This window comes from Nocardioides caldifontis, assembly GCF_008087345.1.
Taxonomy (GTDB): Bacteria; Actinomycetota; Actinomycetes; order Propionibacteriales; family Nocardioidaceae; genus Marmoricola_A; species Marmoricola_A caldifontis.
The window spans coordinates 1-54,429 of record NZ_VHIB01000016.1 but is presented as its reverse complement, the minus strand read 5'-3'; the positions used below and the strand labels follow the sequence as shown (position 1 = coordinate 54,429).

59 protein-coding genes and 1 pseudogene (1 of these 60 only partly in view) are annotated in these 54,429 nt (G+C 73.2%); 31 read left to right on the top strand and 29 right to left on the bottom strand.

The genetic code is table 11. The features are described 5' to 3' along the window. A protein-coding gene (locus FIP57_RS21235; protein ID WP_162529911.1) for a cupin domain-containing protein crosses the window boundary here: on the bottom strand, window positions 1–354 show its 5' portion. The gene continues 129 nt to the left of window position 1, outside the view; only the first 354 of its 483 coding nucleotides appear in the window; the start codon lies at window positions 352–354; its stop codon lies off the left edge, out of view. Window positions 355–454: 100 nt separating this feature from the next. Between FIP57_RS21235 and FIP57_RS21230 the strand changes: the two genes are divergently transcribed. Beyond that, window positions 455–2,308 (top strand): helix-turn-helix domain-containing protein, encoded by a 1,854-nt coding sequence (locus tag FIP57_RS21230; RefSeq protein ID WP_238993655.1) that lies wholly within the window; start codon window positions 455–457, stop codon window positions 2,306–2,308. Here the strand turns inward: FIP57_RS21230 and FIP57_RS21225 are convergent. From FIP57_RS21225 to FIP57_RS21215, 3 genes are all read right to left on the bottom strand, one after another. Beyond that, window positions 2,284–3,504, bottom strand: a complete 1,221-nt coding sequence (locus tag FIP57_RS21225; protein WP_148575562.1) for an MFS transporter — start codon at window positions 3,502–3,504, stop codon at window positions 2,284–2,286. The two genes, FIP57_RS21230 and FIP57_RS21225, sit on opposite strands and share 25 nt — an antisense overlap. Next, entirely contained in the window at window positions 3,501–4,784 is a 1,284-nt protein-coding gene (locus FIP57_RS21220; protein WP_148575561.1) for a PucR family transcriptional regulator, read from the bottom strand. Before FIP57_RS21220 ends, FIP57_RS21225 begins: the two co-directional genes overlap by 4 nt. A 172-nt stretch (window positions 4,785–4,956) precedes the next feature. After that, a complete protein-coding gene (locus FIP57_RS21215) occupies window positions 4,957–6,036 on the bottom strand; it encodes a LacI family DNA-binding transcriptional regulator (protein ID WP_162529910.1) in 1,080 nt (359 codons plus the stop codon). Window positions 6,037–6,391: 355 nt separating this feature from the next. Here FIP57_RS21215 and FIP57_RS21210 point away from each other — a divergent pair, with 355 nt between their 5' ends. From FIP57_RS21210 to FIP57_RS21185, 6 genes are read left to right on the top strand one after another with little or no spacing between them, the layout of a single operon-like run. Beyond that, window positions 6,392–7,462 (top strand): ABC transporter substrate-binding protein, encoded by a 1,071-nt coding sequence (locus tag FIP57_RS21210; RefSeq protein WP_148575559.1) that lies wholly within the window; start codon window positions 6,392–6,394, stop codon window positions 7,460–7,462. A 27-nt stretch (window positions 7,463–7,489) separates the two neighbouring features. Continuing rightward, entirely contained in the window at window positions 7,490–8,350 is an 861-nt protein-coding gene (locus tag FIP57_RS21205; RefSeq protein WP_148575558.1) for an ABC transporter permease, read from the top strand. Between the two features lie 5 nt (window positions 8,351–8,355). Next, window positions 8,356–9,174: an ABC transporter permease gene (locus FIP57_RS21200; RefSeq protein ID WP_238993654.1), complete on the top strand. Its 819-nt coding sequence runs from the start codon at window positions 8,356–8,358 to the stop codon at window positions 9,172–9,174. Window positions 9,175–9,223: 49 nt separating this feature from the next. Next, the gene (locus FIP57_RS21195; protein ID WP_148575556.1) at window positions 9,224–9,985 is read left to right on the top strand and encodes an ABC transporter ATP-binding protein; all 762 of its coding nucleotides are present in this window, start codon (window positions 9,224–9,226) and stop codon (window positions 9,983–9,985) included. A 30-nt stretch (window positions 9,986–10,015) separates the two neighbouring features. Beyond that, a complete protein-coding gene (hisD, locus tag FIP57_RS21190; protein WP_148575555.1) occupies window positions 10,016–11,323 on the top strand; it encodes a histidinol dehydrogenase in 1,308 nt (435 codons plus the stop codon). A gap of 34 nt (window positions 11,324–11,357) precedes the next feature. After that, window positions 11,358–12,365 carry an amidohydrolase family protein gene (locus tag FIP57_RS21185; protein ID WP_148575554.1) on the top strand — a complete coding sequence of 336 codons (1,008 nt, stop codon included), beginning with the start codon at window positions 11,358–11,360 and terminating at the stop codon, window positions 12,363–12,365. A 149-nt stretch (window positions 12,366–12,514) separates the two neighbouring features. Here the strand turns inward: FIP57_RS21185 and FIP57_RS21180 are convergent, their stop codons facing one another. The 4 genes from FIP57_RS21180 to FIP57_RS21165 form a co-directional block, all read right to left on the bottom strand. Continuing rightward, entirely contained in the window at window positions 12,515–13,591 is a 1,077-nt protein-coding gene (locus FIP57_RS21180) for a saccharopine dehydrogenase (protein WP_148575553.1), read from the bottom strand. A 43-nt stretch (window positions 13,592–13,634) separates the two neighbouring features. After that, window positions 13,635–14,054 carry a GlcG/HbpS family heme-binding protein gene (locus tag FIP57_RS21175; RefSeq protein WP_148575552.1) on the bottom strand — a complete coding sequence of 140 codons (420 nt, stop codon included), beginning with the start codon at window positions 14,052–14,054 and terminating at the stop codon, window positions 13,635–13,637. Beyond that, window positions 14,051–14,971, bottom strand: coding sequence for an NAD(P)-dependent oxidoreductase (locus FIP57_RS21170; RefSeq protein WP_148575551.1), 921 nt, complete (start codon window positions 14,969–14,971; stop codon window positions 14,051–14,053). The genes FIP57_RS21175 and FIP57_RS21170 overlap by 4 nt, the downstream gene beginning before the upstream one ends. An 84-nt stretch (window positions 14,972–15,055) precedes the next feature. Beyond that, window positions 15,056–16,246, bottom strand: coding sequence for a helix-turn-helix domain-containing protein (locus FIP57_RS21165; protein WP_148575550.1), 1,191 nt, complete (start codon window positions 16,244–16,246; stop codon window positions 15,056–15,058). Between the two features lie 53 nt (window positions 16,247–16,299). On the opposite strand from FIP57_RS21165, the gene FIP57_RS21160 reads away from it, so the two are divergent. After that, a complete protein-coding gene (locus FIP57_RS21160) occupies window positions 16,300–17,049 on the top strand; it encodes a cyclase family protein (RefSeq protein ID WP_148575549.1) in 750 nt (249 codons plus the stop codon). After that, window positions 17,046–17,843, top strand: coding sequence for an SDR family NAD(P)-dependent oxidoreductase (locus FIP57_RS21155; RefSeq protein ID WP_148575548.1), 798 nt, complete (start codon window positions 17,046–17,048; stop codon window positions 17,841–17,843). The genes FIP57_RS21160 and FIP57_RS21155 overlap by 4 nt, the downstream gene beginning before the upstream one ends. Window positions 17,844–17,883: 40 nt before the next feature. Here FIP57_RS21155 and FIP57_RS21150 read toward each other — a convergent pair whose 3' ends face one another. Genes FIP57_RS21150 through FIP57_RS21140 form a run of 3 tightly spaced genes read right to left on the bottom strand, consistent with a single transcriptional unit; the run spans window position 17,884 to window position 20,823 of the window. Continuing rightward, the gene (locus FIP57_RS21150; protein WP_148575547.1) at window positions 17,884–18,537 is read right to left on the bottom strand and encodes a GntR family transcriptional regulator; all 654 of its coding nucleotides are present in this window, start codon (window positions 18,535–18,537) and stop codon (window positions 17,884–17,886) included. Window positions 18,538–18,572: 35 nt separating this feature from the next. Continuing rightward, entirely contained in the window at window positions 18,573–19,286 is a 714-nt protein-coding gene (locus tag FIP57_RS21145; RefSeq protein WP_203231389.1) for an enoyl-CoA hydratase/isomerase family protein, read from the bottom strand. A 1-nt stretch (window position 19,287) separates the two neighbouring features. After that, complete coding sequence (locus FIP57_RS21140) at window positions 19,288–20,823, bottom strand: aldehyde dehydrogenase (protein ID WP_148575546.1); 1,536 nt, start codon at window positions 20,821–20,823, stop codon at window positions 19,288–19,290. Window positions 20,824–20,852: 29 nt separating this feature from the next. On the opposite strand from FIP57_RS21140, the gene FIP57_RS21135 reads away from it, so the two are divergent. From FIP57_RS21135 to FIP57_RS21120, 4 genes are all read left to right on the top strand, one after another. After that, on the top strand, window positions 20,853–21,734 hold the full coding sequence (locus tag FIP57_RS21135) for an NAD(P)-dependent oxidoreductase (protein ID WP_148575545.1): 882 nt from the start codon (window positions 20,853–20,855) through the stop codon (window positions 21,732–21,734). A gap of 159 nt (window positions 21,735–21,893) precedes the next feature. After that, a complete protein-coding gene (locus FIP57_RS21130) occupies window positions 21,894–22,997 on the top strand; it encodes an LLM class flavin-dependent oxidoreductase (RefSeq protein ID WP_148575544.1) in 1,104 nt (367 codons plus the stop codon). Next, window positions 22,994–23,557 carry a carboxymuconolactone decarboxylase family protein gene (locus FIP57_RS21125; protein ID WP_148575543.1) on the top strand — a complete coding sequence of 188 codons (564 nt, stop codon included), beginning with the start codon at window positions 22,994–22,996 and terminating at the stop codon, window positions 23,555–23,557. Before FIP57_RS21130 ends, FIP57_RS21125 begins: the two co-directional genes overlap by 4 nt. After that, on the top strand, window positions 23,554–24,279 hold the full coding sequence (locus FIP57_RS21120) for an alpha/beta fold hydrolase (protein ID WP_148575542.1): 726 nt from the start codon (window positions 23,554–23,556) through the stop codon (window positions 24,277–24,279). Before FIP57_RS21125 ends, FIP57_RS21120 begins: the two co-directional genes overlap by 4 nt. A gap of 13 nt (window positions 24,280–24,292) precedes the next feature. Here the strand turns inward: FIP57_RS21120 and FIP57_RS21115 are convergent, their stop codons facing one another. Next, window positions 24,293–25,555 (bottom strand): PucR family transcriptional regulator, encoded by a 1,263-nt coding sequence (locus FIP57_RS21115; RefSeq protein WP_148575541.1) that lies wholly within the window; start codon window positions 25,553–25,555, stop codon window positions 24,293–24,295. Beyond that, window positions 25,552–26,553, bottom strand: coding sequence for a Gfo/Idh/MocA family protein (locus tag FIP57_RS21110; RefSeq protein ID WP_148575540.1), 1,002 nt, complete (start codon window positions 26,551–26,553; stop codon window positions 25,552–25,554). Before FIP57_RS21110 ends, FIP57_RS21115 begins: the two co-directional genes overlap by 4 nt. 273 nt (window positions 26,554–26,826) lie before the next feature. Between FIP57_RS21110 and FIP57_RS21105 the strand changes: the two genes are divergently transcribed. Next, window positions 26,827–27,972, top strand: a complete 1,146-nt coding sequence (locus FIP57_RS21105; protein WP_148575539.1) for a flavin reductase — start codon at window positions 26,827–26,829, stop codon at window positions 27,970–27,972. Between the two features lie 7 nt (window positions 27,973–27,979). Here the strand turns inward: FIP57_RS21105 and FIP57_RS21100 are convergent, their stop codons facing one another. Further along, window positions 27,980–28,801 carry an IclR family transcriptional regulator domain-containing protein gene (locus FIP57_RS21100; protein ID WP_148575538.1) on the bottom strand — a complete coding sequence of 274 codons (822 nt, stop codon included), beginning with the start codon at window positions 28,799–28,801 and terminating at the stop codon, window positions 27,980–27,982. A gap of 53 nt (window positions 28,802–28,854) precedes the next feature. Beyond that, window positions 28,855–30,345, bottom strand: a complete 1,491-nt coding sequence (locus tag FIP57_RS21095; RefSeq protein ID WP_148575537.1) for an amidohydrolase family protein — start codon at window positions 30,343–30,345, stop codon at window positions 28,855–28,857. Window positions 30,346–30,534: 189 nt separating this feature from the next. Here FIP57_RS21095 and FIP57_RS21090 point away from each other — a divergent pair, with 189 nt between their 5' ends. From FIP57_RS21090 to FIP57_RS21070, 5 genes are read left to right on the top strand one after another with little or no spacing between them, the layout of a single operon-like run. Then, the gene (locus FIP57_RS21090; RefSeq protein WP_148575536.1) at window positions 30,535–31,725 is read left to right on the top strand and encodes a CaiB/BaiF CoA transferase family protein; all 1,191 of its coding nucleotides are present in this window, start codon (window positions 30,535–30,537) and stop codon (window positions 31,723–31,725) included. Further along, window positions 31,722–32,519, top strand: a complete 798-nt coding sequence (locus tag FIP57_RS21085) for a citryl-CoA lyase (protein WP_148575535.1) — start codon at window positions 31,722–31,724, stop codon at window positions 32,517–32,519. The genes FIP57_RS21090 and FIP57_RS21085 overlap by 4 nt, the downstream gene beginning before the upstream one ends. A gap of 4 nt (window positions 32,520–32,523) precedes the next feature. Further along, a complete protein-coding gene (locus FIP57_RS21080; RefSeq protein ID WP_148575534.1) occupies window positions 32,524–33,387 on the top strand; it encodes a DODA-type extradiol aromatic ring-opening family dioxygenase in 864 nt (287 codons plus the stop codon). Next, entirely contained in the window at window positions 33,384–33,743 is a 360-nt protein-coding gene (locus FIP57_RS21075; RefSeq protein WP_148575533.1) for a hypothetical protein, read from the top strand. The genes FIP57_RS21080 and FIP57_RS21075 overlap by 4 nt, the downstream gene beginning before the upstream one ends. Window positions 33,744–33,753: 10 nt before the next feature. Next, a complete protein-coding gene (locus tag FIP57_RS21070; RefSeq protein ID WP_148575532.1) occupies window positions 33,754–34,725 on the top strand; it encodes a quinone oxidoreductase family protein in 972 nt (323 codons plus the stop codon). Between the two features lie 67 nt (window positions 34,726–34,792). Here the strand turns inward: FIP57_RS21070 and FIP57_RS21065 are convergent, their stop codons facing one another. From FIP57_RS21065 to FIP57_RS21055, 3 genes are read right to left on the bottom strand one after another with little or no spacing between them, the layout of a single operon-like run. Continuing rightward, window positions 34,793–35,317, bottom strand: a complete 525-nt coding sequence (locus FIP57_RS21065) for a DinB family protein (protein WP_148575531.1) — start codon at window positions 35,315–35,317, stop codon at window positions 34,793–34,795. Window positions 35,318–35,335: 18 nt separating this feature from the next. After that, on the bottom strand, window positions 35,336–35,719 hold the full coding sequence (locus FIP57_RS21060) for an ArsR/SmtB family transcription factor (protein WP_238993651.1): 384 nt from the start codon (window positions 35,717–35,719) through the stop codon (window positions 35,336–35,338). Then, complete coding sequence (locus tag FIP57_RS21055; RefSeq protein ID WP_148575529.1) at window positions 35,719–36,378, bottom strand: SRPBCC family protein; 660 nt, start codon at window positions 36,376–36,378, stop codon at window positions 35,719–35,721. The genes FIP57_RS21060 and FIP57_RS21055 overlap by 1 nt, the downstream gene beginning before the upstream one ends. A 73-nt stretch (window positions 36,379–36,451) precedes the next feature. On the opposite strand from FIP57_RS21055, the gene FIP57_RS21050 reads away from it, so the two are divergent. Further along, window positions 36,452–37,030 carry a GNAT family N-acetyltransferase gene (locus FIP57_RS21050; RefSeq protein WP_203231387.1) on the top strand — a complete coding sequence of 193 codons (579 nt, stop codon included), beginning with the start codon at window positions 36,452–36,454 and terminating at the stop codon, window positions 37,028–37,030. 9 nt (window positions 37,031–37,039) lie between these two features. Here the strand turns inward: FIP57_RS21050 and FIP57_RS21045 are convergent, their stop codons facing one another. The 5 genes from FIP57_RS21045 to FIP57_RS21025 form a co-directional block, all read right to left on the bottom strand. Then, window positions 37,040–38,032, bottom strand: a complete 993-nt coding sequence (locus FIP57_RS21045) for an NAD(P)-dependent alcohol dehydrogenase (protein ID WP_148575528.1) — start codon at window positions 38,030–38,032, stop codon at window positions 37,040–37,042. A gap of 19 nt (window positions 38,033–38,051) precedes the next feature. Then, entirely contained in the window at window positions 38,052–38,276 is a 225-nt protein-coding gene (locus FIP57_RS21040) for a helix-turn-helix transcriptional regulator (RefSeq protein ID WP_203231386.1), read from the bottom strand. A 1-nt stretch (window position 38,277) separates the two neighbouring features. After that, window positions 38,278–38,697, bottom strand: coding sequence for a hypothetical protein (locus FIP57_RS21035; RefSeq protein WP_148575527.1), 420 nt, complete (start codon window positions 38,695–38,697; stop codon window positions 38,278–38,280). A 72-nt stretch (window positions 38,698–38,769) separates the two neighbouring features. Further along, entirely contained in the window at window positions 38,770–39,072 is a 303-nt protein-coding gene (locus FIP57_RS21030; RefSeq protein WP_148575526.1) for a 4a-hydroxytetrahydrobiopterin dehydratase, read from the bottom strand. A 9-nt stretch (window positions 39,073–39,081) separates the two neighbouring features. After that, on the bottom strand, window positions 39,082–41,469 hold the full coding sequence (locus tag FIP57_RS21025; RefSeq protein WP_148575525.1) for a helicase C-terminal domain-containing protein: 2,388 nt from the start codon (window positions 41,467–41,469) through the stop codon (window positions 39,082–39,084). 57 nt (window positions 41,470–41,526) lie between these two features. Between FIP57_RS21025 and larE the strand changes: the two genes are divergently transcribed. Next, window positions 41,527–42,981: an ATP-dependent sacrificial sulfur transferase LarE gene (gene larE / locus FIP57_RS21020; RefSeq protein WP_238993650.1), complete on the top strand. Its 1,455-nt coding sequence runs from the start codon at window positions 41,527–41,529 to the stop codon at window positions 42,979–42,981. A gap of 107 nt (window positions 42,982–43,088) precedes the next feature. Continuing rightward, on the top strand, window positions 43,089–43,472 hold the full coding sequence (locus FIP57_RS21015) for a cold-shock protein (RefSeq protein WP_148575524.1): 384 nt from the start codon (window positions 43,089–43,091) through the stop codon (window positions 43,470–43,472). On the opposite strand, the gene FIP57_RS21010 is transcribed toward FIP57_RS21015, so the two are convergent. Beyond that, on the bottom strand, window positions 43,469–44,902 hold the full coding sequence (locus FIP57_RS21010) for an MFS transporter (RefSeq protein WP_148575523.1): 1,434 nt from the start codon (window positions 44,900–44,902) through the stop codon (window positions 43,469–43,471). The two genes, FIP57_RS21015 and FIP57_RS21010, sit on opposite strands and share 4 nt — an antisense overlap. A gap of 93 nt (window positions 44,903–44,995) precedes the next feature. Between FIP57_RS21010 and FIP57_RS21005 the strand changes: the two genes are divergently transcribed. Further along, entirely contained in the window at window positions 44,996–45,763 is a 768-nt protein-coding gene (locus FIP57_RS21005; protein WP_420846720.1) for a DUF3027 domain-containing protein, read from the top strand. A gap of 16 nt (window positions 45,764–45,779) precedes the next feature. Here FIP57_RS21005 and FIP57_RS21000 read toward each other — a convergent pair whose 3' ends face one another. Further along, window positions 45,780–46,157 carry a VOC family protein gene (locus FIP57_RS21000; protein ID WP_148575522.1) on the bottom strand — a complete coding sequence of 126 codons (378 nt, stop codon included), beginning with the start codon at window positions 46,155–46,157 and terminating at the stop codon, window positions 45,780–45,782. 102 nt (window positions 46,158–46,259) lie between these two features. Between FIP57_RS21000 and npdG the strand changes: the two genes are divergently transcribed. Further along, a complete protein-coding gene (gene npdG / locus FIP57_RS20995) occupies window positions 46,260–46,940 on the top strand; it encodes an NADPH-dependent F420 reductase (RefSeq protein ID WP_148575521.1) in 681 nt (226 codons plus the stop codon). A gap of 7 nt (window positions 46,941–46,947) precedes the next feature. Here the strand turns inward: npdG and FIP57_RS20990 are convergent, their stop codons facing one another. Continuing rightward, the gene (locus tag FIP57_RS20990; RefSeq protein ID WP_148575520.1) at window positions 46,948–47,370 is read right to left on the bottom strand and encodes a hypothetical protein; all 423 of its coding nucleotides are present in this window, start codon (window positions 47,368–47,370) and stop codon (window positions 46,948–46,950) included. Between the two features lie 160 nt (window positions 47,371–47,530). After that, the gene (bfr, locus tag FIP57_RS20985) at window positions 47,531–48,010 is read right to left on the bottom strand and encodes a bacterioferritin (RefSeq protein ID WP_148575519.1); all 480 of its coding nucleotides are present in this window, start codon (window positions 48,008–48,010) and stop codon (window positions 47,531–47,533) included. Between the two features lie 120 nt (window positions 48,011–48,130). On the opposite strand from bfr, the gene FIP57_RS20980 reads away from it, so the two are divergent. Genes FIP57_RS20980 through FIP57_RS20960 form a run of 5 tightly spaced genes read left to right on the top strand, consistent with a single transcriptional unit; the run spans window position 48,131 to window position 51,947 of the window. Further along, window positions 48,131–48,910 carry an enoyl-CoA hydratase/isomerase family protein gene (locus FIP57_RS20980; RefSeq protein ID WP_148575518.1) on the top strand — a complete coding sequence of 260 codons (780 nt, stop codon included), beginning with the start codon at window positions 48,131–48,133 and terminating at the stop codon, window positions 48,908–48,910. Further along, a complete protein-coding gene (locus tag FIP57_RS20975) occupies window positions 48,903–49,856 on the top strand; it encodes a glucosyl-3-phosphoglycerate synthase (protein ID WP_148575517.1) in 954 nt (317 codons plus the stop codon). Before FIP57_RS20980 ends, FIP57_RS20975 begins: the two co-directional genes overlap by 8 nt. After that, window positions 49,853–50,716, top strand: a complete 864-nt coding sequence (folP, locus tag FIP57_RS20970; RefSeq protein ID WP_238993648.1) for a dihydropteroate synthase — start codon at window positions 49,853–49,855, stop codon at window positions 50,714–50,716. Before FIP57_RS20975 ends, folP begins: the two co-directional genes overlap by 4 nt. Beyond that, window positions 50,713–51,264: a class III extradiol ring-cleavage dioxygenase family protein gene (locus FIP57_RS20965; RefSeq protein WP_148575516.1), complete on the top strand. Its 552-nt coding sequence runs from the start codon at window positions 50,713–50,715 to the stop codon at window positions 51,262–51,264. The genes folP and FIP57_RS20965 overlap by 4 nt, the downstream gene beginning before the upstream one ends. Then, on the top strand, window positions 51,258–51,947 hold the full coding sequence (locus tag FIP57_RS20960; RefSeq protein WP_238993647.1) for a dihydrofolate reductase family protein: 690 nt from the start codon (window positions 51,258–51,260) through the stop codon (window positions 51,945–51,947). The genes FIP57_RS20965 and FIP57_RS20960 overlap by 7 nt, the downstream gene beginning before the upstream one ends. Here FIP57_RS20960 and FIP57_RS20955 read toward each other — a convergent pair. Further along, on the bottom strand, window positions 51,944–52,747 hold the full coding sequence (locus FIP57_RS20955; protein ID WP_148575514.1) for a PIG-L deacetylase family protein: 804 nt from the start codon (window positions 52,745–52,747) through the stop codon (window positions 51,944–51,946). The genes FIP57_RS20960 and FIP57_RS20955 overlap by 4 nt on opposite strands. Before the next feature lie 80 nt (window positions 52,748–52,827). Between FIP57_RS20955 and FIP57_RS20950 the strand changes: the two genes are divergently transcribed. Both FIP57_RS20950 and FIP57_RS20945 read left to right on the top strand, forming a co-directional pair. After that, on the top strand, window positions 52,828–53,373 hold the full coding sequence (locus tag FIP57_RS20950; RefSeq protein WP_162529909.1) for a GNAT family N-acetyltransferase: 546 nt from the start codon (window positions 52,828–52,830) through the stop codon (window positions 53,371–53,373). A gap of 54 nt (window positions 53,374–53,427) precedes the next feature. Further along, window positions 53,428–53,892 (top strand): CYTH domain-containing protein, encoded by a 465-nt coding sequence (locus tag FIP57_RS20945; protein ID WP_148575512.1) that lies wholly within the window; start codon window positions 53,428–53,430, stop codon window positions 53,890–53,892. 76 nt (window positions 53,893–53,968) lie between these two features. Here the strand turns inward: FIP57_RS20945 and FIP57_RS23425 are convergent. Next, window positions 53,969–54,429: pseudogene (locus FIP57_RS23425) on the bottom strand (hypothetical protein); the annotation flags it as partial.

The following is a 54,429-nucleotide window of genomic DNA, read 5'->3' as shown; positions in this document are numbered from 1 at the left end:
CTCCCAGTGCACGACGTGCGGCTTGATGAAGACGAAGTCGCCGGGGTGGGCCTCGCGCACCTCGTCGAGGTCGTCGCCCACCCACCAGCGGCCGACGCCACTCAGCAAGTAGAGCCCGGTCTCGGAGTGGCCGTGGTGGTGCACGCCGGTCTTGCTTCCGGGCGGGAGCACGGAGAGCCCCATCCAGAGGTCCTGGGAGCCGAGCCGCCGGGCGGAGATCGCCTCGAACCGCTTCAGCCCTGCGGTCTGCGGGGTGTCGTCGGAGAGGTCGCCGGCCCGGACGACGTGCACGTCCGGCTCCTGCGCGCCGGGTGCGGGTGCGTCGGGTGCAGATGGCTCAGGTGCGTCGGTCATGGCGCCAACTGTGGCCGCAGCCCCGCCGGTCGGCCCATGTGTCGCCGCACAGGAGTAGCGCGGACTCAAGTGCCGTGGCACAGTGCTGCCCGTGGGGGTCATGGACACCGTGGGGAGCGTGGACACCGTGGACACCATGGACGGCATGGACGCCGTGGACGCCGTGGGCACCGGGGACGACGCCACCGGCACACCCGACTCCTCGGGGGCCGACCGGCTGAGGCCGTGGCTGGAGGCGATCGCGGACATCGCCACCGCCCTCAACGGGCCGGCGTCGCTGCCGGAGGTGCTCGACCTCGTCGCCGAGACCGCGGCGAACCTGCTCGGCTACGACTTCTGCGCGGTCCTGCTCCCGGCTGAGGACGGCGAGTCGCTGCTGATCACCGGGTCCCACGGGTTGTCCCCGGACTACGTGCGCCAGGTCAACGCCGACCGTCCGGTGGTGCTCACGGTCGAGGAGGGGGTGCAGGCCCCGTCCAGCAAGGCCTTCCTGACCGGCGAGTCGGTGCAGGTGCCTGACACCATCGCCGACGCCGAGTTCCTGCCCTGGGGCGGCGTTGCGCGCGAGCAGGGGTACCGCTCGATGATCTCGGTGCCGGTCGAGGCTTCCGGGGTCCGGGTCGGGACGCTCAACTGCTACACCCGAGTCCCGCACCTCTTCGGCGAGGAGGAGCAGGAGCTGCTCGCCTTGCTCGCCGACCAGGCCGGCGTGGCGATCCAGACAGCGAGGCTGCGGGACCGCGAGGCCAGCACGATCGAGGACCTGCTCACCGCGAACACCACCCTCGCCGAGCAGCACGAGCTCCTCCGCCGCGGTGAGGCGGTCCACGAGCAGCTGACCCAGGTGGCGCTCCGCGGCGGCGGTGTCACCGGCGTCGCCGCCTCGCTCGCCGACCTCCTCGGCACCACCGTGGTGGTGACCGAGGAGCCGTCCGGTGTGGAGCTCGCCCGTGCGGAGCGCAGCGACGTCCGGTTCGTGCCACAGGACGCCGACGCGCACTCGACCCCGGTGCTGCTCGGCCAGGACACCGTGGCGAGGATCTGGGTCTCGCGCAGCGTGCTGCCGTTGTCGGCGCTCGACGTGCGCGCACTGGAGCATGCCGCCACCGTCTCGGCGCTCGAGGTGCTGCGCGCCAGGACCGCGCTCGAGGTCGAGTGGCGGCTCTCCGGGGAGATCGTCACCGACCTCCTCGCCGGCAACCCGATGGGGCTGGTGACGGCGGGGGAGCGGGCGGCGCGGCTCGGCATCGACCTCGGCTCGGCGCACGCGGTGCTGGTCGTGCAGGGCGGCGGCCGCCGCTCGGCCGCCGCCCGCGTCCTGTCGGTGGCCCGGTCGCACGCCACCCGTGCGCAGCCGCCGGCGCTGGTGGGGACGGTCGCCGAGGACGTTGTGCTGCTCTGGCCAGGCACCGAGGTCGACGAGGTGGTGCGCAGCGCGGGCGAGCTCCAGCGCCAGCTCGTGCGGCTCGACCTGGGGACGGAGCTGGCGTTCGCCGTGTCGCCGCTCTGCACCTCGCTCGGCGACTACCCGGCGGCCTACCGCCGGGCTCGCGGAGCCGCCACGGTCGCGCGGTTGCGCGGCCAGGCGGCCACGGTCGCCAGCTTCGGGTCGCTCGGGCTCTACGGGCTCCTCCTCCAGCTCGAGGACGTCGCCGAGCTGCGCCGCTTCGCCGACGAGGTGCTGGCGCCGGTCCGCAACCACGACGCTGCGCGCGGGACCGCGCTCGAGGAGACGCTGAGGGCCTACCTGGCGCACGACCTCAACACCGCGGCCACGGCGGCCTCGCTCTTCGTGCACCCCAACACGGTGGGGCTGCGGATCCGCAAGGTCGAGCAGCTCCTCGGCATCTCGACGACGCACGTGCGGTCGCTCGCCGAGCTGACCGTCGCGCTCGGCGCCGACGAGGTCGCCGACGCCCTCGCCGGACCTCAGGCGGGAACCGGGGCCGGCTGACCGGGCCGGCGGGGCAGGGACAGCAGCGGCAGCAGCCAGACGGCGCCGACGACGACGAGCGTCGTCGAGGCGTGCCCGTGGTCGACCGCCCACCCCACGGCCGGCGTCGCTGCCACCACGAGCCCGAAGGCCAGCGTGTTCATCGCGCCGACAGCGGCGGCCGGCCGGTGCGGCTGACGGGCCTGACCCGCCTGCACGACGCTGGCGAAGGGGAGCCCGCTGCACATCCCGAGCACGGCGACCGCGAGGACCGCGACGACCGGCGTGGAGCGCCACGCCAGCGCGAGGGTGGCGGCCGCGCAGGCGACGAGCGCGAACACCCACAGGGTGCGGCTCCGGTCCGGGCGTACGGCGGCGAGCTGACCGCCCAGGGGCCGGCTGAGCACGGACAGCCCCAGCACGCAGGAGCCGACCACGGCGGCCGCCGCCGGGCCGAAGGACCAGATGTCCTCGAGCAACGTCGTCGCCCACGAGGAGAGGATCAGCCCGAGCCCGAGCGTCACGCCGTGGACGGCGGCGAGCCGGAAGAGCTGCCCGTCGCGGAGGATCGCCGGAGGAGGGGACCCCCCGGTGTGCACGGGTGCCGCCCGGGTGCTCTGGCCCAGCTCGTCGGGGAGCCGCAGCGCGAGGGCGAGGGCCAGCGCGGTGACGACGAGGGTGGTCGCCCACGGCGACCGCCACCCGACGAGGTGCTCCGCGAACGGGACGGTCAGCACCGCGAACCCCGACGCGGCGATGGCCACGCCGCCGAACACACCCATGCCGCGCGCCCCGCGCCCGCTGCTCCGGGCCAGCTCCGCCCCGGAGACGAAGCACACCGCGTAGCCCGCCCCGGACAGGGTCCGGGCGGCCAGGGCGAGCCACGGGACGGGCGCGACCAGCGCGGCCACGTGCGCGAGCACGACGAGGGACAGCCCCGCGGAGGTGGCGGTCCGGACGCCGAGCCGGTCGACGAGCACCCCGGCGGGCAGCTGGAGCGCGGCGTACGGCGCGGCGAGGACGGAGGTCAGGAGCCCCACCCACAGCAGGTCGGCGCCGTACGCCTCCGCCGTCGGGGCGGCGGCCGCGCCGGGGGCGGTGAGCGCCCACCCGGCCGAGCCACCGAGCAGGCACGCCACGAGCAGCCGTTGCGCCGGTCCGGCCGTCCCACGACCGGCGGCCGGCCCCGGGCGTTCGGGTGCCTCCTGGCCCGTCACCCCTCGACCTGGGCGAGGAGGCGCGAGAGTCGGAGCGCCACCTGGAGCTCGGTGCGGCGCTCGGTCAGCGGTCGACCGAGCAGCTCGGCCGCCTTCTGCAGCCGGTTCCGCACGGTGTGCTCGTGGAGGTGGAGGTGCTCCGCGGTGACGATGTGGGAGCCGTAGCGGTGCGAGGCCTCGACCGTCTCGCGCAGCCGCGCGGCGAGCGGGTCGTCGGCACCGAGCGGCCCCAGCTCGGCGCGCACGAAGGCGCGGGCCCGGTCGAGGTCGGCCATCAGCAGGATCTCGAGGCTCACCTCGCCGTGGCCGAGCTGACGTGGCGCCTCCGAGACGCCCCAGGCGGAGCGCACGCGCTCGACCTCCTGGACCTGCTGCCAGCCGCGGCGGAGCCCGGTCACCCCGACGAGGGGTTGGCTGACCGAGGCGAGCACGTCGTGGCGGCGCAGCCACTCCACGAGACGTGTGGTGGCGGCGGGGCGCCAGCCCGGGGTGCGCGGCTGCGCGAGCCAGACGACGGTGCTCGTCAGGTCGAGCGGGTGCACGAGGGAGTCGCGCGTGTGGGTGACGTCCCGCAGGGAGGAGAGCAGCTGGCGGGCCGCGCTCTCGGACAGGTCGGGGAGGAGCACCGCGACGTGCTCGGCGTCGAGCGGGTAGTCGAGCAGCACCAGGTCGGAGGCGGGCAAGGGCGGGGCGTCCTCCCGCAGCAGGTGGCGGACGAGCCCGTTGCGCACGTGCTCGCGCGAGCGGCTCATCGCGTCGTCGGTGCGCGCGAACGTGTCCGCGACCTGGCTGGCGACGTGGTCCTGGTAGCGCAGGAGCAGGGACGTCATGCCCCGCAACGCCTCGAGCGCCTCGACACGGGAGACGCCGAGCAGCTCCGCCTCCTCGACCAGGTGCGCGCTCCAGGCCTCCCACATGGTCATGAAGCCCACGCGGTAGCTGCGCTGCATCGCTGTCTGGGGGAGCCGCAGCCGCGCCTGGAGCCCCGCGAGCGCGAACGGCTCGTGGAGCGTGACCTCCTCGAGCCGGGCGGTGCCGGCGAGCACCTGCTGGAGGTTGACGAGGTTCTCCTGCACGCTCGCGCGCAGCCGCTGCACGAACTCGGTGTTGCCGCGCAGCTCGTCGAACGCCGCGGACAGGTCGGCCTCCAGCACCTGCTCGCAGAGCTCCGACAGGTCCAGACCACCGCAGGCGGCTGCGGCCCAGCGGGGGAGCCGCGCCGGCTCGTCGAAGCGGAACGGGGCAGCGCCGTACGGGCGGTCGAGCGAGGCCGAGGTCATGGGGACAACGTTCGCCCCCGGACGACGCGAGCACCGATGTGTGGCGCACCACGTCGGCGCACCAGAAATGGGTGGTCACACATAGTGGGTGCCGGGGCGCGGCGTGAGGCTGTGACGCACAGCACTGGTCGCGCCCGGCGGCCGGTCCGAGGTCGGGAGGCCGCCCGTGGATTCAGCTCCTCGGCGGCTGTGTCGTCGAGCGCCTGACGAGGCTGGTGGCGAACAGCCGCTCGCGTCCCTCGCCCAGGTCGCCGTCGTACTCGAGCCGCTCGACGAGGAGCCGCGCCGCGGCGCGCGCCATCTCGTCGAGGGGCTGGCGCACGGTGGTCAGCTGGAAGACCTCCCACGATGCCATCGGGACGTCGTCGAAGCCGACGACCGAGACGTCGCGCGGCACCTCGAGCCCCAGCGACTTCGCCGCGTCGATCGCCCCGAAGGCGATGACGTCGTTCCCGCACACCAGCGCGGTGGGCGGCTCCGGCAGCCGCAGCATCTGCAGGGCGTGCTGGTAGCCCGACTGGTGGGAGAACGGCCCCTCGTGGACGAGGCGGTCGTCGAGCGTCAGCCGCGCCTGGTCGACCGCCGCGAGCAGGCCGGCGTGCCGGTCCCGGCTCGTGGAGGTGTTCGCCGGCCCGCGGATGACGCCGATGCGCTCGTGGCCGAGGTCGATCACGTGACGAGCCGCGGCGCCACCGCCCTTGTGGTTGTCGGCCACGACGCGGTCGACGTCGAGCCCGTCGACGTACCGGTTGAGCAGCACCAGGGGCCGGTCCCGCTCGCCGAGGGCCTCGGTGAGCCGCGAGTCGAGCGTCGCCGTCGTGGCGAGCACTCCGTCGATCGAGTGGTCGAGGAGGTTGTGCAAGGCCTGCTGCCCGGTCGGGATGTCGGTGCGCTCCGCGAACAGTGCCACCCGGTAGCCCAGGATGCGCAGCTCGTCGTGCACGGGCGTGAGCAGGCTCGGGAAGAACGGGTTCGTCAGGTCGGAGACGACCACGCCGATCGTGCGCGTGGGCGACGGCTCTGTCGACGTGGCCCAGGTAGGGCGGTACCCCAGCCGTTCGGCGGCCTCGGCGATGAGCCGGCGGGTCTCCTCGCGGACCCGGGGATCGCCTCGCAGTGCCCGCGAGACCGTCGACTGGGAGACCCCGACGGCCTCCGCCACCGTGGTGCTGGTGGCCGCGCGCCGCGCACGGCGAGCCCGCGTGGTGACGACGCCGTCGGCGCCCGCCGGAGCATGGCCCGGGTTGACCATGAGTCCCCCTCGCTCCAAGACAGAGGGCCGAACCGCAGACCCTGGATGCATAAGTTATGCACAGGGACGCTAGGCGGTGGGCTCTCGCGTGTCAACGAGATCCTGCACCTCGATAGGGTGCAAACCCCAGTTCTTGAGCCCGTTCTGGAGCTCGCGCGACCGCGCTCGACGACCCCGAGGATCTCGGGGGAGAGCCCGGTGGGCCGCGTTCTGATGCAAGAAATGCTCAGAATGCTTGACTCTGCACAACGCCAACCGGCAGTGTCACGGGTCACAGCCACCCACAGTCTCGGACCTGTCGCATCCGCCCCGCACAGCGGGACCCCCGTCAGCAACAACTCCTGAGAGGCGTGCCATGACCGCACATCGATTCAACACCCGCTCGAGCCGCCGCCTGGTGGCGGCCGCCGGCGTCCTCGCCCTGCTGGCGTCGGGCTGCGGCAACCGGCCCGGCGCCGCTTCCGAGGGCGGCGGTGAGGCCAAGGACGCCAACGGCGTCGTCAACATGGTGATGGCACCGGACCCCGTCTGGAAGTGGCTCGAGGCCCAGGGCATCAAGCAGGAGATGGAGGAGGAGGCCGGGATCCAGATCCTCACCTCGTCGTCCTGGGACGAGTTCGGTGTGTACGCCGGCGGCCACGCCGACGTCGTCTCCGCCTCGTCGTACGAGGTGCCGGACCTCGAGGAGCAGACCGGCGACGAAGCAACGATCTTCGGCAAGTTCAACTCCGACCGCAGCATCCTCGCGGTGGGCAAGGACAGCGACGCCAAGGACATCTGCGACCTCAAGGGCAAGAAGATCGTGACGCACAGCGCCGTCTCGATCACGATCATGTGGGGCGTCTACGCCCGCGAGTTCTGCGACCTGGACCTGCGCGCCGGTGGTGGTGACTACGAGCTCGTCGTCACCGACCCGCAGAACGCGGCGTCGCTCATCGAGCGCGGCGACGCCGACGCCGGGCTGCTGCTCCCCGACTTCTCGATCAAGCAGCTCTCGAGCGGCGCGGTGAAGCCGCTGTACGACGCCAAGTCGGTCTCCCAGATCTACGCCGAGAACTTCTCCAGCGACCCGGAGAACGTCACCCACCCGCAGAACAACGTCTTCGTGGCCCGCAAGGCCTGGGTGGAGAAGAACCCGGAGGAGGCGCAGTTCCTCATCGACGTCTGGGACCGCGGCGTCCAGGAGTGGGCGGAGCACCGCGACGAGATCATCGAGGCCTACCCCGAGGACTTCGCCGCGGAGACCCCCGAGGAGAAGACCTTCATCAAGAACTGGCTGAACGACAACTACGACTGGTTCGTCGACACGACCTACATGGACCAGGCCTGGGTGGACAGCGAGACCGAGCTGTTCGACCTGATGAAGGAGACCGGCTACATCGACGAGGACATCGACGCTCCGCACTTCACGATCTTCGAGAAGTGACCCGTCGCGCCCGATCGAGGAGAGACGATGACTGATCAGATGGTGGTGGGCGCGGCACCGGCCGCGCCCACCGGCCCGGCAGACGACCGTGAAGCGGACGCGCGCCGGACAGCGAGGTTCCGGCGGTGGCGCCGCAACGCGCTGCTCGCGCTCGGCTGGGTGGCGATCTACCTGGTGTGGGAGTTCGGGTCGTGGTGGTTCGGCTCCCGGCTCCTGCCCCGCCCGCACGAGGTGTTCGCGTCCGCGGTCGAGATCGTGGAGAGCGGCAACTTCGTCACCGACTTCAGCGCGAGCGTCCTGAAGACGTTCGCCGGCTTCGGTGTCGCCGCCGCCGTCGGCGCGCCGATCGGCTACCTCATGGGCCGCTACAACTACTGGCGGGCCTTCTTCCACGACGGGGTGACCATCGCCGGCACGATCCCCGCGATCGTCTACGCGGTGATGTCGCTGATCGTGTTCGGGCTCTCCAACTTCGGCCCGATCCTCGCGGTCGCCCTGGTGTCGGCGCCGTACGTCGCGCTCAACGTCGCCGAGGGGATCCGCGGCGTCGACAGGCAGCTCATCACGATGAGCGAGGCCTTCGGGCGCACGCCGGCCCAGATCCGGCGCCAGGTCCTGATCCCGACGATCGTGCCGTTCGTCTTCGCCGCGATCCGGATGTGCTTCGCGGTCGCCTGGAAGGTCGAGGCGCTCACCGAGGTCTTCGGCGGCCGCAACGGTGTCGGGTTCCAGATCCGCACCGAGTACCAGCTCTACGACATCAGCGCCGTCCTGGCGTGGACCGTCCTGTTCATCGCATTCATGCTCGTCATCGAGCGGCTGGTCCTGGCCAAGGCCGAGGCCCGGCTCCTCTCGTGGCGTCCGGAGGAAAGGGGGGCCGCGCTGTGACCACCATGCAGCGAAGCGCCGTCACGAAGCGGCGCTCCACCACCGAGATCGAGCAGAGCACGCCGGAGTGGCAGAAGCGCCTCACCTCCGAGACCGCAGCTCGCGTGACCGCCCTGCTGGCGTTCGTCGTCATCTGGGTCGTCATGTCGTGGCTGTTCAGCCGGGTGCCCGGTCCGGTCGAGGTGGGCGAGCGGCTCGTCGACGAGTTCTCCCGCGGTGAGGTGTTCGGGAACTTCGGCATGACGCTGTACCGCTTCTTCATCGGCGTCGGCCTCGCGACCGTCGTGGGGATCGCCGTCGGCGTCGTGATGGGGCTCTCGCAGCTCTCCCGCGCCTTCCTCGAGAGCCCGGTGCTCGTCGGCCTCTCGATCCCCGCGATCATCTGGTCGTTCCTCACCGTCATGTGGTTCGGCTTCGGTGACATGAGCCCGATCATCACGACGTTCCTGACCGCGGTGCCGTTCGTCGTCATCAACGTGGCGCAGGGCGTGCGAGGCGTCTCCCGCGACCTGCGGGACATGTCCGAGACCTACAACGTCCCCTTCGGGCGCCGGGTCCGGCACCTCGTGCTCCCGGCGGTCACCGGCTACGTCGCTGCCGGCGTCCGGTTCGCCATCATCATGGGTTGGAACGGTGTGCTGCTCGCCGAGTGGTTCGGCGGCGGCGGTGGTGTCGGCTACCGGGCCCGATTCTGGTACGACGCCAACCGGTACGGCGGTTTCGCCGCCTGGGTCGTGCTGTTCGTCGGGTTCATCGTGATCCTCGACCGGTTCGTCCTCGACCGCGCGATCCAGCGCTCCTTCCGCTGGCGGGACAGCCGATGAGCGCCCGCCCCCACTCCACCTCGTCCGCTCGCATCGCTAGGGAGCTCCCATGGCTGTCCTGACCGTCCAGAACCTCTCCAAGACCTTCAACCTCGGCACGGCCCGCGAGAGCCGGGTCCTCGACGACATCTCGTTCGAGGTCAAGGGCCAGACCTTCGTCTCGATCGTCGGCCCGTCCGGCTGCGGCAAGAGCACGCTGCTCAACATCATCTCGGGCGTCGAGGAGCACACCTCCGGCGACATCAGCCTGACCAGCGACGCCGGAGGCCCGGCGCGGATGGGCTACGTCTTCCAGGACCCGCGGCTCCTCCCGTGGCGCAGCGTCATGCAGAACATGATGTACGTCCAGGACGACCAGTCGCCGGCGACGGTGTCGCGGGCCAAGGAGTACCTCGACATGGTGGGGCTGGCGAAGAACGCCGACTTCTTCCCCGGACAGCTCTCCGGCGGCATGCAGCAGCGGGTCGGCATCGCCCGCGCGTTCGCGGTCGAGCCCGACCTCCTGCTGATGGACGAGCCGTTCAGCCACCTCGACGCGATCACCGCCCGGGGGCTGCGCGAGCAGCTCCAGGACATCTGGGCGCAGTCGAAGAAGACCGTCGTGTTCGTGACCCACGACGTCGTCGAGGCCGTCGAGCTGTCCGACCGGATCATCGTGCTCCAGCCCGGTGGTCTGATCTACGAGGACATCACGATCGACCTTCCCCGACCGCGTCGTCAGACCGACAAGAACGTGGCCACCCTCCAGGCCGAGGTGCTCGCGCGCCTCGAGAAGCTCAAGGCGATGAGCGTCGCCGAGCCCGTCGCCTGACCCGTCCCTTCCAGCACCAGGAGCACCCACGTGAGCACCCAGCTCAAGAGCCCGACCGGCGCTGCGCCCGCAGCGCACGGGAACGACGCGGTCTCGGCGGTCGTCCGTGACGTCATCGAGGACATCCGCACCAACGGTGACGACGCCGTCCGCCGCTACTCCGAGAAGTTCGACAACTGGTCGCCCGAGTCCTTCCAGCTCGACCGGTCGCAGATCGAGGGGCTGGTGGCGTCGCTCCCCACGACCGTCGTCGACGACATCCGCACCGTGCAGGCCAACGTGCGGGAGTTCGCGCAGCGGCAGCGGGAGTCGATGCTCGACGTCGAGGTGGAGACCGAGCCCGGGGTGTTCCTCGGGCACAAGCACCTCCCGATCGTGGCGTCCGGCGCCTACGTGCCGGGCGGCCGCTACCCGCTCACCGCGTCCGCGCACATGACCGTGGTGACCGCCAAGGTCGCGGGCGTGGAGCGGGTGACGGCGTGCACGCCGCCGCTGCGGGGCGAGATCCCGCCCGCGACGATCGCGGCGATGCACCTCGCCGGCGCGGACGAGATCTTCGTGCTCGGCGGCGTCCAGGCCGTCGCGGCGATGGCGGTCGGCACCGAGTCGGTCGGCCGGGTCGACCTGATCGCCGGACCGGGCAACGCGTACGTCGCCGAGGCCAAGCGGCAGCTCTTCGGCGAGGTCGGCATCGACCTGTTCGCCGGCCCGACGGAGATCCTCGTCGTGGCCGACGACAGCGCCGACCCGTTCGTCGTCGCGGTCGACCTGCTGAGCCAGGCCGAGCACGGCCCGGACTCGCCGGCGGTGCTGATCACCACCTCGGAGCGGGTGGCCCGCGAGGCCATCGCCCACGTGGAGGCGGTCCTCCCCGACATGCCGACCAACGACATGGCAGGTCCGGCGTGGCGCGACCACGGCGAGGTGCACGTGGTCGAGGACCTCGACGCGGCGTACGCCCTGGCGGACACCTTCGCCAGCGAGCACGTCCAGATCCTCACCCGCGAGCCCCGCGAGGCACTCGACAAGATGCACCACTACGGCGCGCTCTTCCTCGGCGAGGGCACCTGCGTGTCGTACGGCGACAAGGTGATCGGCACGAACCACGTGCTGCCGACCCGTGGCGCCGCCCGCTACACCGGCGGCCTCTGGGTCGGGAAGTACCTCCGCACGGTGACCTACCAGGAGGTCACCGACCAGGCCGCCAGCGCGAGGCTGGGGGAGCTGTGCGGGCGGACGGCCCGGGTGGAGCTCTTCGAGGGCCACGCCCGCTCCGGCGACGTACGGGCGGCGAAGTACGGCGGCGCCGAGCTGCCGTGGGCGCCTGCCACCCGCTGAACCCCATCTCATCGAACTGACAAGAAAGGCACCCATGGCCACGGGAACGCCCCGCACCATCGACATCCACGCCCACGTCATCCTCCCCGACTGCATGCCCAAGGTCGAGGGACTGATGGCGCCGGAGATGGAGCCGTTCAGCTACTTCGGCGGCGACGAGACGAACGCCTACCAGGTCGAGCACGTCAAGGCGATCATGCCGCAGGCCACCGACCCGGCGACCCGCATCGCCGACATGGACAGGATGGGCATCGACGTCCAGGCGATCTCGGTCGCGCCGGCGGGCTACTTCTACTGGGCCGACCCCGGGCTGGGTCGTGAGCTCGCCCAGATGCAGAACGAGAACCTCGCCAAGATCGTCGCCGACCACCCCGACCGGTTCGTCGGCCTCGCCACGGTGCCGATGCAGGACGTGCGTGCAGCGGTCGAGGAGCTCGAGCGCTGCGTGAAGGACTACGACTTCCGCGGCGTCGAGATCAACACCAACGTGATGGGGATGGACCTCGACGACCGTCGTTTCCGTCCGTTCTTCGCGAAGGCGGAGGAGCTCGACGTCCCCGTCCTCCTGCACCCCAACGGGTTCACCGGCGGTGAGCGGTTCCGCAAGTACTACCTGACCAACGTGATCGGCAACCCGCTCGACACCACGGTCGCGCTGACCCGCATCATCCACGGCGGTGTCCTGGAGGAGCACCCGAACCTCAAGCTGGTCGCGGTGCACGGCGGCGGTTACCTGCCGTTCTACTCCTCGCGCATGGACCACGCCTACGAGGAGCGGCCGGAGGGGCGCCACCACATCACCCGCCCGCCGAGCACCTACCTGAAGCAGATCTACTTCGACTGCCTGGTCTTCGACGCCCCGCACCTGGAGTTCCTGGTGCAGCAGATGGGCGCCGACCACGTGGTGATCGGCACCGACTACCCGTTCGACATGGGCCACTACGACCCGCTGGGCCAGATCGAGTCGACCTCGCTGAGCGAGGACGTGCGCGACAACATCCGCAGCCGGACGGCCGCGAAGCTGCTCAAGCTCGACGCCTGAGCGTCGCACCCCCGAGCCTCCCGGCACCGACCCGCGGTCGGTGCCGGGAGGAGCGGCGGACGCCGGAACGGGGAGACCTTGGTGCACCCAGCGCGTCACGGGCTCCCCGACGACCGCCGGATCGATCGCTGGAGATCAGGGAGCGGCTGCTACGCCCCGGCGTCGAGCCCCGCGAGCGCCTCGTCGAAGGCACGGGCGGCCGCGCGCCAGGGGCCGGAGGGGCCACCCTCCTCGGCGAGCCCGATCAGGTGCGGGGTCAGGTCGGCGCTGAACCCCTCGCTCGCCTCGCGCGGCAGCAGCGACGGGAGGTTGTCGATCGCGATCACCTCGAGCGGCGCGCTGCCGTTGCCGACGTCGCCGCCGTGCAGCCGCCGCACCGGCTCCTCCCAAGTGGTGATCTCGGTGTTCACCGGGAGCATGTTCGTTGGTCCGGTCACGTCGCAGGTCACGTCCGCCAGCACCCGCAGCCGGCGCTCGTGGTCGAGGTCCGCCTGCTCGACGAACGGCTTCGTCGGAGTGTGGGTGACCACGCAGTTGACGAGGATGTCGTGGCCGAGCAGCGCCTGCTTGTGCAGGTCCCGCGTCTCCTGGCGGTCCCACCGCGTGATCGGCAGGCCGGCGGTCATCAGCGCCCGCTGCGCACCGCGTCCCGAGCGCCCGCGGGCCCCGGTGACGAGGGCGAGCAGCTCGTCGGCGCCGTCCTTGCCGGCCCGCTCGAGCTCCGCGTCGAGCTCGTGCTTGGCCATCGGGGACAGCGGCGCGGTCAGCCGCCCGGCGAGGTGCAGCACCCCGAGCGCCGCACCCACGTAACCGGCCCAGTAGCCGAAGGCGACGACCCGCTTGCCGTCCTCGCCGGTGAGGTACTCGATGTCGAACAGCCGGCCGCCGCCGCGGCGGAACCGCTCCAGCGTGCGGCGGGCGTCCTCCTGCCCCTTGAAGGCGTGTGCGAAGTAGATGTGCTGGTGGCGCAGCGAGGCCGGGTCGTCGGGGAGCTCCTTGATGCCGAGGACATAGGCGTCGTGCGGTGCGTCGGGCCAGGTGCCCTCGCCCACGACGGACGCCCCGGCGGCGGCGTACTCGTCGATGGCGAAGATCCGCTGCGGCGACTCCTCGACCGTCACCTCGAACCCGGCGTCCAGCAGCAGCGGGACGTCGGCGGGCACGACGGGCGCACGCCGCTCGGTGCCGCGGGACTCGGAGCGGATCCATACGTGGACGGGCTGCATGCGGCCCAGGATGTCACCCCGGTGCGCGGACGACGGGAGGGCGTCAGCGCAGGCCGGCGGCCTCGATGCCGGCGAGCACGCAGCCCTCGTCGACGTCGGAGGTGTCGCCGCTGACGCCGACGGCGCCGAGCAGCGTCCCGTCGGCGCCGTGCACCAGGACCCCGCCGGCCGCGGGTGCCAGCCGCCCGTCGGAGACCGAGGCGAGGGTGCCGAAGAAGGTCGGCTGCTTCTCGGCGCGCTCGCCGATCGCCCGTGAGGACATGCCCATGCCGAGCGCCCCGTACGCCTTGGCCGTCGCGATCTCGATGCGCAGGATGCCGGCGCCGTCCTCCCGCTTCGCGACCACCACGTGGCCGCCGGGATCGAGCACCACCACGGCCAGGGGAGCGGCGCCGGAGGAGCGCCCCTGGGCCAGCACCGCGTCCGCCAGCTCGTCGGCCTTGACCAGCGTCAGCGCGGTCACGCGCGTCCCCCTTCCTCGAGGACCTCGAGGAGGGCAGCCGCGTCCGCGTCGGCCCACCCGGTCTCGGCGGCGCGGTCGTAGAGCGGGACGGTGGCGTCGAGCACCGGCGTCGGTACGCCGACCGCGGCGGCGAGCTCCCGGACCAGCGAGACGTCCTTCTGGAACATCGACACCTTCGCGGTCGCGGGACGGTAGCTGCGGCTCGCCATCAGCGGTCCACGCTTGTCGAAGATCACCGACCCGCCGGCGCCCTCGCGGATCGTGTCGTAGAGCACGTCGGGGTCGAGCCCTGCCGCCACGCCGAGGGCGAACGCCTCCGCGGTCGAGGCGTTGTGGATCGACACCAGCAGGTTGGCGACCAGCTTCATCGTCATGCCGTTGCCGAAGGCGCCGACGTGGCGCACCGACCTGGCGAAGGCCTGCATCACCGGGCGGGCGCGCTCGAAGGCCGCCTCGTCGCCGCTGCCGAGCACGACGAGGTCGCGCTCCTTGGCCTGCGCGCCGGTGCCGCTGAGCGGACAGTCGAGGAGCGTGCCGCCGGAGGCCGCGAGCAGGTCGCGGCACTCCTGCTTCACCTCGACCGAGAGCGTCGAGGTCTCCACGACCACGAGCCCGTCGTGCCCGGCGGAGGCGAGCTCCCGGCAGACCTCCAGCGCGGCAGTCGGCGAGGGGAGCGAGGTGACGACCACGTCGGCCTCGCGCGCGACCGAGGGGACGTCGGGGGCGGCGCGTCCGCCCTGGCGCACCAGCTCCTCGACGGCCGCCGGGGCGACATCGCGTCCGACGACGTCGAACCCGGCGGCCACCAGGTGCGCCGACATCGCCGAGCCCATGATGCCGAGCCCGACCACGCCGACGGTGGTGGTGGCTGCGGAGGTCGGGCGGGGGGTCGCGGCCTCTGTCTGTGCAGTCTCCATCGGGTCACAGTAGGTCCGGACCCCGGTCCGTTCCGCTGTCGTCCGGCGTCACTCCGGCGGCGTCGTACTGCTGGCGGACGGGAATCAGGGGGAGGGTCGGCGCAGCACCAGGTCGCAGGCGATGCGCACCTCGGGCCGGTCGAGCCGCAGCCCCGAGACGGCGGCGATCCGGTCGAGCCGGTGCCGCACGGTCGTGACGTGCACCCCGAGCTCCTGGGCGGTCGCGGAGGCGCTGCCGCACGTGGCCAGGAAGGCGCGCAGCGTGCGCTCGAGCTCTCCGTTCCCGCGGTCGGCCTCGCGCAGCCGGTCGAGGCCGCTCAGCCGGAGGTCGGGCGGGAGCGCGGCGACGACGTCGGCGACCAGCGCCTCGGCCTCCACGTCGCGGTAGCTCACGAAGCAGCCGTCACCCGGCGCCACCACGGCCGCCGCGCCGGCCTCGTCGCGGAGCCGGGGCAGCGCCGCCAGGCCGGTGCCGACCGAGCTCGCCGCCACGCGCATGGTGCGCAACGGTCCGGCGCCGGCGAGCCGGAGCACCTCCTGCCCGAGCCGGGCCGCGGTCTCCTCGACCTCGTCCGGGCCGAGGGCGAGCACCGCCAGCGCGCCGTCCCCGCGTGGCGTCGCCGCACCCCGGCGGCGGAAGGACTCCAGGCACCGCCGCAGGTGCTCGACGACCCGCTCCGCCGGTGCCGGCGCGTCGCCTGTGGCGCCACCGGGGACGGCGACCGCGAGGACCACGAACCGCCCGTCGCGCTCGAGGCCGAGCCGGTCGGCGGCCGCAGGCGCGCCGGGCAGCCCGTCGAGGAGTGCCGCAGCCAGCCGGGACCGGTGCTCCTCCTCGGCGTCGAGCCGCTCGAGGTGGCGCAGCATCACCGGCGTCGTCTCGTCGACCGCCCGCCGGAGCGCGGCGGCAGCCCCGTCGCCGAGCGGCTCGTCGCCCTCGGCGACCCAGGCGAACCCGAGGAGCCGGTCGTCGGCGCGGAACGCCGTGATCAGCCGTCGGTGCGCCTCCCACGGACCGTCCTGGAGGTCCACGACGTCGCGGCTCCGGCGCAGCCGCTCCACGCTGCCGGTGCTGGTCAGGTGCTCGAACCACGCCTCCGGGATCCGTCGCCCCAGGATCGCCTCGACCCGCCCGCGGTCCATCGGTCCGACGAACGCGGAGTAGCCGAGGACCCGGAACGACGCGTCCTCGACGATCACCGGCCCGCCCACCGCGGCGGCGATCCGGTCCGCGACGTCGAACGGCGGAGCGGTCTCTCCGATCGAAGCGGTCATACGGCGGAAGATACTCCGAACCGAGCGCGCTCCGCGGCGTCCCACCGACCACGATGAGCGGAACCACCGACCACGGGCGGGCCGACGTCCGCCGTACCGAAGGGAGCGACGCCGTGCAGCTCGTCGACCTGTCGCAGGACATCTACCAGGGGATGCAGGTCTACCCCGGCCACCTCAAGACGGTGGTCTTCGACCACGCCTCCCACGAGGAGACCGCGCTCCGGTTCGAGGGCGGGTTCTCCTTCCAGACCAAGGGGTTCATGATCAACGACAACGGGCCCACCCACGTGGACTCGTTCTCCCACCTCGACCCCGACCCGTCGGCCGAGACGATCGACCAGATGTCGCTCGACCTCTTCTACGGTCCCGCCACCTGCCTCGACGTCTCGCACGTCGGCGCCCACCAGGACATCACCGCCGAGCACCTCGACGCCGCGGAGGAGGCGGCCGGCGTGAAGGTCGAGCGCGGCGACATCCTGCTGCTGCACACCGGCACCCACGGTCGGTACGCCGGCAAGCCGGAGTACCTCTCCGAGTTCCCGGGGCTCGGGGAGACCGGTAGCGAGTGGATCGTGGAGCACGGCGTGAAGACGTTCGGGGTCGACAGCCCGACTCCGGACAACCCGACCAGCAAGTTCTACCCGTGCCACATGATGTGCCGCCGCCACCACATCACCCACTACGAGAACCTCACCAACCTCGACAAGCTGATCGGCAAGCGGTTCACCTTCGTCGGCTTCCCGCTCAAGGTGATCGGCGCCCACGGCGGCCCGACCCGCGCCGTCGCGCTGCTCGACGCGTGAGCGCCGCGTCCGCTCCGTTCCCCGGTGACCGCGTCGCAGGGCGCACCGCCGTGGTGACCGGGGCCGGCAACGGCCTCGGTCGGGCGATCACGCTCGGGCTCGTCGCCCGAGGCGCCCGGGTGGTCGCCGTCGGCCGCACCGAGGAGCGGCTCCGCGAGGTCGCCGCCGAGGCCGGGGGGCTGGCCGGGAGCGTCCGGGTCGAGACCGTCGACGTCGCCGACCCGGTGAGCGTGACCGCGCTCGCGGAGGCGCTGAGCGACGAGACCGTCGAGATCCTGGTCAACAACGCCGGCGTCCCCGGCCCGGTCGCCCCGCTCGTCGACATCGAGCCGGACGAGTGGGACGAGGTCTTCGCGATCAACGTCCGCGGCACCTACCTGATGTGCCGGGCGTTCCTCCCGCAGATGGTCGAGCGCGGGGCCGGAGACGTCATCAACCTCGCGTCGGTGAGCGGGAAGCGCCCGCTGACGCGGCGGACGCCGTACACCGCCTCGAAGCTGGCCGTGATCGGGCTGACCACGACGCTGGCCTACGAGGTCGGTCCGGCGGGGGTGTCGGTGAACACCCTGTCCCCGGGTCCGGTCGACGGCCCGCGGATGCAGCGCAACTTCCGGCTCGAGGCCGAGCGGACCGGCACGACCTACGAGGAGGCCGAGGAGGCCTACGTCTCGCGGGCCGCGTTGCACCGGATGCTGACCGAGGACGAGGTCGCCGCGGCCGTCGTGGCGATGCTGCACATGCCGGGGCTGTGCGCGGCCGACATCGACCTGTCCGCCGGGATGGTCGCGCGCTAGGAGGCGCGCCGGCAGCAGCGGGAGGAGGAGGGCGACCGGCTCAGCCGGTGCCCTCCTCCTCGTGCGCGAGCAGGTAGTCGAGCACGACCGCGTGCGACGACGCGAGGTGGTGGCGGGTCAGCTCGGCGGCCGCGGTCGCGTCCTGCGCCCTGACCGCGTCGAGGATCTGCCGGTGCTCGTCCTGGAGGTGCCCGGCCTTCCCGACGACGTCGAGGTGGAAGTAGACGTAGCGGTCGGTGAGCCGGCGCAGCTGCTCGACCATCGCGATCATCCGCGGCCGTCCCGCCAGCGTGTAGACCTCGGCGTGGAAAGCGGCGTTCGCCTCCACCCAGGTCCCCGGCGGGATCGTCGGGTCGTCCATCGTCGCCAGGAGCCGCGTCATGCGCGCGACCCCGGCACGGCCGACCCGGGGGACGGCAAGCCGGGTGGCCACCGGCTCCACCGCCTCCCGCAGCTCGTAGAGCTCCTGCAGGTCGTCGACGGTCAACGGAGTGACCACCGCCGTCGAGCCACGGAGCTCGACCAGCCCCTCGGAGGCGAGCTGCTGCAGGGCGTCGCGGACCGGGATCCGGCTCACGCCGTACTCCTCGGCCACGCCGGCCTGCGACAGCGCGGTGCCCGGGGCCACGAGACCGCTCGAGATGCGGTCCCGCAGCTCCCGGGCGACGCGTGCGGCGGCGGACTCCTGGGACACGCGAGCAGTCTCGCCCACCAGCACCGTGGTGCTCCTCAGCCCTCGCCGCGACGCAGCGAGCCGACCACGAGCTTGTCGAGGCTGACCTCGAGGGCGCGCTCGTCGCCGAGGTCACCGAAGACGCGGAGCATGTCCTTGATGTCGGCGTGCACGCGCGGGCTGCGGCTGCGGAGGGCGTCGACCATGTCGTCGACGCGCTTGACCAGGTCGTCGCGGGTGTCGACGACCTCGTTGAGGAGGCCGAGCTCGGCGGCGCGCTCCGCGGCGAGCGGGGACGCTGTCGCGGTGAGCCAGAACGCCTCGCGCCGGCCGACGACGCGGGGCAGCCAGGCGAGGACGAGCGCCGGGGCGAGCCCGATGCCGACCTCCGGGAACCGGAAGGACGCGTCACGCACGGCCACCGACACGTCGAACGCGGCGATGAGCCCGACCCCGAAGCCGGCCGCGTCGCCCTGCACCTCGGCGACCGTCACCATCGAGGAGCGCTGCACGGCGGTGGTGAGCCGGACCAGCGCCTCCGCCTCCGCACGCACCTCGCCGGGCGACAGGGCGGTGCTGCCCCGGTCGCGGCCGAGGCAGAAGGCGTCGCCGTCCGCGCGGAGCCGCAGCACGTGCGCGCCCTCCGGCGGGGCCTCGAGGAGGGCCGAGAGCCGGTCGCACATCTCGATGCTGAAGAGGTTCTCCGGCGGTCGGGACAGCTCCGCCAGGATCACGCCGTCCTCGACGGGGTGCAGGGTCAGGTCGCTCAATTCAGTTCAGCCTTCCGGTTGCCTTGCCGCCGTACCAGTCGACGTCGTCCGACGCCGTCCGGACGGTCACCGCACGGACGTGGGTGAAGTCGTGGAACGACTCCCAGCCGCCCTCGCGGCCGATGCCGCTCTCCTTGAGCCCGCCCCACGGGGAGGACGGGTCGAGGCGGTGGTGGTCGTTGACCCAGACCATCCCGGCCTCGAGCCGGGAGGCCACGCGGTGGGCGCGGGCGACGTCGCGGGTCCAGATCGCCGAGCCCAGGGCGTACGGCGAGTCGTTGGCGATGGAGACCGCCTCGTCCTCGGTGTCGAAGGGGATCACGACGACGACCGGGCCGAAGATCTCCTCGCGGGCCACCGACATGTCGTTGGTGACGTCGGCGAGCACGGTCGGCTGCACGAAGAAGCCGTCCTCGAGGCCGGGCACCGTCGCGGGCCCGCCGCCGGTGACGACGCGGGCACCCGCGTCGACGCCCTCCTGGATGCGGCCGAGGATCCGGTCGCGGGCCCGCGCCGAGATCACCGGGCCCAGCTGGGTCGCCGGGTCGTTCGGGTCGCCGATCCGGATGCCCTCGGCGACCCCCTTGAGCGCGTCGAGGAACTCGTCGTGCATAGAGCGTTGCACCAGCAGCCGGCTGCCGGCGATGCAGGTCTGGCCGGCGCCGATGAAGCCGCCGAACGCCGCACCACGCGCGGCGACGTCGACGGGGGTGTCGTCGAAGAAGAGCACCGGGGACTTGCCGCCGAGCTCCAGGGTGGTCTTGGCGAACCGGCGTGCGGCCGCGACGGCGATCGAGCGGCCGGGCTCGGTGCCGCCGGTGAAGACGACCTTCTTGACCAGCGGGTGCTCGGTGAGCGCCGCGCCCACCACGGGGCCGAGCCCGTTGACGACGTTGAGCACGCCGGCGGGGATCCCGGCCTCCCGCGCGATGTCGGCGAGCAGGAAGGCGGTCAGCGGGGTCTGCTCCGACGGCTTGAGGACCACGGAGTTGCCGGTCGCGAGCGCGGGGGCCAGCGACTTGGACGCGATCATCATCGGGTGGTTGAACGACGCCAGGATCGTGACCACGCCGAGCGGCAGCCGCGTCGTGTACGAGTGGTAGGGCCCCGGCATCGGCGCGACCGCGTCGCGGTCGGCGAGCAGCAGGGAGGCGTTGTAGCGGTACCACTCCGGGAGCCGGGTGATCTGCGCCTTGGTCTCGGTCAGCGGCCGGCCGTTGTTGGCGGTCTCGAGCCGGTAGAGGTCGTCCATCCGGGCGGCGATGCCGTCGGCGAACCGGTGCAGCACCTGGGCCCGCTCGTGGATCGGCATCCGGCTCCACACGCCGGAGTCGAAGGTCTCCTGTGCGATCCGCACCGTTTCCTCGACGTCGGCTGCGCTGGCGGTGTCGGCGACGGCCAGGACGGCGCCGGTCGCCGGGTTGACCACGTCGAGGGCCGGGCCTCGGCCGGCCACGACGCGGCCGCCGACGCGGAGCCCGGTGGGCAGCGGGCCGGTGGAGAGCTGGACCGTCGGACGGTCGTCGGTCATGGTCATGGGGCTCGCTCCTTGGTATACAGAGTGCTATGACGGTATACACAACGGCCGAGGGCGTCAACGCACCGCGCGTCGCCCTGCTCGGCACCGGGACCATGGGCGCCGGCATGGCGCGGAACATCGCGACGGCCGGGCTGCCCCTCGCGGTGTGGAACCGCTCGCCCGAGCGCGCCGCCCCGCTCGCCGAGGCCGGGGCCCGGGTCGCCAGCGACGTCGCCGACGCGGTGCGCGACGCCGACGTGGTCGTCACGATGCTCTGGGACGCCGACGTCGTGGCGGAGGTCCTGCAGGAGGCCCGGGGGCGGTTCGCCGAGGGCGCCGTCCTGCTGCAGACCAGCACCGTCGGCATCGAGGGGCACGCGGCGCTGCGCGACGTCGCGGGTGACCTCGGCCTCCGGTACGTCGACGCGCCGGTGCTCGGCACCAAGCACCCCGCCGAGCAGGGGACCCTCGTCGTGCTCGCCTCCGGGCCCGACGACACCCGTCCGGTCGTGGCGCCCGTCCTCGACGCGATCGGCTCCCGCACGGTGTGGCTCGGCGACCGCGGCGACGCCGCCTCCCGCCTGAAGCTGGCCGCCAACGCGTTCGTGCTCAACGTGACCGCGGCGATCGCGGAGTCGAGGGCGATCACCGGGGCGCTCGGGCTGGACCCGGACCTCTTCCTCGAGGCGATCCGGGGTGGCCCGCTCGAGTCGCCGTTCGTGACCGCCAAGGGGAGGCTGATGACGGCCGGCGACTACCCGGCGGCGTTCGCCGTGGACGGCGGGCTCAAGGACGCGCGGTTCATCGTGGGGTCGGCCGGAGCGACCGCTCCGCTCACGGCCGTGACCGTCGAACGGCTGGCCGCGCTCTCCGCAGCCGGCCACGGTGACGAGGACATCGCCGCCCTCGCCCGCCCGGTGGGCCCGTGATCGACCTCCACGAGCGACGCTCGCGTTGACGGCGGACGTCATCGCGGACGGGGAGATTCACCCTCGGCGCCACTGTCCCGCCGGCGGCTGCGTACGAGACTCCCGGGTACGCCGGGCGAACCGTCCCGGGGGAACCGGACAGGAAAGCGAGAGCACGCCGTGAGACTGGGCTACTTCTCCATGCCTCTGCACCCGCTCGGCCGGACCTGGGCCGAGACGCTCGACGAGGACCGCAAGGCCGTCATCCTGGCGGACGAGCTGGGGTTCCACGACGCGTTCATCGGCGAGCACCTCACCGACCAGCACGAGAACATCACCAACAGCCTGCTGTTCCTCGCGACGCTGATCCACGAGACCCGGCAGATCCGGCTCGCCACCGGCACCACGAACCTCTCGCAGCAGCACCCGGTTCTGGTCGCGGCGAACTCCGCGATGTTCGACCACCTCAGCGGTGGCCGGTTCATCCTCGGCATCAGCCCGGGGGCGCTCACCTCCGACGCGGAGGCGCTCGGCATCCTCAAGGAGGACCGCAACAAGATCTTCGCCGAGGCGATCGACGTGATCCTGAAGATCTGGGAGCTCGACCCGCCGTACGCCATCGACCTGCCGGACAACCGGTTCAAGGTCACCACCGAGTCCACCATCGACCTCGACTTCGGGGTGGGCATCCTGCCCAAGCCGCTGCAGCAGCCGCGGCCCGAGGTCGTGGGCACCGTCGTCGCGCCGTTCTCCAAGGGCGTCATCGCGATGGGCCAGCGCGACTTCCACCCGCTGTCGGCGAACTTCCTGCTCCCGCAGTGGGTCGCCACCCACTGGCCGAACTACGCCCAGGGCAAGGAGGCCGCCGGTGCGGTCGCCGACCCGGCCGACTGGCGTGTCGCCCGCACGGTGTTCGTCGCGGACGACCCCGGCGTGGCGGAGGCCTACGGGCGTGACGACGAGAACAGCCCCTACCGCTTCTACTACTCGCAGATGCTGAAGAAGATGCGGAAGCTCGGCCGCCTCGAGCTCTTCAAGACCCACCGCGACCAGCCTGACGACGAGATCACCCTCGACCACGTCCTGGACAAGCTCGTGATCACCGGCACGCCGGCCTCGGTCACCGAGCAGCTCCTCGCGTTCCGCGAGGAGGTCGGGGAGTTCGGCGAGCTCGTGTACGCCGGCCTCGACTGGGTCGACCCGACGCTCGCGCGCCGCTCGATGGAGCTGATGGCGCAGAAGGTCATGCCCGACGTCAACGCCGCGTTGGGGGAGCAGGCGTGACGGACCGGTTGCCGCTGCCCGCACCCGACGAGCTGACCGAGGAGCAGCGCGCCGCCGCGGAGCGGATCGCCTCCGGGCCGCGGGGCGCGATCTTCGGGCCGTTCGTGCCGCTGCTGCGCAGCCCGGAGCTCATGACGCGGCTCCAGCTGGTCGGCGAGTTCCTCCGCTGGGACAGCGCGCTCGACGACGACCTCGTCGAGCTCGTCATCCTGCACGTCGCCCGCTGCTGGGACCAGGACTTCGAGTACGGCTTCCACCACCCGCTGGCGCTGAAGGCAGGGCTGCCCGAGGAGGTCGTCGACGCGGTCGCCCGCGGCGTCCGTCCGGTCGGCGGCCGGCCCGAGGTGGCGTTGGTGGTCGAGCTGCTCGACGAGCTGGAGGAGACGCGCCAGGTCAGCGACGCGACGTACGCCGCCGCGGTCGCCGCGCTGGGCGAGACGAAGGTGGTGGAGGTGGTCGGGACGGCCGGCTACTACACCACGCTCGCCATGACGATGAACCTCGCGAGGACGCCACCGCCGGAGGGTGCGCCCCGCCTGCCCGTCCGGGAGCCGGTGTGACCGCCCGGCCGCTGCTCCTCCTGCACCCGTTGGGGGTGGACCACCGGTTCTGGGACCCGGTGAGAGCGTGCCTCCCCGACGCCATGGGTGACGTCGTCGTGCCCGACCTGCTGGGGCACGGCGGCGCCGCCCTCCCTCCGGAGGAGCCTTCGGTCGAGGCGTTCGCGGACGCCGTCGAGAAGGAGCTCGACGGCGCCGGACAGGTCGACGTCGTCGGCGTCTCCCTGGGCGGCCTGGTGGGCCAGGTGCTCGCGGCCCGCCGCCCCGACCTGGTGCGCCGGCTGGTCGTCGCCGACGCCGTCGCGGTGTACCCCGCGCCCATGCAGCAGATGTGGCGCGAGCGTGCCGCGACCGTACGCCGTGAGGGGCTGGCCGCGGTCGCCGAGCCCATGGAGCAGCTGTGGTTCACCGAGCCGTTCCGGCGCGACGCAGCGGACCAGGTGGCGGCGGTCCGCGAGGTGCTGCTCGCCGGTGACCCCGAGGGGTACGCCCGGACCTGCGAGGCGCTCGCGACGGCAGACACCTCCGAGGCAGCGCGGTCGATCGCGGCCCCGGTCCTGGTGCTCTGCGGCGAGCAGGACGCACCGCCGTTCCAGCAGGCGGTGGAGTGGTTCACCGCCGCCCTGCAGGACGTCCGGGCCGAGTGGCTGCCCGGCGGCCACGCCGCGGCGTACGAGAACCCACAGCCCTTCGCCGACGCGCTGGCGCGCTTCCTCGCCTGAGGCCGGTGCGCGCTCAGCCGTCGCCGAGGAGCCGGACGAGCCGGATCGCGACCTGGAGCTCGGTCCGGCGCTCCTGCAGCGGGTGGCCGAGCAGCTCCTCGGCCTTGTGCAGCCGGTTGCGGACCGTGTGCTCGTGGAGCTGCAGGTGTTCCGCGGCCGCGACGTGGCTGCCGAAGCGGAAGGACGCCTCGAGGGTGTCGCGGAGCCGGGTCGCCTCGTTCGTCGACCGGCCGAGCGGTCCCAGCTCCGTCTCGACGAACGCCCGCGCGAGCGCCTCGTCGCGGAGCAGGAGGATCTCGAGGTTCGCGTCGGAGTAGCGCACCACCGCGGGCGACTCCTCCGGCGGCCAGGCCTCGCGCACCCGCTCGGCGTCACGGGCCTGGCGCAGCGCCGTGACGAAGCCGTCGGCCCCGCGCGCCGGGTTGCTCACCGTCGCCACCGCCCCGACCCGCTCGAGCGCCTCGACGACCGCCGTCAGCGCGGCTTGCGGCCACGGGTCGAGCCGCCCGAGCCAGACCACGGTGCTGCCGAGCGTGAGCGCGTAGGTCAGGGAGTGCGGGCAGCGACCGGCGGAGCGCAGCCCGTCGGCGAGCTGGGAGGCGGCGCCCTCGGGCATCTCCGGCAGCAGCACCGCCACGTGGTGGGCGTCGAGGGGGTAGGCGAGCAGCGCCAGGTCGCTCGCCGAGAGGGAGCCGGCCTCGCCGCGGAGCACGTCGCGGACGAGGTTCTTGCGCACGTGGGCGCGCGACCTGTTCAGCGCGTCCTGGTCACGGGTGTAGGTGTCCGCCACCCGGGAGGCGACGTGGTCCTGGTAGGTGAGGATCGCGCGGGTGAGCCGGGAGAGCAGGTCGAGCGCCTCCTCGGTGGACACCTCGGTGCCGACCAGCGCGTCGCGCAGGTGGTGCGCCCAGATCTCCCACTGCGACAGGAAGCTGACCCGGTAGGAGCGCTGCATCGCCTTCTGCGGGATCCGCAGCCGGGCCTGGGTGGAGGCGAACTCCAGCACCTTGTCGAGCTCGACCTCGTCGAGCGAGGCCCTGCCGACGAGCACGTCGCGGAGCGCGTAGGCGTTCTGGGAGATGCTCGCCCGGAGCCGCTCGACGAACTCGGCGTCGTGAGCGTGCTCGGAGAACGCGGCGGCGGTGCACCGCTGGAGCACCTCGTCGACCAGCCCCTCGATCGAGAGGCTCTCGAGGTGACCGCGGAACCGCTCGGGCATGGCCCCGCAGGCGTCCGTCACCTGAGGGGAGAGCTCGACGGCTCCGTCGACGGTCATGTCGCGGCGGGCACCTGCTCCACACGGCCGGTCCGTGCCGACCGGGTGATCGCCTCGAACGCGTCCACGTTCGCCAGCATCTCGTCGTAGGTCACGGGGTAGGGCGTCCCGCCGGCGGCGGCACGGGCGAACGCCTCGAGGTTGTCGCGCACCGTCGGGTGCGGCGGCGCGAACGTCGTCTCGGGCTCGCTGCCGCGGAGCACCGTGGTGACGTCCCACCCCCGCGGTGCCTCCGGGTGGTTGCGGTCGCGGATCTCCATCCAGCCCTCGGAGCCCAGCACGGTCACCCGACCGGCGAACGGCGTGGTCAGGATCGCGGTGATCATGGCGGTGCGGCCCTTCTCGAACCCCATGGTGATCGTCAGGGTATCGCCGTTCTCGAAGGTCGTCGCGTGCGTGCCGAGCCGCGCCCAGACCTCGGTGGGGCGGCCGAAGACCGCGATGGCGAGGTCGACCAGGTGGATCCCGGTGGCCGACAGCGGGCCGACCGGAGCGTGCTCGTCGGAGAGCCGCCAGTTGTCCGGCGGGAGGTCGAGGAACTTGTCCTGGCTGAAGTTGCCCTCGAGCACCAGGGGCGTGCCGAGCTCGCCGCTGCCGCACATCTCGCGGAGCCGGAGCATCGAGGGCTCGAAGCGTCGCTCGTGGCCGATGCCCAGCTGGACGCCGGTCGCGCGCACGGCCGCGATCGCGCGCCGGGCCTCCTCACCGGTGGTCGTGAGCGGCTTCTCGCAGAACACGTGCTTGCCGGCGGCCGCGGCGGCCACGATCTGCTCGGCGTGGAACCGGTGCGGCGAGCAGAGGACCACGGCGTCGACGGCGTCGTCCGCGAGCGCGTCCTCGATCGCCGACGCGGTGCGCACCCCCCTGTCGCCCACGCGCCGGCGCGCGCCCTCGTCGACGTCCACGCCGACGGCCACGCGCATGTGGTCGCTGTCCTCGAGGTCCGACACGATCTTCTGGCCCCACCATCCGAGGCCCACGACTGCTGCGTTGATCACCCCCGCAGTCAAGCCACCGGACCCGGGAGCGGGGAGTGGCCGCTGGCGTCAATCTGCGGTCCCTGATTCACGGTTCACGTGAGTGGGCACCTGTGCTGCGGTGCAGGTGTCCTGCCGGGCACGGACCCGTTACAGGCACCGGCACCAGGGCGGAAGCATTTTGACGGGGGACGTCAGTGCGTCGGCGCGACCGGGTTTGTTCAATGAGGCACGCCCACGAACCGGACAGGCCCCTTGCCTGCACGCCAGGGACCCCAACCACGGAGGTAGGACATGGAGCCGACCACGACCGCGTCCCCCTCCGTCGATCCCGGGCACTTCCGCCACGTCGTCAGCCACCTGGCCAGCGGCGTCACGGTCGTCACGACCGAGGTCGACGGCAAGCGCCACGGGATGACGGCGAGCTCGGTCACGTCGCTGTCCCTCGAGCCGCCGATGATGCTGGCGTGCATCAACCGATCGGTGCCGACGGCGGCCGCGGTCGAGGCGGCGGGGTGCTACGTCGTCAACGTGCTGGGGGAGTCGCAGGGCGACCTGGCCAACCAGTTCGCGGCACCGAGCGCCGACAAGTTCCGCGGCGTGGACGTGCGCACCGGGAGGACGGGGCTGCCGCTCCTCGGTGACGCGCTCGCGCACATCGAGTGCGAGGTCGTGGAGACCGTCGTCGGAGGCACCCACTCGATCTTCGTCGGTCGGGTGGTCTCGGCGACCGCCGCGGACGGCCAGCCGCTGACCTACTTCCGCGGCGGGTTCGGCCGCTTCGAGTTCGCCCGCGACGACGAGATCTACGGTCGGGCCCGCGACCTGGTGCTCAGCCGGGTGTTCCCCGCCGACCACGCGCTCGCGCTGGAGGACCTGGCACGGCAGCTGGAGGTCGACCCCACCGCGGCGTTCTACGCGCTCACCCGGCTCTCCTCCGACGGGCTGGTCCGCCGCGACCCCGAGCGTGGCTACGTGATCGCGCCGTTCGACGTGCGCACCTCCGACGAGACCTTCGACGCGCGGCTCGCGATAGAGCTCGGCGTCATCCGGATCGCCATGCCGCGGGTCACCGAGGAGGAGGTGCGCGAGCTGCGCCGCCGCTTCGACGAGATGGCCCGGCTGCTGGTGGGCAACCGGTTCGTGGACTTCCACGGCTACCTCGACGCCAACTACTCCTTCCACGAGCACCTCGTGTCGCTGGCCCACAACCCGCTGCTCACCTCGACCTTCGGGCGGCTCAGCATCAAGAGCGTGATGACGCGGTCGTTCGGCTCGACGCCGGTGACGTCGCAGAAGTTCGTCGAGGTGCAGGGGCGGCTGGTGGAGGCGTTCGAGCGGCGCGACCAGGAGGCGGCGGAGCGGGCCGCGTCCGACTACTGCGCGGCGGCGAAGGAGCGGGTGCGCGAGATCCTCGCGCTCACCGGCGGCAGGCTGTAGCTCGCCGTCAGCCGGCGGACGGGTGCTCCGTGGCGACCTCGACGTGCGGCCGTGACTGCCACAGCGCCCACTCGGCGCTGACCTCGCCGGCGGTGCGGAGCAGCCTCGGCAGGTGGTCGCCCAGCAGCGTCTCGGTGGAGGTCTCGGCCGCGTGCACGGTCACGTTCATCGCCGCGCGTACCGCACCCGTGCCGTCGCGGACCGGCACGGCGACCGACCGGACGCCGGGCGCGAGCTCTTCGTCGGCCAGCGCCCAGCCGCGGGCCCGGACCTGGGTGAGCTCCTCGGCCAGCTGCTCCGCCGAGCGCCCGATGTACGCCGGCAGCCCCGACCGGCTCGGCTGCGCCAGCGTCTCCTCCAGGGCCGCGGGGGAGAGCGCGGCGAGCAGCACCTTGCCCTGCGAGGTCTGCGCGGCCGGGAACCGGGTGCCGATCTCCACGCGCAGCGCGATGATCTTCGGCACCGACACCCGCGCGACGTAGACGATGTCGGAGCCGTCGAGCTGCGCCATCGACGACGACTCGCCGGTCTGTGCGACGAGCCGCTCGAGGTGCGGCCGCGCGATGTCCCACAGCCCCAGCGAGGAGACGTACGCCGTCCCGAGCGAGAGCACCCGCGGGGTGAGCTCGAAGAGCCCGTCGACCGAGCGGACGTGGCCGAGCTCCTCCAGCGTGAGCAGGAGCCGGCGTGCCGTGGGTCGCGCCAGCCCGGCGACCGACGCGACCTCCGACAGCGACATCCGCCGGTGCTCGGCGTCGAACGCGGTGAGGACGTCGAGCCCGCGGGCCAGCGCCTCGACGAAGTCCGGACCGCTGCCTCGTCCCGCCATGCGTGCCTCCCGAGGTCGAGCCGAGCCGTTCCGGAGAGCAGACTAGGCGGCGCTCACCGCGCGCCCGTCGGCTCCCCGAACACCGTGCCACGTGAACGACGCGTGGACTCGGACTTGTAGTCGGTGTACTGGTACGGGTTGTCCAGCACCTCCTTGTCGTCCGCGGGCAGGTCGGGGTTCATCCCCTTGAGCCAGACCTCCTCGCCCATCGTGGCGCGGAGGTGCTCGACGGTCGCCTCCACCTCCCGGCGTACGGCGGACAGGTCTGCGCCGACGAGCCGGTGCTCGTGCTTGACGACGCGGCCGTCGACGAGCACCGTGTGCACGTCGCCGCGCTGTGCCTGGAACGCCACGTGGCCGTAGGGGTTGAGCACCGGGAACATCACCGGCGAGGCGTCGTTCTTGATCAGCACCACGTCGGCCTTCTTGCCGGGCTCGAGCGAGCCGAGGTCGTCGCGGCCGAGGGCCCGGGCGCCGCCGCGGGTCGCCCAGTCGACGACCTGCTCGGCGCGCAGGTGCACGTGGGTGACGGTGTCGCCCTTCGCGTGCGCCTCGAGGTGTTCGCGCGACCGGTCGGCGCCGAGCGTGGTCCGCATCGCGCAGAAGAGGTCGCTGCTCCACCAGACGCTGGTGTCGTGGGAGAGCGAGACCGGGATGTCGTGGCGCCGGACCTGCCAGGTGGGCGGGTAACCCTGGCCCGCGCTCTGCTCGGACTCGGTCGAGACCGAGATCGAGCCGCCGGTCGCGGCGATCCGGTGGTAGGAGTCGGCGGTGAGCGTCGCGGCGTGGACGAACACCGTGGACTCGTCCATGAAGCCGTTCTCGTGCATCAGCCGGATGCCGTCGTCGTTGGTGGCCCCCCACACGCCGGCGTGGGTGGTGACCGGCATCCCGAGCTCGCGGGCCGCCTCGAACGCCGCCTTCTCCGGGAACGCTGGGTCACCGGTGACGTCGAAGGCGAGCTGGAAGCCGATGCGGTCGTCGGCCGCGTCGCGGCTGCGCTGGAGGAACGACCGCACCGCGGGGTCGGCGGTCCACTCCCAGGGAGCCGCCTGGATGTTGCCGTAGGCGAGCACGAACCGCCCCGGGACCGCGCGGAGCGCGTCGACCGCCGCCTCGGCGTGGCCGACCGTCTGCAACCCGTGCGACCAGTCCACGGTGGTGGTGACGCCGGCCTCGAGGGCGTCCCAGGCCGAGAGCAGGTTGCCGGCGTGGATGTCCTCCGGGCGGAAGGCCGCGCCGTGCTCGAGGTAGTACCAGACGAAGTACTGCGTGAGCGTCCAGTCGGCGCCGTACCCGCGCATCGCGGTCTGCCACATGTGCCGGTGGGTGTCGATCATCCCGGGCATGACGATGCCCCCGCGGGCGTCGATCTCGAGGGTGCCCTCGGGAACGTCGAGCGCCGGGCCGACCGCGGCGATGCGGTCGCCGACGACGAGGACGTCCGCGGCGGCCAGCACCGTGTGCCGGTCGTCCATGGTCAGGACCGTGCCGCCCCGGAGGACGACGGGACGGCCACTCTCGATGGCGATGGGTTCGGTCATGCGTCCTCCCGGAGGTTGGTGCGGACGTCTGTCCGCTGCACGGTCAGCCCAGGTGCTGCGGTCATGGTGAAGTGACGGCGGTCACGATGTCAACGGCTGGACCAGCCAGCGGCGCGCCTGTTGACACCCGTGCGCACTCTGACGACACTGACGGACACCTGTCCGCAAACGAGCGTCGAGGAGCTGCCCGTGGCCGAGGTCGCCGAACCGCGAGGGCCGCTCGCCGGCCTGCTCGTCGCCGACTTCTCGCGGATCCTGGCCGGGCCCTACGCGACGATGCTCCTCGCCGACCTGGGCGCCGAGGTGGTGAAGGTGGAGGGGCCGCAGGGGGACGACACCCGGTCGTGGCAGCCGCCGGTGCGGGACGGGATCTCGACCTACTACCTGGGGGTCAACCGCAACAAGCGCTCGGTCGCGCTCGACCTCAAGGACCCCGACGACCTCGCCGCCGCACAGGAGCTGGCCCGGCGCGCGGACGTCCTCGTCGAGAACTTCAAGCCGGGCGGGCTCGTGCGGTTCGGTCTCGACTACGACTCGGTCTCCCGGAGCAACCCGCGGGTCCTCTACGCCTCGATCAGCGGCTTCGGCAGCGGGCCCGGCGGGGCGTCGCTCCCCGGCTACGACCTGATCGTGCAGGCGATCTCCGGGCTGATGAGCCTCACCGGTCCACCCGACGGCGAGCCCTACCGCGCCGGGATCTCGGTCTTCGACGTGATGGCCGGGCTCCACGCCACCATCGGTGTGCTCTCCGCGCTCCACGAGCGCGACGCCACCGGCCGCGGCCAGCACGTCGAGGTCAACCTGCTCTCCTCGGCGCTCTCCGGGCTGGTGAACCAGTCCAGCGCGTACGTCGCGGGGGGCGTCGTGCCCTTCCGGATGGGCAACAGCCACCCGAGCCTGTTCCCCTACGAGCCGTTGCCGTGCGCCGACGGCGACCTGATCATCACTGCCGGCAACAACAACCAGTTCCGGCGGCTGGTCGAGGTGCTCGGCGCGCCCGAGCTCGCCGACGACCCGCGCTTCGGCCGCAACGAGGACCGCACCGCCAACCGCGACGAGCTCCGCCCGCTGCTGGTCGAGCGGCTGCGGACCCGCACGAAGATGGAGTGGTTCCGCGACATCATCGCGGCCGGCGTCCCGTGCGGCCCGATCAACACCGTCGACGGCGGCGTCGCGTTCGCGGAGGAGGTCGGGCTCGACCCGGTCGTCGAGGTCGGGGACGGCGAGGCGGCGGTGCCGTCGGTGCGGAACCCGATCCGGTTCTCCCGGACGCCCGCGGAGTACCGCCTTCCTCCGCCCTCGCTCGACCAGCACGGCAAGGAGATCCGCCGCTGGCTCACCCAGGACCCGGCTGCCGCCGGAGAGGAGCACACCGCATGACGAAGGACGTGCCGGAGTTCCCCACGTCGCTGGGGACGAGCACCGCCGACGAGATCCGGCTTCTCGGCCAGGACCTGACCGCCGACCTGATGGGGAAGGTGGGGTTCGGCGAGCTGGCGTTCTGGCTGGTCGCGATGCGGCGGCCGACCCCGTCGGAGACCCGCGTCTTCGAGGCGGTCCTGGTGGCCCTCGCCGACCACGGGTTCACGCCGACCGCGATCGCCGCGCGGCTGACCTACCTCTCCGCACCCGATTCCTTGCAGGGCGCGATGGCCGCCGGGCTGCTGGGCGGCGGCTCCCGCTTCCTGGGCGTCACCGAGGACTGCGGGCAGTACCTCCACGCGGTCCTCGACGGGCGCGACCTGCCCAGCGACGACGCCGGGTGGGACGCGCTGGCGGTCGAGGCGGTCGCGGCGACGAAGCAGGCCGGCCAGTTCGTCCCCGGGATCGGCCACCCCGTGCACAAGGTCCAGGACCCGCGCACCCCCGTGCTGATCGGCATCGCCGAGGAGGAGGGGCTCAAGGGGCCGCACCTCCGGCTCTTCGAGGCGATCGGCCGCACCCACGAGCAGGTGCTCGGCCGCCGGCTGCCGCTGAACGGCGCCGGGGTGTGCGGAGCGGCCCTGGCCGACCTGGGGCTGCCCGTCGAGCTGCTCCGCGGCTTCGCCCTGCTGGCCCGCGCCGCCGGGCTGCTGGGCCAGATCGCCGAGGAGCGCCGCAGGCCGATCGGCATGGACACCTACCTGACCGTCGACCGCAACGCGGTCTACGTCGACCCGACCACGAGGAGCTGACGCCATGGCCACAGTCGCCGCGGTCATCGCATCGACCCACCACCCGTTCTACTACCGCGCCAGCACGGCGACGGGTAAGGACCGCCCGCCGTTCGCGGACGAGTGGGTGAGCAAGATCGAGACGTTCCGCGAGACGCTGACCCGCGCCGAGCCCGACGTCCTCGTGATGGTCGGCAGCGACCACTTCCACCAGCTGTGGTTGGACAACATGCCGCAGTTCCTCGTCGGCAAGGCGCCGAAGTTCGACGCCAATTGGTACAACGAGGAGCGCGAGTTCGGGCTGCCACGGATGACCCTCGACGGCGAGGAGGAGCTGGCGGCCCACATCCTGCGCAGCGGTCTCGACGCGGACTTCGACCTGGCGTTCAGCAACGAGCTGCGGATCGACCACAGCATCACCTGCCCGATCATCACGCTGCGCCCTGAGGCCGACCTGCCGATCGTGCCGATCTACACCAACATCTTCGCGCCGCCGCTGCCGCAGCCGAAGCGGTTCGTCCAGCTGGGCAAGGCGATCCGCGAGATGGTCGAGGCGTGGCCGGAGGACAAGCGCGTGGCGATCGTCGGGACCGGCCACCTCTCGCTCGAGCTCGGCGGCCCCCGCCAGTTCGGCGAGCACGGCCCCGACCCCGAGTTCGACCGCAAGGCCGTGGAGTGGATCGCCACCGGCGACATCGAGGGGTGCCTCTCCGAGGTCTCGCTCGAGTCGCTTCACCAGCCCGGCAACGCCACCCACGGGTTCATGGACTTCATGCTGATGATGGGCGTCGCCGGCGAGGGACAGAAGGCCGACCACGTCGACTCCCTCGACCTGTTCCACACGATGGAGGCCTACTTCACGTGGTACCCGGAAGGAGCGCCGGCGTGAGCAAGTACCTGCTCGACAAGTTCCTCTACACCGTCGACCGCGACCCCGAGCTCGTCGAGCGCTACCGCGAGGACCCGGCCGGCACGGTGGCGTGGTGGGAGGCCGAGATGGCCAACCGCATCCTGAATTGTACGACTGACGAGAAGTCGACGTGGCTCGCGTTCACGGAGGACGAGCGGAGGGCCCTCCGTGAGCACGACCACGTCGCCCTCTTCGAGATGGGCGCCCACCCCTTCCTGACGCTCACGCTCTTCATCGCCTGCTTCGAGCGCGACCACGGGCCGCTGGAGTACCAGAAGGCGTACGGCAAGGCGATGGAGCACCTCACCCTTCCCTACCCCGACATCGCCACCTGAGGAGCAGCCGGTGCACGCCGCCGTCGTCCGCACCGCCGGGACCCCGCCGGAGTACGCCGAGCACCCGACGCCGCTCCCCGCCGAGGGCAGCACCGTCGTCCGGGTGACCGCCGCGCCGGTCGTGCCCCTCGACCTGCTGTGCGCGTCCGGGAGCTCGTACTTCGGCGTGCCCCGGACGCCGTACGTGCCGGGGGTGCAGGGCGTCGGCGTGGCGGAGCGCTCCGAGGTGCTGGAGCCCGGCACGCGGGTGTGGTTCGCGACCTCGGCCGGGATGAAGCCGTGCGACGGCAGCCTCGCCGAGCGGTGCCTCGTGGTCGACGACGACCTCGTCCCGCTCACCACGAGCGTCGACGACGTGGCCGTCGCCGCCCTCGGGCTCTCGGCCGTCGCCGCGTGGATGGCGCTGACCTGGCGCGGCGGGTTCCGCGCGGGGGAGACCGTGCTGGTGCTCGGCGCCGGGGGCGCCGTGGGCCAGGTCGCGGTCGGCGCGGCCCGGGCGCTCGGGGCCGCGCGGGTCGTCGCCGCGTGCCGCTCCGAGGCGTCGGCCGACCGCGCCCGCGCCGCCGGCGCCGACCGGGTCGTGCTGCTGACCGACGACGAGGGGCAGCTGGCCGCGCGGTTCGAGGCGGCACTGGGCGGGACGGCCGACGTCGTCGTTGACCCGGTCTTCGGCACCCCGGCGTCCGCCGCGGCGCGGGTGCTCTCGCCGGCAGGGCGGCTGGTGAACCTCGGTGGCTCGGCCGGCGACCGGGCGACGTTCTCCTCGGCGATGCTGCGCAGCGGGTCTCTCGACCTGCGCGGCTACACCAACAACGCGCTGACCCCCGCCCAGCGGCGGGAGGCGCTCACCGCGCTGCTCCGGCACGCCGAGGACGGTGCGGTCGCGGTCGCCCACGACGCTCGGCCCCTGTCGGAGGTCGCCGACGCCTGGCGGGTGCAGCAGGCGCAGGACGCAGGGGTGCGGCTGGTGCTCGTCCCCTGAGGATGGGAATCCAAGGAGTCACCGGTGGCTCGCCCGCGTCCACGCCGCTCGTCGAGCGCTGACGTGCTCAGCGGCGGAGGTCCGCCAGGTGGTGCTCGACGTCGTGGAGGAAGTAGACCGCGAGCGTGCGCACGGTGAAGGCCGAGCCGTTGCTGCGCCGCCCGGTCCGCTCCCACTGGTCGTCCCGGACCTGGTCGAACGCGGCCGCCGACGCAGCGGCGGCCTGCGCGAGCTCGTCGGCGACCGTGGCCGGGTCCTGCTCCCAGTACCTCTCCGCGACCGCGGTCTCGTCCTGGTCCCAGTTGGCGAAGAGCGGGTCGTCCTGCTCCAGCATCAGGGTCAGCCGCTGCTGGAACAGCCGGAAGACGTCGCGGACGTGCGCGGCGTACTCCAGCGGCGACCAGACCGTCGGTGCCGGCCGCTCGGTGGCGTCCGGGCGGGCGAGGGCCGCGGCGTAGCCGGGGACGGTGGCCCGTAGCCGCTCACCGGTGCGGGTCACGTCGTACGCCGGGTCGAAGCCGCACTCGGCACACCCGTCGGTGATGGTCGTGGTCCAGTCCTTGGTGTCCGGCTCGATCGGCGGCGGCTGCATGGCGGCAGGGTACGGCGCTCAGGCCGGCCGTCGTCCGGAGCCCTGCGGTGGCTCCTCCTTCCCGGCGCGGCGGGTCCGGCGCCCGCGCGCGACCTCCGTGGCCAGGGCGTCGAGCGGCTGGGCGAAGGGGGCCAGCGGGTCGGCGAGCCCTGCCAGCCAGGCCAGCGCCACCTGGAGCCCGTCGGGGTCGAGCGCGTAGAACCGTCTCGTCCCCTCGGCGCGGACCGTGACCAGCCCGGCCTCGCGGAGCACCTTGAGGTGCTGCGACACGGCGGGCTGCGAGATCGGCGCGCGCTCCTGCGCCGCCGCCACCAGCGCCCCCGCCGGCTGCTCGCCGGCCGAGAGCAGCTCGAGCAGGTGGCGGCGGACCGGCTCGCCGAGCGCGTGGAAGATCCCGTCCACTACGCCTCGGGGGCGTCCTCGGGCACGGTCGTGTAGAAGGCGACCGCTCGGTTGGCCGCCTCGCGCGCGGCCGTCGCGTCGTCGCCGTCCGCGATCGCCGCCTCGGCCCATCCGTGCGCAGCGTGCCGGACGAGCTCCGTGCCCTCGGGGGTGACCGCGTAGCCCGCGCCGGCCTCGGGGTCGATCGGGGCGCCGGTGTCGAGGTGCACCCCGAGCCCCATCAGCGCGAGGTCCCAGCCGACGCCGACGGCGCCCGGGCCGAACTGCTGCCACATCTCCGGGTCGACCGGTGCCTCGTGGACGAGCTCGAGGACCGTCCGGTCGCCGTCGGGGTGGAGGGTGACCTCGAGCCACGAGACCATCTCGCCGTACTCCCACGTCACGCCCAGCAGCGCGGGCGCCTCGCAGCGCTCGATCGTCCCGCCGGCGTTGCCCTCCAGCTGGTAGCGGCCGCCCGGCTCGAGGTCCCCGCTGATCGGGAGGAACCAGCGGGGGATCCGTGCGGCGTCGGTCAGCGCGGACCACAGGTCCGACTGGTCCGTGGGGTAGCTGCGGCGGGCCACCGCGATCCGCGTCGGGGTGCCGTCGCGGCTGCCGCTGCGCACCTCACGGGTCACCAGCCCCGCTGTCGCCACCGGGTCGATGTCGATCGTCGCCATCCGTCCTCCTTCATAAGGTTTGACTTATAGAGAACCACCTGGTCCCGACCGGCGCAAGGGCTAGCGTGGGCACGTGACCTTCGACGTGCTCCCGGCCACGGCGGACCGGTTCGACGACGTCGCGACGATGCTCGGTCCGAAGAACCCTGCTGCCAACGTGTGCTGGTGCCTGAGCCACCGGCTGGACTCGCGGACCAACCGGGAGCTGGTCGGCCCGGCCCGCCGCGAGCACGTCAGGATGCTCTGCGAGCGCGACGTCGCGCCGGGCGTCCTCGCCTACGAGGACGACACGGTCGTGGGGTGGGCCGCCGTCGCGCCGCGCTCCGAGCTGCCCTTCGCGAAGTCGCGCAAGATCCCGCACGTCGACGACCTCCCCGTGTGGTCGCTCTGGTGCGTCAAGGTCCGTCCCGGCCACCGGGGCAAGGGTGTCGCGCACGCGCTGGTCCGTGGCGCCGCGGAGTACGCGGCGTCGAAGGGCGCGCCCGCGGTCGAGGGGTACCCGGTCGAGAACCAGGGGCAGAAGGTCGACCTGACGATGGCGTACGTCGGCACGCGGTCGCTCTTCGAGGCCGCGGGGTTCATCAAGGCCGCGGACACCGACGCCGTCTCGGGAGGGTTCCCGCGGGTGGTGATGCGGCGGTCGCTCGGCTGAGCGACGGCGTCACGGCACCAGCAGGAGCGAGCCGGTCTTGCGGCGCGTCTCGACGTGGCGGTGCGCGGCGGCCGCCTCGCGGAGCGGCATCCGCCGGTCGACCACGGGCCGGAGCCGCCCTTCCGCGGCGAGCTGGAGGAGGTGCCGCATGTCGGCGACCTTCGCCTCGTCGCGCCGCAGCCCGGTGAAGGCCAGTGCGGCCCGCTTCCCGTGGCCTCGGCGGGCCAGCGGGGTGCGCACGAGCGCGTCCACGTCGGGAACGGTCGTCAGGTAGATGCCGTCGGCGGCGAGCAGTCGCCGGCACCGGCGGAACGACGCCGCGCCCACCGCGTCGAGCACGACGTCGTGGGGGCCGGGCCACTCCGGCAGCGCGACCAGGGTCCGGTCGACCACCTCGACCGCGCCGAGGGTGCGGGCCAGGTCGACGTGGTCGGTGCTGCACACGCCGGTGACGACGGCACCGAGGTCGGCGCCGAGCTGCACGGCAGACGACCCGACGGAGCCGGCCGCGCCGATGACGAGGAGCCGGATGCCCTCGCCCACGGCGCCGTGGTCACGGAGGAAGGGGAGGGCGGTGAGGCCGCCCTCGACCACTGCGACGGCGTCGACCAGGTCGACCCCGTCGGGGACCGGTGCCGTGGCGGCCGCGGGGACGGCGACGTACTCCGCGTAGCCGCCGGCCCGGACTCCGGTGGCCGTGACCACGCGGTCGCCGACGCGGAGGTCGGTCACGTCGGGAGCGACCTCGACGACCCGTCCGGAGAGCTCGCTGCCCGGAACGCGGACGCGAGGGCGGCGGAGGCCGGTCGCCAGCCGCGCGACCGGCGGGTCCGCGGCCCGCATCGCCGCCTCCGCCGAGGAGACGGCGACCGCCGCCACCTCGAGGAGGACGTGGCCGGGAGCGACCTCGGGAACCGGGAGCTCCGCCGGGTGGAGCACCTCGGGCGGTCCGTAGCGGTCGTAGGTGACCGCGGTCATCGTGCGTGGTCGGCTCGGCTCCATGAGGCCTCCTGGGCGCTCGTCAGTCGTCGGGGTACTGGAAGACGTCGTCGAGCGGCACCTCGAGCGCTCGCGCGATCCGGAACGCCATCTCGAGCGAGGGGGAGTACTTCCCCTGCTCGACGGCGATGACGGTCTGGCGGGTCACGCCGATCCGCTCGGCCAGCTCGGCCTGCGTCATCTCGCCGCGGGCGAAGCGCAGGGTGCGGATGCGGTTGGTGACCCGCGTGGGACGGCTCGGGCTCACCTCAGACCCCTCGCCGGTAGCCCACGAGCTTCACCGACGACCCGACGACGGCGGAGAGGACGTAGGCGGCGTAGATGGCGTTGGCGATCCAGAAGTGCTCGGCCTCGGTGAGGGCGAGCGCCAGCGGGCAGACCACGGCGACGCCCAGCACGATCCCGGCGACGTGCTCGCCGCGGCGGTCGATGTCCCTGTCGCGCTCGTCGGCGAGGTGCGAGTCGCTCGGCCGGACGACCTCGAACAGGACCCGCCCCACGGTGCTGGCGAGCACCGAGATGCCGACCGACCAGAGCAGCGGGCCGACGTACGCCACCTCGTCGAGCGGCCCGCCGTCACGGCGCTGCAGCAGGAAGGCGACGTAGCCGAGCCAGACGCCCAGCGACGCGAGGAGGTACACCCACGTGCCCTTCTCCGTGTAGGACATCCCGGCCTCCGATGTCAGAAAGTTTTGACATCGACGACCGTAAAGCACCACTGACATGGTGTCTAGTATTCTTTACCCGGTCTCGGTGCGCTGCTCCTCGAAGAGCCGGTTGACCGCACGCGCGAGCCAGAGGTCGCGCTCGGAGAGGCCGCCCACGTCGTGCGACCACGTGGTCACCCGGAGGACGTCGGGGTAGCGGACGTCGATCTCCGCGTGGTGGTCGAGCTCGTCGCACGCGGCGGCCACCCGCGCCGCGAGCTCGCCCGCCGCGGTGAACGTCCCGCAGCTGATGTCGGTGCGGGCGGTGCTCTCCCGCACGTACCAGCCCTCGATGCCCTGTGCCGCGAACCGCTCGGTCCAGTCCTCGTCGCCCATGCGACAGCCTTACCCCATCGGGTCGGCGCCGGACAGCGGCCGCACCGAGTTGATCCGGTGCACCGCGAAGGACCGGACCTCCTCCGAGCGGTGGTCGTAGGCGCGGAGCCGGCCGCCCTCCACCCGCTCGGGGTCGACGACCCGCTCGTGGCTCGACCCGTCGTTGTCGACGTAGCCGATCCACACCGTGGTGCCCGACTCCGCGGCCTCGCGGAGCACCGCCAGCGCCGCGGCGGGGGACTGGCGCGCCGCCGGCGACGCCGCGGGGCGCACCGCGTTGGCCCGGTCGCCGGCGCGGATCGCGGTGACGGTCGCCGCCGACCGTGCCGTACGCCGGGCCGCGGACTCGGCCTCCTGGGCGGGGCCGGCGATGCGGGGAGTGCGGGCCCGGTGGGCTTCCTTGCGGGACAGGTGGACGACGCCGTCCGGCCCCTCGACGACCGGGGCGACCCCCAGCTCGCGGAGCCGGGGGACGAGGAGGTCGGCCGGGACGTCGGTGATCAGCACGGTCGGGGCGATGCGGCGCAGCCGCAGCCCGGCCGCGCGCGGGTCGTGGACCAGCGCCGCCAGCGCCGTCTCGTCGTCGCTGCGCAGGAACGCCTCCGCGACCCCGACCCGGATCGAGCCGTAGGTCCGGGCCACGTCGTCGATGAGGTAGTCGAGCGGCTGCGGCATCTCGGTGCGTGCCGCGCGGCGGATCGTCTCCCGGACCTCGGCCGCGGTCCACCCCACGTCGAAGGCGTGGCGCACCGACGACTCGGTGAACCGGTAGACCGTCGCCCCGCCGCGGGACTCCACGTGCGCGACCGTCGCGAGGGCACGCGCCAGCCCTTCCTCGAGCGGGCCGGGCGCGACCGCGGTGAGGTCCGCCTGGAGCAGCACGTGGTCGACCGGCGCGGGCAGCAGCGGCTCGACCGCCGCGGCCGCCGCCTCCACGCCGTCGTCGAGCAGGGCCCGGCCGGCGGTGGGGACGCCGCCGAGGCCGACGAGCCCGAGCGCCGCGGCCTCCTCGAGTGCCCAGGCGACCGCGTCGACCCGGGTGCTGGGGCGCCGCGGTCTGAGCCACTGCAGGCGGGCGACCAGCGACGGGACGCCGGTGCTCGGGGCGAGCACGCACCCCGGGTCGAGGGAGGCGAGTTCCGACAGCGCGACCCGGCGGGTGTCGACCAGCCAGCCGCGCTCGAGGTCGGGGGCGAGGGCGTTGACGCTCTTGCCCTGCAGCCGCGCGCCGACCAGCCCGGTGAGCCGGGGGTTGTGCAGCCATGCGACCACGAGCCGTGCCCACCGCAGGGCGGCGGTCGAGGAGCGCCACTGGTCGAACGCGTCGGTCGGGAGCCACGCCGCGTCGCTCTCCACCGTCTCGCCCTTCGCCAGCAGCCCCGCCGCAGCAGCCACCTCGACCAGGAGCGCGGCCTGGCGCTCGTCGGTGTGCAGCAGCGCGGCGGTCGCCTTCAGGTCACGGACCGAGAGGCCGCCCTGGCGCAGCACCGCCGGCGGCTCGGCGCCCCAATGGTCCAGGAGCAGCTCGATCCGGTGCACGGTCTCGTGGGCGGCGCCGGCCGCCGCCTGGTCGACGAGCCGCGCGCTCCGCTCGGTCGTCACCAGCGGCGGCGGCGTGCCGACGGCCTCGCGCGTGGTGCGGCCGCCGCGGAGCACCAGCCCCACCTCGCGCGGGACCACGACGTGCCTGCGGTCCTTCGGCAGCAGCAACCCGCGCGCGAGCAGCTGCTCCACCGGGGTGGTCGCGGACGGGACGTCCACGGGGCGGCCGGCGCTCTCCGAGGCACCTTCCGAGCCGGTGCGCTCGAGGTGGTCGAGCATCGCCCGCGCGGGTTCGTCGCACTGGGCGACCAGCTGCTCGACGCACGCGTGGTCGGCCAGCATGGCGGCCAGCCGGACGACGTCGGCCCCCTTGTCGCCGGTCGAGCGCTCGCCCAGGGCGGTGAGCAGCTGCGCGAGCCGGTCGGGGCCGAACCCGGCGAGGAGCTGGGCCGCCGGGGGGCCGAGCCGGCTGACCGTCGTACCGACGGTGTCAGGCACGGCGCTGACCACCCGCAGCTCGTCGTCCCCGCCCCACAGCAGCGCGAGGTCGCGCAGCCGGACGAGGGCGACGTCGACCTCCTCCGCCGCAGCGTGCACGACGTCGTGGAGCTGCGCCACCGACGCGCGGCTGCCGAGCACGACGGCCGCGTCGAGCACCACCAGCTCGAGCCGGGTCAGCTGGTCGAGCGCCCGCAGCACCGACGCGCGTGTGCTCGCCCGCGAGGCGAGCTGGGAGGAGTCCTGCGGCGCCGGGTTCGCCAGGTCGGGCCGGGCCTCGAGCAGCGCGGCGAGCCGCGCGTCCGGCCAGCCGCGGAGCTGGTCGGCGAGCGTGCGGGGCGCCGTGGTCGAGGGCATCCGCTCCACGATACCGACGGGACCGGGGCGTGCTCCGCTGCTCCGTAGGATCGGGGCGTGACCACACCGGCTCCCCTGGTCGTCGGCTTCGACCTCGACATGACGCTGATCGACACGCGTCCGGGGTTCGCCGCTTGCCTCGACGCGCTGGCCGCGGAGGCCGGGGTCACCTTCGACACCGGCGCGCTGGTGGAGAGCCTCGGGCCGCCGCTCGACCTGATGCTGCGCCCGTACCTCCCCGACCACTCGGTCGACGAGATCGGCGCGCTGGTCCAGCGGTTCCGGGCGCTCTACCCCGGCACCGCGGTCGGCCCGACGCTGGCGTTCGCCGGCGCCCACGACGCGCTCGCCGCGGTCCGCCGCCACCGCGGCCGCAGCCTGGTGATCACCGGGAAGTACACCCCCAACGCCCGGCTGCACCTCGACGCGCTCGACTTCGACGTCGACGTGCTGGTCGGGGAGGTGTGGGGCCGCGGCAAGGGGCCCGTGCTCGCCGCCCACGGGGCGTCGGTCTACGTCGGTGACCACGTCCACGACGTCGAGGGCGCCCGGGCCGCCGGCATCCTCAGCGTCAGCGTGCTCACCGGCGGCTGCACCGAGGCCGAGCTCCGCGACGCGGGCACCGACGTGGTGCTGGGGTCGCTCGAGGAGTTCCCCGCCTGGCTCGACGGGCACCTGCTCGAGACCCGGCTGGCGGCGCTGGAGGAGCAGCTCCGCGGGCTGGGCTCGGTGCTGGTCGCCTTCAGCGGCGGTGCCGACAGTGCGCTGCTCCTCGCCGCCGCGGTCCGCACCCTCGGCGCCGACAACGTCGCGGCGGCCACCGCGCTCTCCGACTCGCTGCCGCACGCGGAGCGCGACCCGGCCCGCGAGCTCGCCGAGTCGCTCGGGGTCCGCCACCTCACGCCGCGGACCGCCGAGATGCAACGGCCCGGCTACCGCGCCAACGACGGCGACCGCTGCTACCACTGCAAGGCCGAGCTCCTCGACGTGCTGCGCCCGCTGGCCGCCGAGCACGGGTTGGCGCACGTCGCCACCGGCACCAACGCCGACGACCTCGTGGCCGGGTTCCGCCCGGGCATCCGTGCCGCCGCCGAGCGCACCGCGCGGACCCCGCTCGCCGACGCGGGCCTCACCAAGGAGCAGGTGCGCGCGCTTTCGAAGCGGTGGGGGCTGCCGACCTGGGACAAGCCCGCCGCCGCGTGCCTGAGCTCGCGGATCGCCTACGGGCTCGAGGTCACGCCGGCCCGGCTCGGCCGGGTGGAGCGCGCCGAGGAGGCGGTACGCCGGGCGCTGGACGCCGCCGGGCTCCGCAGCCGGGACCTCCGGGTCCGCGACCTCGGCGACCGGGCCTCGGTCGAGCTCGACCCCGCGGTCGTCGCGGAGGCGGCCACCCGGGTCGAGGTGGTCGAGGCGGTCCTCGACGCCGGGTTCGAGGCGGTCGAGATCGACCCCCGAGGCTTCCGATCGGGGTCGATGAACGAGCGGTTGCCGGAGCCCGAACGGTTCCGCTAACCGGTTGGTGGCGCCGGCCACCACCTGTCTAGGCTGGAGGCCGGATCAGGCGATCCGGCGAACACACGGGGTCGCGACGGCGCGGCCATGACTGGCGAGGAGCACCGGTGCCAACGGGCAAGGTGAAGTGGTACGACGTCGAGAAGGGGTTCGGCTTCCTCTCGAAGGACGACGGCGGTGACGTCTACGTCCGCGCCTCGGCGCTGCCCGAGGGTGTCCCTGCCTTGAAGCCCGGCATGCGCGTGGAGTTCGGGGTCGCCCAGGGCCGCAAGGGCGACCAGGCGCTCCAGGTGCGCGTGCTCGACGCTCCGCCGTCGGTCTCCAAGGCGCTGCGCAAGAAGCCCGCCGACATGGTCAACATCGTCGAGGACCTGATCCGGCTCCTCGAGGGGCTCGAGCGTGGCTACCGCGCCGGGCGCCACCCCGACCCGAAGGCGGCCCGGCCCACGGCGAAGCTGCTCCGCGCGCTCGCCGACGAGCTCGAGCTCTAGCCGGCCGTCGGGTCCTGCGTCCCCGCGCGCACCTGCGAGATCACCCAGAGGCTGATCGCGAGCAGCAGGGCGCCGGCGACGCCGAGCCCGACCTGGGGGACCAGCGGCAACGCGATGCCGAGGAAGCCGCCGACCACCCACGAGAGCTGGAGCAGGGTCTCGGAGCGCGCGAAGGCGCTCGACCGGGTCCGGAACGGCACCTCGCTCTGGATCAGCGAGTCGAGGGAGAGCTTGCCGAGTGCCTGGCTCACGCCGGCCACCAGCCCCAGCACCAGCACCGTGGCGAGCCCGTACAAGAGCGCCGCGGTCAGAGCGGCCGCGGTGTCGGCGAGCAGCACGACGACGACGACGAACTGCGGCTTGACGTTGCGCAGCACGTTGCCGAGCCCGATGCCGATCGAGTTCCCGAGCCCGGCGGAGCCGATGACCAGCCCCAGCAGCAGCTCGGGGCGGTCCTCCCAGCCGGGGATCGGCTCCTCCCTCAGCAGGAACGCCATGAAGAGCGTGAGGAACCCCGACAGCAGCCGGAGCCCCGCGTTGCACCGCAGCGCCCGCACGACCAGGGGTGGCACCCGCGCACGCCGCGGACCGCCGGCGAGGCTCGCCTGCTCCTCGCCCGCGCTGTCGTCGACCTTGGCCGGCAGCAGGATCGCCAGCACCGTGCCACCGGCGAACACCAGGAACGCGTAGCGCAGCGACCACTCCGGGCCGGCGAGGGAGGCCAGCAGGGCGAGCGGCGCCGAGACGCCGGCCCCGACGATGCCGGCGAGGGAGATCCGGGAGTTCGCCTTGACCAGCCCGAGCTCCGGGGGAACGACGCGCGGCACGGCGGCGGCCCGCGTGACGCCGTACGCCTTGGACGCGACGAGCACGCCGAGGGTCGCGGCGAACATGCCGATCGACTCGTCGACCACCTGCCCGGCGAGCACCCAGCAGAGGAAGCTGCGGGCGGCCATGGTGAGCCCGATCGCCCAGCGCCGGCCGTGGCTGAACCGGTCGAGCACCGGCCCGATCAGCGGGGCGACGACCGCGAACGGCACCATCGTGATCGCCAGGAACAGCGCGACCTGGCTCCGCGCCTCCGCCGTGCCGACGGAGAAGAACAGGGTGCCGGCGAGGCTGATCGCCACGGCCGCGTCGCCGGCGGCGTTGAAGGCGTGGAGCTCGATGATCCGCGAGAGGCCGCTCTGGCCGGCGCCCTCGGCGTGCGAGGCACGGCGCGCCTGACGGAAGAGGTACGACGCGGCGCGGGCCCCTCCCGCGCCGGTGCGCCGCAGGGTGCGGCCCGTGGCGGCGCCGGCCCGCCGGGCGCGGTGGCCCTCGTCCGACGAGGACGTCGCGGGCGGGTCCTCCTCCGTGGGGGGACCGGAGGTGGAGCCCCGCGCGCTGCCCCACTCCGGGGGCGGCTGCGGCGGCTCCTCCACGTGCATGGCCCCATCCTGCCGAACGGGTCCCCCGAGAAGGCGGGCGGTCCACGGGGCGCGTTGGGATCACAGCGGATTCTTTGGGATGATCGCCCGGTGATCCGTGCGACCAAGCCACCCAAGCTCGACGAGGTGGGCGCCGAGGCGGTCGACGCCGCCCGCGCCGCCCTGCTCGAGCTCGTCCCCGCGGAGGACGTGGGTGAGCACCTCGGCGTGCAGCCCGAGGAGAGCAAGGTGGTCACCCACCTCTTCGAGTGCACCCGCCGCGGCTACCGCGGCTGGCGCTGGTCGGTCACGGTTTCCCGCGCACCGCGACAGAAGACCGTGACCGTCGACGAGGTCGTGCTGCTGCCCGGCGACGACGCCCTGCTGGCGCCCGAGTGGGTGCCGTGGCGGGAGCGGATCCGCCCGGGCGACCTCAGCCCCGGCGACCTCCTCCCGACCGAGGAGGACGACCCGCGCCTCGCCCCGGCGTACACCGCCGCCGACGAGGTCGTCGACGCCGACGCGGTCAAGGAGGTCGCCGACGAGCTCGGTCTCGGCCGGCCGCGCGTGCTCTCCCTCGAGGGGCGCGACCTCGCGGCCGAGCGGTGGTACGACGGCACCCACGGCCCGGACGCCCCGATCGCCCAGTCGGCGCCCGCGCAGTGCGGCACCTGCGGGTTCTTCGTCCGGCTCGCCGGTCCGTTGGGCCGGCTGTTCGGGGCCTGCGCGAACGCCTATGCCAACGACGACGGCCGGGTCGTCTCGATCGACCACGGCTGCGGCGCGCACTCCGAGGTGCAGCTGAGCAAGAAGAACCTCCCGGCCCCGCTGCCGGAGCCGGCCCTCGACACGATCAAGATCGAGGACCTCGAGACGTTCTGAGCCGCGGCCGCCCCGCTCAGCTCCCGTCGCCGGTGTGGCAGACCGCCTCGACGTTGTTGCCGTCGGGGTCGCGCACGAACGCGCCGAAGTAGCGGTCGTGGTACTCCGGCCACAGCCGCGGCGCGTGGAGCTCCTCGGCCCCCATCTCGAGCGCGGCGGCGTGGAAGCGGCGCACGGTGTCGGCGTCCGGCGCGGTGAACGCGACGTGGATCTCGCGGTTCGGCTCGTCGCCCTCCCACGCCGCGATCCAGAAGTCCGGCTTGCCGTCGGAGCCGTAACCGAGGGCGGTGCCGAAGTCCAGGAGCCGCTCGTGGCCGAGGACTCCGAGGACCCGGTCGTAGAAGGCCGCCGACCTCGAGAGGTCGCGGCAGTTGATGCCGAGGTGGTCGATCATGTCGGGCACCCTAACGGCGGGGTGTGACATGCGCCGCACCCTGCGGTGCCCGACCACCCGCACCGTCCAGACTGAGCCCAGCCGATCGAAGGAGACCCACCCGTGACCGAGCCAGCCGAGAACCCGATCACCGGGCGCACCGTCGCCGTCCTCGGAGGCACCGGCCCCCAGGGGAGAGGGCTGGCCCGACGGTGGGCGGCCGCCGGGCTCCGCGTCGTGATCGGCAGCCGGGACGCCGAACGGGCCTCCGCGACCGCCGCCGACCTCGCCGAGGCGACCGGCGGCGACGTCACGGGCGCCGACAACGCCGGCGCCGCCGCGGCGGGCGACGTGGTCGTCGTCGCGGTCCCGTGGGACGGCCACGGCGAGCTGCTGAAGAGCCTCGCCGAGCCGTTGGCGGGGAAGGTCGTCGTCGACTGCGTGAACCCGCTCGGCTTCGACAAGCGCGGCGCCTACGCGCTCCCCGTCGAGGAGGGCTCGGCCAGCGAGCAGGCCGCGGCGCTGCTCTCCGACAGCCGGGTCGTCTGCGCGTTCAACAGCGTGAGCGCGGTCGTGCTCGAGGACCCGGAGGTCGCGTCGGTCGACACCGACGTGCTCGTCCTCGGTGAGGACCGGGAGGCCACCGACCTGGTGCAGGCGCTGGCCGACACGATCCCGGGGGTCCGCGGCCTCTACGGCGGCCGGCTGCGCAACGCCCACCAGATCGAGGCGCTGACCGCGAACCTGATCAGCATCAACCGCCGTTACAAGGCGCACGCCGGGATCCGGATCACCGACGTCTGAGCCGGCGTCAGAGGGTCTGGAACGCCACCCAGACCACCATCAGGACGGTCACGGCGGCGAGCGCCCCGTGCAGGTGGACGACGGTCGAGGGGATCTGCTGCTCGGCGAGCCGCGGCACCCCGTCCACCAGCTCGGGGCCGCCGCCGGACCGGTCCTTCATCCAGCGCAGGAACATCAGCGTCCCGCCACCGAGCACCAGGACCAGGGTCGCCACGCTGAGCCAGGCGGTCACCGCCTCGTCCATCGCCATGTGCACCGCCCACAGCGCCAGCCCGATGGTGGCCAGCGAGCCGTGGCCGAAGACGAGCATCGGCGACAGGTTGCTCTCGACCGCGGCGGACTCGTCCCGCCCGGGACGCAGGGTGATGCCCATCATGTACAGCCCGCCGGTGGCCGTCGCGATCCAGAATCCGAGTGCGGCCAGCTCCATGGGTCCTCCGGGGTGGTCGGTCGGTCGGTGTCTCCTGGCCGACGTACCCCGTCCTCGGGCGGCTAAGCCGCCCGCCTCACTGCCCCGACCTCACTGCGCCGACCTCACTGCGCCGGCCTCACTGCGCCGGCCTCACTGCGCCCGCCTCAGTGCGCCGACCTCACTGCGGCGGGCGCGCCATGCACTGGGTGAGGTACAGCTGCTCGCCGATCTTGTCCATCAGCTCGAGCTGGGTGCGCAGGTAGTCGACGTGGTGCTCCTCGTCGTCGAGGATCTTCTCGAGCAGCACCGCGCTGATGTGGTCCTGCTTCTCCCGGCACATCGCGATGCCCGGGCGGAGCCGGTCGATGACCTCGACCTCGATCGCGAGGTCGGCCTCGAACTGCTCGCGGAGCGTCTGCCCGACGCGGAGCGAGAAGAGCCGCTGGTAGTTCGGCAGCCCGTCGAGGAGCAGGATCCGGTCGGTGAGCGCCTCGGCGTGCTGCATCTCCTCGAACGACTCCTTGCGGGTGTACGCCGCAAGCTCGGTGAGCCCCCAGTTGTCCTGCATCTTCGAGTGCAGGAAGTACTGGTTGATCGCGGTGAGCTCGCTGGTGAGCTGTTCGTTGAGGAGCTTCAGGACGTCAGGATCTCCAGCCATGAGGGCCACTATGTCGCACTCCGCCCGGGTAAGGACACGCTGACCCCGCGCGCGCCGGGGCCGCGCCCGGGGTGCGGTCACCTCGCCGGGCGGCTCCGGCCGTCTGGGAGGCTGTGCCGCATGAGTGACCGCCTTCCGATCGACCTGGAGCTGCGCGACGGCGCCGCCTGGATCACGCTCCCCAACGGGGACCGCGGCAACGCTGTCGACCAGCAGCTCGTCGACGAGCTGCTGGCCGCCGTCGCCCGCGCGCGCCGCGAGCAGGCCCGTGTCGTCGTCCTCCGCGCCACCGGCCGCTTCTTCTGCGTCGGCGGCGACATCCGCTCGTTCGCGGACGCGCCCGACGTGGGGGCGTACGTCGACGACCTCGCCGACTCCCTGCACCGGGTCGTGGCGGAGCTCCAACGGATGCCCGCCGTGGTGGTGTCGGTGGTGCACAGCACCGCGGCCGGGGCGGGCTTCCCACTGGCGGCCGCGGCCGACGTCGTCCTCGCGGGGCGGTCGGCGAAGTTCACCCTCGGCTACTCGAAGATCGGGCTGAGCGTCGACGGCGGCACCAGCCTGCTGGTCCACTCGCTGGGGCTCCACCGGGCGCTCCGGCTCGCGCTGCTCGAAGACGTGCTGACCGCCGAGGAGGCCCAGCAGGCCGGCCTCGTCGCCCGGGTGCACGACGACGAGGCCCTCGCCCCGGAGGCCGAGAAGCTGGTCGAGCGGCTGCTCGCCGGTCCTCCCGAGGCGCTCGCCGCGACCAAGCGGCTGCTCCGCGAGACCGCCGACCCGGCGCCGGAGCGGGCCCTGCAGGCCGAGACCCGGTCGATCCGCGAGCGCTCGGTCAGCGCCGACGGGCGCGAGGGCGTCCGGGCCTTCCTGGACAAGCGGGCGCCGCAGTTCGGTGGCTGACGACGCCGCAGCGCCGGACCACGGGTTCGCCGCCCGCACCCACCACTGGGACGACTGGTCGCTCGCCGACCTGGTCGCGCTGAAGGCGTCGGCCGGCACGACCGTCAGCCTGGTGGTGCCGGCCCGCAACGAGGCGGCCACCGTCGGGGCGGTCGTCTCGCGGGTCCGGGAGGCGCTCATGGACACCACCGAGCTGCTCGACGAGGTGGTGGTGATCGACTCCGACTCGAGCGACGACACCTATGCGGTCGCCGAGTCCGCGGGCGCGACCGTGCACCGCTCGGCCGCGATCCGTCCGGACCTCGGCTCCGTGCCGGGCAAGGGCGAGGCGATGTGGAAGTCGCTCTTCGTCACCTCCGGCGAGCTCCTGGTCTTCATGGATGCCGACCTCGTGGACTGGGACACCCACTTCGTGCCCGGGCTGCTCGGGCCGCTGCTGACCTCGCCGTCGGTCAGGCTCGTGAAGGGGTTCTACGAGCGGCCGATGCTGACCGGAGGGGCCGCCGGCGCCTACGAGGGCGGCCGGGTCACCGAGCTGGTCGCGCGGCCGCTGCTCGCGCTGCTCTTCCCGGCCCTGACCGGGCTCGTCCAGCCGCTGGCGGGCGAGTGGGCGGTCAGGCGCGACCACTTCGCGTCGCTGCCGGTGCCGACGGGGTACGCCGTCGAGCTCGCCGCCCTCGTCGACACCGTGGCCGCGGCCGGCGTCGAGGCGATCGCCCAGGTGGACCTCGGGCGCCGGGCCCACCGCCACCAGGCGCTTCGCGACCTCGGGGCGATGGCGACGCAGATCCTGGCCGCCGCGCACGCCCGCGCGGGGCTGCCGGTGGACGAGCCGGTCGGGCTGACGCAGTACCACCACGACGGCGTGGGGCTCGGTGCGGTCGTCCGGGAGGTGCCGGTGTCGGAGCGGCCGCCCGCGGCGTCGTACCTGGGGAGCGCGGCGTGACCCTCAAGCTGGGCAGGCGGGAGTTCGCCGACGACGCGACGCTGATGATGGCGATCGTCAACCGGACCCCGGACTCGTTCTACGACCGCGGTGCCACGTGGGCCGAGGACAGCGCGATGGAGCGCGTGACCCAGGTGGTCGAGGAGGGCGCCGACCTGGTCGACATCGGCGGGATCAAGGCCGCGCCGGGGGACGAGATCGACGTGGCCGAGGAGCTCCGCCGCGTCGCGGGGTTCGTCGCGCGGGTCCGGGCCGCGCACCCGTCGCTGGTGATCAGCGTGGACACCTGGCGCGCCGAGGTCGGGCGCGCGGTGTGCAGCGAGGGGGCCGACGTGCTCAACGACGCCTGGGGCGGGGCCGACCCCGCGCTGGTCGACGCCGCTGCGGAGCACGACGCGGCGATCGTCTGCACCCACACCGGCGGTGTGACGCCACGGACCAGGCCGTTCCGCATGGAGTACGACGACGTGGTGGCCGCGGCGGTCGCCGACACCACCGCGTACGCCGAGCGGGCGTTGGCCGCCGGGGTCGACCGGCGCAGCATCGTCATCGACCCGGCGCACGACTTCGGCAAGAACACCTTCCACTCGCTCGAGGTGACCCGGCGCCTCGGGGAGCTCGTCGACACCGGCTGGCCGGTGCTGGTGTCGCTGTCCAACAAGGACTTCGTCGGGGAGACGCTCGACCTGCCGGTGGGGGAGCGGCTCACGGGGACACTCGCGGCGACCGCGGTCTGCGCGCTCGCCGGCGCCCGGATCTATCGTGTCCACGAGGTGCGGGAGACGCGCCAGGTGGTCGACATGGTCTGGTCGATCGCCGGCCGACGACCTCCGCAGCGGGCGATCCGGGGGCTCGCGTGATCGTTCTGGTGCCCTCGACAATTGCGCTGCTCCCGGAGTACGCGGGGATCGACGACCCGGTCGCGGAGCTGCGGGCCGCCTGCCTCGACGCGGTGGCGCCGCTCGCGTCCGTGGCGTCGGTGGGCGTGGTGTGCGCGCCCGCCCGGCCGGACAACGTCTCGCGCGGCATCCCCACCCCCGCGGGGCTGCGGGTCGCCCGGCACCTGCTGGCGTCCGTGGGGTTCGAGGGGGCGGTCACCGAGGACGTGACGTCCGCCGATGCGGTGCTCGCCGTCGCGAACGGCTCGGCGACACGGTCGGAGAAGGCACCGGGGCACCTCGACGAGCGCTCGTCCACCTTCGACGAGTCGCTCGAACGGGCGCTCCGTTCCGGCGACACGGAGACACTGGCTGCGGTGGACGCCGAGCTGGCGGTGTCGCTCTGGTGCCACGACGCCGAGGCGTTCCACGCGCTGGCGGCGGTGCTGCCACCTGGCACACCGGGCGAGGTCTCCTACGCAGGCGACCCCTACGGCGTGCAGTACTGGGTGGTGACCTGGCGGTGGTGAGGCTGCTCCTCGACGAGCTCGGCGGCCGACCGGCGGGGCAGGTCGAGCCGGCGGAGCTGGCCGACCTCTACGCGCCGCCGCGGCTCCCGTGGCTGCGGGCCAACATGGTCTCCACGCTCGACGGCGCCGCGACCGGCCCCGACGGGCGGAGCGGGTCGATCAACAACAACGTCGACAAGGCGGTGTTCGACACGTTGCGGCGGCGTGCGGACGCGGTGGTGGTCGGCGCGGGCACCGCACGTGCGGAGGGGTACGGCGAAGCCGGGTGCCCGCTGGTCGTCGTCAGCCGTCGTGGCGAGCTCCCGCCGGGGCTGCGGTCGGCGACATCCGGCCGCGTGCTGCTGGCGACCTGCGCCGCCGGTCGGGACGCGGCGCTGGGCTCCCTGGCCGACGAGCACGTGGTGGTCGAGGGGGACGACGAGGTCGACCTCGCGGCCGTGGTGCGGTCGCTCGGTGAGCGCGGGTTCCGCGAGCTGCTCACCGAGGGAGGACCGAGGCTGCTCACCGACCTGCTCGCGGCCGGTCTGGTCGACGAGCTCTGCCTGACCACGACCCCCCGGTTGCTGGCGGACGACCTGCCGCGGATCACGAACGGGCCCGCGCTCGACGTACGGCTGCGGGCGGGGGTGCTCCTCGAGGAGGACGGCACCCTGCTCGGCCGCTGGCTGGTCGACCGGGGCTAACCGCCGGCGCCCTCCTGGTCCGCGGTGGCCGCCGCGGCGAGCTGCATCGCCTCGAGCGCGATCGGCGGTGGAGCGTGGAAGTCGAAGGCACGGAACAGCACGGCGTGGGGCACCCCCATCCGGCGCCCCTGCAGCGCGGTGATGCCGGTGATCATCAGCCGCGGCGGAGGGTGGCCGGGGACGCCGGCGAGGTACTCGCGGTGCGCCTCGAGCGATGCGATGCCGCGCTGCAACGGCTCGCCGGTCACCTCGACGCCGTGGGTCGGCCGGTCGTCGCCGGCCACCAGCAGCCACCGGGGCGACCACGGCTCGAGCCCCTCGTCGGTGAGCTCGGTGAACACCCAGCGGTTGCCGGCGTCACGCACGGCGTCGACGGCGGCGAGCCCCGCGACGCGGTGGTCGGCCTGGTTGAGCCCGGCCACGAACTCGACCTCCCAGCTGCCGACGACCACCGCGTCGGGGCGACGCTTCCGGATCGCGCGGGCGATGTCGCGCCGCAGGTCGAGGGAGTAGACGAGGACGCCGTCCGGGTGGTGCAGGAACTCGACCTCCGAGACCCCCACGGCGTTCGAGCCGGCGACCTGCTCCTGCATCCGCAGCCCCGCCGTCTCGTCCGGCGCGAGGCCGTCCATCCCGGCCTCGCCGCGGGTCAGCAGGAGGTAGGAGACTTCGATGCCGCGGGCGGTCCAGGCGGCGACGGCCGAGGAGGTGCCGTACTCCACGTCGTCGGGGTGGGCGACCACGCACAGCACCCGCTCGAAGGCGTCGTCGGGGAAGGGTGGCACCGCTTCCTGGCTCATCGTCCGACGGTAGGACGGCGAGCGCCCGGCGTGAAGGGCCGGGAGTCCGGACCTGTCATCGCTTCGTAGGCTTCCGTCCCGTGGGTGAGGCTGACGGCGACGTGCCGGCGTACGAGGTGCGGCTGGCGCGGATCGGCGAGGAGGACGCGATCTGCGCCGTGTGCCGCGAGGGGTTCGCCGCCTCGTCCGAGGGGTTGTTGTCGCCGGCGACGATCGGACGCCAGTCGGCGCTGTACTACGAGCCGGCGCGCGTGCGCCGCGAGATCGCCACCGCCGGGGACAGGCGCGAGTGGCAGGGGTACGTCGTCGCGGTCACCGCGTCCGGCCAGGTCGTCGGTGCCGCCGGGGGAGGGATGGCCGGTCCGACGGTCGGCCTGGTGCTCGTGCTCTACCTCGACCTGGCGCTGCGCGGACGCGGGATCGGCAGCGCGTTGCTCGACTTCGTCACCACGCAGCAGCGCGAGACCGGCGCGACGGAGCAGTGGGTCACCGTGACCGAGGGAAACGAGCTGGGGTTGCCGTTCTACCGTGCTCGCGGGTTCGTGGCGCGCGAACGGTTCCCGCACTTCGTCGCCGACGACGGGACCGTCGAGGCGCACGCCCTCCGGATGAGCCGCCCCTTGTGACGTCGTGGCTCCTGGGCGAGCGCAAGCGTTCCTGGGTGGGCGTAGCCTCGCCCGGTGCCGGTCGCGTTGAAGTACGCCGTCGTGGAGCGTGAACGTCGCTACCTGGTCGCGAGGCTGCCCGAGGGCGTGACCGGCACCCGGGAGATCGTCGACCGGTACGTGGACGGCACCCGGCTGCGGCTGCGGGAGGTCCGCGAGAGCGACGGCACGGTCGTCCGCAAGCTGACCCACAAGGTACGGCTCTCCTCGGGGCCTGGGGAGGTCGCGTGCACCAACCTGTACCTGGACGAGCAGGAGTGGGCCCTGCTGGCGGCCCTTCCCGGCCGGACGTTGCGGAAGAAGCGGCACGTCGTGGTCGCTGACGGGTGGACCGTTGCTGTCGACGAGCACGAAGACGGGACGCTGGTCGCGGAGATCGACGACGGCGACGCGCCGTCCGACCGGCTCCCGCCCTGGCTCGACGTGGTCAAGAACGTGAGCGACGACGAGGCGTGGACCGGCGCGGGGCTGGCACGCTGACGCTGTTGCGGGCATGCCGGTGGCCCGCACTGCCTGTCTGCAGTGCGGGGCTCGGCTCGGGTCGGTGCCCGTCGCGCTAGTCGGGCTGGTCGGCGCCTGGGGCTGGCCCTGGTGAGGGCAGGTCGGGGATGCGTTGGGTGCCGGTGTGGTCGACGGTGTATCGCTTGCCCAGGGGTGAGGTCCAGGTGAGTGACCGGTCGGGTTCTCGCCGGTACGCCCAGGCCGTATGTGTCTTCACTCGGTGGTGGTACCTGCAGAGCTTCCCGAGGTTCTGGCTGTTCGTCTGCCCGGGCGGCCCGCCGTCCGCGGGATCTGCATATTCGGTGATGTGGTCGAGGTCGTACCTGCCCTGGCTGCCGCACCAGGGGAACACGCAGACGGTGTCGAGGTGGTCGATCTGGGCCCTGAGTCGGGGTGGGGCTTCGTGAGCGTCGACGCTGATCCGTTCGGCGAGGTCGACCACCGGCGTCACGGTGACCTGCGCTCCGGGGGCGAGCTCGGCCAGCCACTGCTGCACCGCGGCGGTGGGCCGAGGGC

Bases quoted from the DNA above. Each gene is read 5' to 3' on its own strand.
- FIP57_RS21230 (WP_238993655.1), top strand. From the start codon at position 455: ATGGACACCGTGGGGAGCGTGGACACCGTGGACACCATGGACGGCATG.
- FIP57_RS21220 (WP_148575561.1), bottom strand. From the start codon at position 4,784: ATGACCTCGGCCTCGCTCGACCGCCCGTACGGCGCTGCCCCGTTCCGC.
- FIP57_RS21215 (WP_162529910.1), bottom strand. From the start codon at position 6,036: ATGGTCAACCCGGGCCATGCTCCGGCGGGCGCCGACGGCGTCGTCACC.
- FIP57_RS21210 (WP_148575559.1), top strand. From the start codon at position 6,392: ATGACCGCACATCGATTCAACACCCGCTCGAGCCGCCGCCTGGTGGCG.
- FIP57_RS21205 (WP_148575558.1), top strand. From the start codon at position 7,490: ATGACTGATCAGATGGTGGTGGGCGCGGCACCGGCCGCGCCCACCGGC.
- FIP57_RS21200 (WP_238993654.1), top strand. From the start codon at position 8,356: ATGCAGCGAAGCGCCGTCACGAAGCGGCGCTCCACCACCGAGATCGAG.
- FIP57_RS21195 (WP_148575556.1), top strand. From the start codon at position 9,224: ATGGCTGTCCTGACCGTCCAGAACCTCTCCAAGACCTTCAACCTCGGC.
- FIP57_RS21185 (WP_148575554.1), top strand. From the start codon at position 11,358: ATGGCCACGGGAACGCCCCGCACCATCGACATCCACGCCCACGTCATC.
- FIP57_RS21180 (WP_148575553.1), bottom strand. From the start codon at position 13,591: ATGCAGCCCGTCCACGTATGGATCCGCTCCGAGTCCCGCGGCACCGAG.
- FIP57_RS21170 (WP_148575551.1), bottom strand. From the start codon at position 14,971: ATGGAGACTGCACAGACAGAGGCCGCGACCCCCCGCCCGACCTCCGCA.
- FIP57_RS21165 (WP_148575550.1), bottom strand. From the start codon at position 16,246: ATGACCGCTTCGATCGGAGAGACCGCTCCGCCGTTCGACGTCGCGGAC.
- FIP57_RS21160 (WP_148575549.1), top strand. From the start codon at position 16,300: ATGAGCGGAACCACCGACCACGGGCGGGCCGACGTCCGCCGTACCGAA.
- FIP57_RS21140 (WP_148575546.1), bottom strand. From the start codon at position 20,823: ATGACCATGACCGACGACCGTCCGACGGTCCAGCTCTCCACCGGCCCG.
- FIP57_RS21135 (WP_148575545.1), top strand. From the start codon at position 20,853: ATGACGGTATACACAACGGCCGAGGGCGTCAACGCACCGCGCGTCGCC.
- FIP57_RS21115 (WP_148575541.1), bottom strand. From the start codon at position 25,555: ATGACCGTCGACGGAGCCGTCGAGCTCTCCCCTCAGGTGACGGACGCC.
- FIP57_RS21105 (WP_148575539.1), top strand. From the start codon at position 26,827: ATGGAGCCGACCACGACCGCGTCCCCCTCCGTCGATCCCGGGCACTTC.
- FIP57_RS21100 (WP_148575538.1), bottom strand. From the start codon at position 28,801: ATGGCGGGACGAGGCAGCGGTCCGGACTTCGTCGAGGCGCTGGCCCGC.
- FIP57_RS21095 (WP_148575537.1), bottom strand. From the start codon at position 30,345: ATGACCGAACCCATCGCCATCGAGAGTGGCCGTCCCGTCGTCCTCCGG.
- FIP57_RS21085 (WP_148575535.1), top strand. From the start codon at position 31,722: ATGACGAAGGACGTGCCGGAGTTCCCCACGTCGCTGGGGACGAGCACC.
- FIP57_RS21080 (WP_148575534.1), top strand. From the start codon at position 32,524: ATGGCCACAGTCGCCGCGGTCATCGCATCGACCCACCACCCGTTCTAC.
- FIP57_RS21065 (WP_148575531.1), bottom strand. From the start codon at position 35,317: ATGCAGCCGCCGCCGATCGAGCCGGACACCAAGGACTGGACCACGACC.
- FIP57_RS21055 (WP_148575529.1), bottom strand. From the start codon at position 36,378: ATGGCGACGATCGACATCGACCCGGTGGCGACAGCGGGGCTGGTGACC.
- FIP57_RS21045 (WP_148575528.1), bottom strand. From the start codon at position 38,032: ATGGAGCCGAGCCGACCACGCACGATGACCGCGGTCACCTACGACCGC.
- FIP57_RS21035 (WP_148575527.1), bottom strand. From the start codon at position 38,697: ATGTCCTACACGGAGAAGGGCACGTGGGTGTACCTCCTCGCGTCGCTG.
- FIP57_RS21030 (WP_148575526.1), bottom strand. From the start codon at position 39,072: ATGGGCGACGAGGACTGGACCGAGCGGTTCGCGGCACAGGGCATCGAG.
- FIP57_RS21025 (WP_148575525.1), bottom strand. From the start codon at position 41,469: ATGCCCTCGACCACGGCGCCCCGCACGCTCGCCGACCAGCTCCGCGGC.
- FIP57_RS21010 (WP_148575523.1), bottom strand. From the start codon at position 44,902: ATGCACGTGGAGGAGCCGCCGCAGCCGCCCCCGGAGTGGGGCAGCGCG.
- FIP57_RS21000 (WP_148575522.1), bottom strand. From the start codon at position 46,157: ATGATCGACCACCTCGGCATCAACTGCCGCGACCTCTCGAGGTCGGCG.
- FIP57_RS20990 (WP_148575520.1), bottom strand. From the start codon at position 47,370: ATGGAGCTGGCCGCACTCGGATTCTGGATCGCGACGGCCACCGGCGGG.
- bfr (WP_148575519.1), bottom strand. From the start codon at position 48,010: ATGGCTGGAGATCCTGACGTCCTGAAGCTCCTCAACGAACAGCTCACC.
- FIP57_RS20980 (WP_148575518.1), top strand. From the start codon at position 48,131: ATGAGTGACCGCCTTCCGATCGACCTGGAGCTGCGCGACGGCGCCGCC.
- FIP57_RS20955 (WP_148575514.1), bottom strand. From the start codon at position 52,747: ATGAGCCAGGAAGCGGTGCCACCCTTCCCCGACGACGCCTTCGAGCGG.